The sequence below is a fragment of the Variovorax sp. KBW07 genome (assembly GCF_003852515.1).
Lineage (GTDB): Bacteria > Pseudomonadota > Gammaproteobacteria > Burkholderiales > Burkholderiaceae_C > Variovorax.
Genome location: NZ_QAJK01000055.1, coordinates 1 through 47,126 on the forward strand (window position 1 = coordinate 1; position 47,126 = coordinate 47,126).

Genomic DNA, 47,126 nt, shown 5'->3' on the forward strand with positions numbered 1-47,126 from the left:
GTCAGTCGCACAAGCCCTGAATGAACCCGTCCCCGAACGCAAGCGCCCGTACCGAAAACTAGACAGCCCGCTTGTGCCGCTCGATACAAACGTCAAGCGTTTCAGCACCAGAGCGCTGCCACCAGTCGAGGTTCGAAAAGATCTCGACCTCGCTGAAGCCGGCAAAACCCGCGTCTTCCACCCACCCGCGAATCTTCTTCAACTCGACCACGCCGTCACCCATCATCCCGCGATCGCTCAGCAGGTCGCGCGTCGGAGTCAGCCAGTCGCAGACGTGATACGCCAGCAGCCGTTCACGCCCGGCGCGGGCGATCTGCTGCTGCAGCTTCGGGTCCCACCACACGTGATAGATGTCCAGCGCCACGCCCAGCATGCCGCTCTTGCCTGCGTCGAGTTCGTCGCACACGTCCAGCGCATGTTCCAGCGTGTTGATGCATGCGCGGTCGGCCGCCTGCATCGGGTGCAACGGCTCGATGGCCAGCGGCATGCCGACTTCGCGGGCGTATTCCAGCGATGCCGCGATGCCGTCGCGCACTTCGCCGCGTGCACGGGCGATGTCCTTGTAGGCCGGCTTGCCTTCCAGCGCGCCTGGCAGCGCGCCGACCACCAGCACCACGCAGGGCGCGTTCAGCGTCTTCGCTTCGTCGATGGCACGGCGGTTGTCGTCCAGGGCGACTTTCAGGCCCGGTGCGTCGGCCGCCGGGAAGAAGCCGCCGCGGCAGTAGCCCGAGAGGCCGATGCCGTGCGCCTTCAGCTGCCTGGCCACCTTGTCGAGCCCGACCGCCGCCACCTGGTCGCGCCAGGGGCTGATCGCGCGGATGCCGCGTTCGGCGCATTGGTCGATGATGCGGTCGAGCGGCACTTCGGCGCCCAGTTGCTTGCGCACCGTGGCGGTGTTGATCGACAGCCAGTCGTGGTTCTGCGAGAAGTCGCGCATGCGTGCTCTCAGTCTTCCACGCCGTGCAGCGCCAGCAGCGTCTTCATGCGCCGCACCGCCAGCTCCGGCTGCTCCAGCAGGTTGGCCGCATCGGCCAGCCGGAACAGTTCGGCGAAGTGCTGCAGCGAACGCGTGCTCTGCTGGCCGCCCACCATCGTGAAGTGCTTCTGGTGGCCGTTGAGCCAGGCCATGAACACCACGCCCGTCTTGTAGAAGCGCGTGGGCGCCGCGAAGATGTGGCGCGACAGCGGCACCGTCGGGCCGAGGATGGCGTGGAACTTCTCGGTGTTGCCCTGGGCCAGCGCGCCCAATGCGGCGCTCGCGGCGGGCGCGATGGCGTCGAAGATGCCCAGCAGCGCGTCGCTCTTGCCGTGCATCGGCTCGCTGCCGAAACCGTCGCCGGCAATCAGCTCTGCGTAGTTGAAGTCATCGCCTGTGTACATGCGAACGCCCGTCGGAAGACGGCGCCGCATCGCGATTTCCTTGTCCTTGTCGAGCAGCGAAATCTTGATGCCGTCGACCTTGTCCGGGTGCGCCGCGATGATGCCGAGCGCGGTGTCCATGGCCGCATCGACATCCTTCGTGCCCCAGTAGCCCGCGAGTGCGGGGTCGAACATGTCGCCCAGCCAGTGCAGCACCACGGGCTGCTTCGCCTGGCTCAGGATGCGGTCGTACACGCGCTCGTAGTCGGCGGGGCTTTTTGCCACGCGGGCCAGTGCGCGGCTGGCCATCACGATCAGCTTGCCGCCCAGCGCCTCGATGGCGGCCATCTGCTCTTCGTAGCCGCGGATCACGTCGTCGACGGTCTTCACGTCGTCGAGCTCCAGGTGGTCGGTGCCGCAGCCCGAAGCCACCAGCGCACCGGGCACGTCCTTGGCGGCATCGAGCGAGCGGCGGATCAGCTCCAGCGATGTGGGCCAGTCCAGGCCCATGCCGCGCTGCGCGGTGTCCATGGCCTCGGCCACGCCCAGGCCCAACGAGAACAGGTGGCGGCGGTAGGCGATGGTGGTGTCCCAGTCGACCGCGCATTGCAGCCACGGGTCGATGGCGGCGAGCGGGTCGGCCACGACGTGCGCGGCCGAGTAGGCGATGCGGTTGAACTTGACGCCCGCATCGGGCTTGACCGGCGCGGTGCCGCGCAGGGCGTAGGGCGCGAGCGCGCCGCTCGCGGTGGGGAGGGTCAGCGAAAGAGCCATGGCTGCCTGCTCTTCCTCAGACCTTCAGCGCGGGCACGTCGACCCAGCGCCGGTCTTTCCACGACTCGAGCGCGGCCTCGACCAGCTGCACGCCCTTGGCACCTTCGGGCAGCGTCCACTTGTAGGGCTCGTTCTCGACCACGTGGCGAATGAAGTGCTCCCACTGGATCTTGAAGCCGTTGTCGTAGACCTGCGAGTCCGGAATTTCCTGCCACTGGTCGAAGAAATTCATCATCTGCTTCTCGTCGGGGTTCCACACCGGGCGCGGCGTGGCCACGCGCGACTGGGCGCGGCAGCTCGACAGGCCGGCAACGGCGGAGCCATCGGTGCCATCGACGTGGAAGGTCACGAGGTCGTCGCGGCGCACGCGCGTGACCCAGCTCATGTTGATCTGCGCGATGACCGGCTCGCCGTTGTGGCCCGTCAGTTCGCAGGTGGCGTAGGCCGCGTCGTCGGCGGTGGCCTCGTACGGCTTGCCGGCTTCGTCCCAGCGCTTGGGAATGTGGGTGGCGCCAATGCACGAGACCGACTTCACCTCGCCGAACAGGTTGTCCAGCACGTAGCGCCAGTGGCACATCATGTCCAGGATCATGCCGCCGCCGTCTTCCTTGCGGTAGTTCCAGCTGGGGCGCTGGATGGGCTGCAGGTCACCCTCGAACACCCAGTAGCCGAACTCCAGGCGCACGCTGAGCATGCGGCCGAAGAAGCCGGCGCGGCGCAGCATGTCGAGCTTGCGCAGGCCGGGCAGGAACAGCTTGTCTTGCACCGCGCCGTGCTTCAGGCCCGAGCCTTCGGCCAGGCGGGCGATTTCGACGGCTTCGTTCAGGTTGGTTGCAATCGGCTTCTCGCAGTAGACATGCTTGCCGGCGCGGATGGCCTTGGCCAGCAGCGTGGGGCGCATCTGCGTGGTGCCGGCGTCGAAGAAGATGGTGTCTTCCTTGTTCTCCAGCGCCTTGTCGAGGTCGGTGCCCCAGCGCGAGATGTTGTGGGCCTTGGCGAGCGCTTCCATCTTCTCGGCATTGCGGCCGATGAGGATCGGGTCGGGCATGACCTTGTCGCCGTTCGACAGCGTCACGCCGCCTTGCGCACGAATCGCGCAGATGGAGCGGATCAGATGCTGGTTCATGCCCATGCGGCCGGTGACGCCGTGCATGATGATTCCGAGACGTTGGGTGGCCATCGTTTTCTTCCTTGAGATGCGAGAGAGAGACAGAGAGAGGAATCGAAGCGGTGCTTCAGTAGACGGAACGCATGGCGTCCCACGAAATGCCGGCGCCGGGTTTGCCGGTGGCAAAGCCGGGCGCGGTGGCAAGCGAGGACAGGTCGAGCTGTCCATCGCGGATGGCGAGGCGCACTGCGCCGTCGCTCAGTTCGTACAGGCCCGGATGGGCACGCAGCAGCGCCTGCTGCTCGGCCTCGGGCGCGGCCGCAAGGCCGTTGACGTAGTGATGGCCGTTGCGCTCCACATGCGAGAGCCCGAGCCAGGCGACCAGTGCCAGGTCTTGCTGCACGCCGATGCCGGCCTGCATGGTCAGGTCTTCGCCCGAGAGGAAATAGCGCGAGGTGTTTGCCGCCGCGTTCCACTGCGCGCAGCGCGCCGCGTTGACGACCGACTTGTAGAAGCCCTTGCAGCTCTTGCTCGACACGCCGGTGTAGCCCAGCGCACGGGCCTGCACGAAGGCGTCGAGCGTGGCGTCCGATTCGTCGATGAGCAGGGGAATGCGCTTGCCCAGTGCGGACACGTCGCGCTGCAGGGCCGCGTCGCGGCGGATCGGCTGTTCGACGAAGACGGTCTTCTGCGCCAGCTTCCACAGCACGGGCGTGGACAGCATGCGGTCCAGGAAGACGGCGAATTCATCGGCATCGGCGTACTGCTCGTTGCCATCCAGCGTGACCAGCTGGGCGTGGCCGTCGATCACGTGGGCGATGCGCTGGAGCCGGTCGATGTCTTGCGCGGTGTTCCCGCAGAGCTTCAGCTTGAAGTGCGTGAGGCCGTAGCGGCGCACGGCTGCGGCCAGCGTGGCGGGCATGCCGTCAGCGGGCGCGTCGGGCAGCGCATCGCCGTCGTCGATGGCATCGGCCAGGCCGACGGTGTGGCGCGCCGCGATGCGCGCGCGCGGTGAGTGGCTGGCCAGGAACGCGGGCATGTCGAAACCGCCAAGGTCGTCGGCCAGGCCGCTGCCGGCGATGTCGATGCCGCTCAGGTTGCCGCTCATCGCCGTGGCAAAGCCCACGCCGGCATGCAGGCACAGCGCATCGAGCAGCGCGCGGTCGATCAGCGCGGGGCCATAGCTCGCCACCAGCGGCTGCAGGCCCTTGGCCTTGGCGCGCGCCTGCAGCGCGGCGTAGTTCGAGGCGAAGTGGGTCCACGCGGTCTGCGCATCGGGCTCGGCGGTGTAGGCCTCGCGCGCATCGCGCAGGGCGAATCGCAACTGCTCGAAGTTCTGCTCATGGGTGAGCGCCGGGTTCTTGTCGAACCACTTGGGCACCATCATTTCCGCCGCGCAGCCTTCGGCCGTGCGCCCGTCCGCCGTGCGGATGCGGGCCTTCACGTAGACCTGCGGGCAGGCCGTGACGGTGGCTGCGCCGAAGCGGAACGGCAGCCGCAGCGTGACGTTGCGCTCGGCGAAGCGAATCTCTTCGACGTGAAAGCGGGTGGCATCCATGGGGCGCTTTCAGTGGTCCAGGATGCCCTGCGAGAAGAAGTGCGCGCGCACGAGCTTCGTGTACGCGCCGAACTCGGCCGAAGCCATCATGTCGAGCGTGCGCGGGCGCGGCAGCTCGATGTCGTACACCGCCGCGATGGAGCCAGGCCGCTCGCTCATGACGATCACGCGGTCCGACAGGAAGATGGCTTCGGGAATGCTGTGGGTGATGAGCATCACGGTCTTCTTGGAGGCCATCCAGATGCGCTGCAGCTCGAGGTTCATCTTCTCGCGCGTCATTGCGTCGAGCGCGCCGAAGGGCTCGTCCATCAGCAGCACGGACGGATCGTGCAGCAGCGCGCGGCAGATCGATGCGCGTTGCTGCATGCCGCCCGACAGCTGCCACGGGTATTTGCCCTCGAAGCCTTTCAGGCCGGCCATGGCCATCAGTTCGCGTGCCCGTGCTTGCGACGCGGCCTTGGGCATGTGGCGCATTTCCGCCTGCAGCAGGATGTTGTCTTCCACGCTGCGCCAGGGCAGCAGCACGGCGCTCTGGAACACGATGCCCACGTCTTTCTGCGGACCGTCGATGGGCTTGCCTGCCAGCGTGAGGCTGCCGCCGCTGATGGGCAGCAGGCCCGCCACCATCTTGAGCAGCGTGCTCTTGCCGCAGCCCGACGGGCCGACGACCGAGACGAACTCGCCTTCGCGGATGGCGAAATCGAGCGGCTTGAGCGACTCGACCGGGCCGTCCTTGCTCTTGTACGTTTTCGAGACGCCGCGCGCTTCGATCAGGTTGACTTGGGACATGGAGTGCGTGAAAGGTGGCAGCAGCGAGCGCGCGGATTCTTCGGGAGCGATCAGGAGATCAGAGCGATGAGGCGATCAGTTCGGCAGGAAGTCGAGCGTGACGTAGTCCTCGGGCTTGCCACGCGTGGAGGCGTCCATGCCGCCGTACTGCACCAGCAGGTCGAGCGAGTCGCTGACGTTCTTCATGGTCACGCGGTAGGGGCGCTGGTTGGCCGTTTCCTTGGTGTGATACAGCGCCACGCTCTGCTTCATGCCGACGATCAGCGTGTCGCGCACGCCGGCCTTGGGGTTGGCCTTGAGCATGTCGTCGACGGCGGCGTCGGGGCTCTTCTCGGCGGCTTCGGCGGCCTTGGTCGAGGCGCGCATGAAGCGCTTCACCAGGTCGGGGTTCTCGGTCAGCAGGTTCTTGTTGGTGATGATCCCGGAGCTGATCTGGTTGACGCCCGAGTCGGCGAAGCGGATCGGCGTCACGGGCTTGCCGGTGGCGTCCTGCAGCTTGATGGCCTGGTCCATCACGTAGCCCAGCAGCAGGTCGGCCTGGCCGTTGGTGACGGCATTGAGCTTGGTCTGGCCGTCGCCCGAGACGATCTTCACCTGGTCGGGCTTGATGTTGTTGACCTTCAGGAACAGCGGCCACATCTGCGACATCGAATCGCCGGGCGTCACGGCCACGGTCTTGCCGATGATGTCCTTGGGCGTCTTGATGTTCTTCTCGGTGAAGCCCATGACCGACATCGGGCTCACCTGGAACAGCACACCTGTCGACTTGAGCGGCGCGCCCTTGGCGGCGGCCTTGATCATGGTGGTGACGTCGATGTAGCCGAAGGTGGCCGATTTGGCGGCCACCGCCTGCGCGGTGACGGCGGAGCCGCGGCCTTCCTGGATGTCGAGGTCGATGCCTTCCTCGGCATAGAAGCCTTTTTCCTTGCCGAGGAAGAAGGGCGCGTGCTCGCTGTACAGGTACCAGTTGAGCATCAGCGTGACCTTGTCCTTGGGCTTGTCGCCCTGGGCATGGGCGGGCGCAACGGCAAGGGCAGTGAGTGCCGCAACGGCCGAGATGGCGAGCAGCGAGGGAAGCAGTTTCTTCATGGTCTTGTCTCCGGGAGTTTTGTTGATATGCAGAAGGAACCAGGAACTCAGTGCACGTGGCGCTGCGAGGCGTGCCACGGAATCATCACGCGCTCGACCAGGTCGACCGCGACAAAAAGGATCACGCCGATGCTCGACAGCACCACCAGCGCAGCGAACATCAGCGGCAGGTCGAAGTTGCCGTTGGCCACTTGCAGCACATAGCCGATGCCCGAGTTGGAGCCGACGAATTCACCGACCACCGCGCCCACCACGGCCAGCGTGACCGACACCTTCAGGCCGCTGAAGATCTGTGGCAGGGCCTGCGGCAGGCTGATCTTGAAGAAGGTCTGCAGGCGGCTCGCGCCCATCGAGCGCGACAGGTCGAGCATGTCGGGCTCGACCGACTTGAAGCCCATCACGGTCGACACCACCACCGGGAAAAAGCCGAGCAGGAAGGCGCTGATCACCTTCGGGAAGATGCCGAAGCCGAACCACACCACGAACAACGGCGCGATGGCCACCTTGGGGATGCTCTGCGAGAACACCAGCAGCGGGTACACGTACGACTCGACGACGCGCGAGTACGCAATGACCATGGCCATCGGAATGCCGATGAGGATCGTCAGGCCGAAGCCGCCCAGCGTGGCGAGCGTGGTCTTCCAGCTTTCGCTCAGCAGGCGCGGCCATTCGGCGACGAGCTGCTTGACCACTTCCCACGGCGGCGGAATCAGGTAGGCCGGAATCTTGAACAGGCGGATCGCCAGGTCCCACAGCACCAGCAACAACAGGATCAGGATGAACGGCCGCAGTGCGGGAGAGAGCAGGAGCTTGCGGAGCATGGCGGCGACCCGGGGCTTTCTTGGCTGGCTTGCGTGTTGTTTACTGCTGGACCGACAGGCCGGCGGCCTTCACGAGCTGGGCGTTGCTGGCGATCTCGTCCTTGATGTAGGCGTCGAACTGCTCGGGCTTGAGCGTCCAGGCGTCGGCGCCGAGCTTGAGGAAGCGCTCCTTCACCTCGGGCGAGGCCAGGGCCTTGGCCACTTCGTCGTGCAGGCGGTTGACGATGTCGCGCGGGGTCTTGGCGGGCGCCATCATTCCGATCCAGAAGTTGAACTCGGAGCCGGGCACGCCGGCCTCGGTGGTGGTGGGCACATGGGGCAGGGCGGCGGCGCGCTTGGGCGAACCGACGGCCAGCGCCAGCAGCTGGCCTTCCTTGATCTGGCCGATGACCGGGGCAATGGGCGAGAAGTAGTAGTCGACGCGGCCCGAGAGCACCTCGGTCACGGCCTCGCCCGATCCCTTGAAGGGAATGTTGGTGGCATCGATTTTTGCGGCCATCTTGAACTTCTCGGCGTTCAGGTGCGTGGCGCTGCCCTGGCCGGCCGAGGCGAAGTTCATGCTGCCGGGCTTGGCGCGCGCGGCGGCCAGCAACTGCGGCAGCGTCTTGATGTTCTTCGTGGGCGAGATGACCAGCGCGTTGGGCAGCGACGAGATCGGCGTGACGCCAGCGAAGTCGTGCACCGTGTCGAACGGCAGCTTGGCGAAGGTCGAAGGGCTCACCGTGTGCGACGACGAATGGATCATGACCGTGTAGCCGTCGGGCGCGGCCGTGGCCACCGCCTGCTGGCCGATGGTGCCGCTGGCGCCGCCGCGGTTGTCGATCACCAGCACCTGGCCCATGCTGGTGCCCATCTTGTCGGCGATGGCGCGGGCAATGATGTCGGTGGTGCTGCCCGCCGCGAACGGAACGATCACGCGGATCGGCTTGGTGGGGTAGCCGTTCTGCGCGAAGGCCTGGCCCGGCAGCAGGGCGGCCAGGCTGGTGAGCGCCGCGAGTGCGGTCACGGCGGTGGTGCGTGCAAGTTGCTTCATGGATGTCTCCGCGCGGTCGGGCCGCTTTCTTGGTTCGATCAATTCACCAATAAGTGAATTAGCGATTTTAGAAAGGCCCGCGCCGCAGCGTCAACCGCCGTTGCCTAGTAAATACCCGAGGGGGAGAGGGAGGCGCCGGAAGGCGCCGAAGCGGCCTGCCGGCTCAGTGAAGGACGTAGCCCAGCACCAGGTCGGTCATGTGCGAGAGGCGTTGCGCCATCGCCTTGGGGGCGCGCAGGTCGCGCCCGAAGATGGCCGACAGCGTGTGGTTGTTCGAGAGGTAGAAGTAGCAGAGCGAGGCAATGGAGATGTACAGCTGCACCGGATCGACGCCCGCGCGGAACAGGTTGTCTTTCTTGCCGCGCTCCAGCACGGTGTCGAGCAGTTGGACCAGCGGCGAGTTCATTTCCTGGATGCGGTCGGAGCGCTTCAGGTGCGAGGCGCCGTGCAGGTTTTCGCTGTTGAGCAGCGTGATGAACTCGGGGTGCTCCAGGTAGTAGTGCCAGGTGAACGAGACCAACTGGCGAATGGCCTCGACCGGATCGATCTCGTCGAGGTGCAGCCGCTGCTCGGCTTCGCGGATGTCGGCGTAGGTGCGCTCCAGCACCGCGAGGAACAGGTCGTCCTTGCTGCCGAAGTAGTAGTAGATGAGGCGCTTATTCAGGCCCGCGCGCTCCGCGATGCTGTCCATGCGCGCGCCGGCCAGGCCGCGTGCGGCGAATTCGTCGCGCGCCGACGCGAGGATGGCGAGCTGCGAACGGTCGGCATCGCGCGAACGGGGTTCGGGCGGCGCTTCGAGCGCTTCGGCGACGGAATCCTTGGAGGCCTTCATGGCGCGAATTTAACCAATTGGGGAATTAACGCAAGGCGTGAAGGGCGGGCGCACATAATTGCCAGAGACATTTGCAGCTGAGGTTCGACTTCTCATGAGTACATCACAACCCGCGGGCCACCTGATCGTCGAGTGCCTGATCGCACAAGGCGTGGAGATCGCGTTCGGCGTGCCGGGCGAAAGCTTCCTGGCGGTGCTCGACGGCTTTCATGCGTACGGGGACCGCGCGCGCTTCATCGTGAACCGGCAAGAAGGCGGCGCGGCCTTCATGGCCGAGGCGCACGGCAAGCTCACCGGGCGGCCGGGCGTGTGCTTCGTGACGCGCGGTCCGGGCGCGACCAATGCATCGATCGGCGTGCACAACGCCTTCCAGGACTCGACGCCGATGGTGCTGTTCGTGGGCGATGTCGGCAGCGACTTCCGCGACCGCGAGGCCTTCCAGGAGGTCGACTACGGCAGCTTCTTCGGCCCGAGCACCAAGGGTTTTGCCAAGCGCGTGGAGCGCATCGACGATGCGGACCGCATTCCCGAGTACGTGGCGCGCGCCTTCTCCACGGCCATGAACGGGCGGCCGGGGCCGGTGGTGCTGGTGCTGCCCGAGGACATGCTGCGTTCGGAAACTTCAGCGCGGCCCTTGCCGCGCGTGGAGGCGGTGCAGCCGTGGAGCGACCCCGGCGCGCTGCGCACCTTGCGCGAGCTGCTGCTGAAGTCGCGGCGGCCGTTGGTGATTGCCGGCGGCGGTGGCTGGACGACGCAGGCCGCGCAGGCGCTGCAGCGCTTTGCCGAGAACTGGCGCCTGCCGGTGACCAACGCCTTCCGCTACCAGGACACTTTCGACAACCACCATCCGCTGTATGCGGGCGACGTCGGCATTGCCATCAACCCGAAGCTTGCGCAGCGCGTGAAGGATGCGGACCTGATCCTTGCGATCGGGCCGCGCCTGGGCGAGATGACGACGGGCGGCTACACGCTGCTCGAAGCGCCCAAGGCGAAGCAGGTGCTGGTGCACATCCATGCGAGCGCGGAAGAACTGAACCGCGTCTACCAGGCCGACCTGGCGATCAACGCGGGCATGAGCGCGGCGGCGCGCAGCCTGGAAGTGCTGAGCGCGCCCAACACGCTGCCGTGGGAAGAGTGGACCGCGCAGGCGCATGCGGACTACGAGGCCCACTGCGAGCCGCAGGCACTGGCGGGCATGCCGGCGGAAACGCCGCGCGGCGCGGTCGACATGGCGGCCGTGGTGGCGCTGCTGCAAAAGCACCTGCCGCCGGACTCGGCCATTACCAATGGCGCCGGCAACTTCGCAAGCTGGGTGCACCGGTACTTCCGCTATCACGGGCTCACGAAGGGGCACAAGACGCAGTTGGCGCCGACCAGTGGCGCGATGGGCTATGGCGTGCCGGCCGGCATTGCCGCGAACCTGGCGACCGGGCGCGTGGCTTTCACGATTGCGGGCGACGGCGATTTTTTGATGACGGGGCAGGAGCTGGCGACGGCCGCGCAGCACGGCGGCAAGAGCATCATCGTGCTGCTGAACAACGGCATGTTCGGCACCATCCGCATGCACCAGGAGCGCGAGTACCCCGAGCGAACCAGTGGCACGGCGCTGCGCAACCCCGATTTCTGCGGGCTCGCGCGCGCCTACGGCTATGCCGCCGAACGCGTGACCGAGACGGCGCAGTTCGAGGCCGCGCTGCTGCGCGCGCTGGCGGCCGATACCGGCACGCTGATCGAGATTCCGCTCGACCCCGAGGTGATCACCACGCGCGGCACGCTGGCGTCGATCACTCGCGCGGCGAAGCAGCAGCAACAACAACAGCAGGCGAAGGGCTGAGCGCCGCGCGATGACGGGCCACCTCGTCGCGAAGGGCGGGCGAGCGCAGCTCGAACACGTCGAACAGCCCCAGCGCTTCGAGGGCCGGCAGCAGCGAGACCAGGTCGCGCTCGGCCGCCTGCCGTGCATCCGCGGTGGCGTTCGGGTCTTGCAGCACCTGCGCGTTGACGAGAAAGGCGCCGACCGATCCCTTGCGAAGGGTGAGGCCGTTCCTGACGACGAAGTCCTGTCCGTCGGGCAATACATCCTGGGCTTGCATGAGCGTTCCTTTTCTGAAGGCGTTGTGAAGATGGACTCGATGCTAGGCAGCAGGGCGATGCGGGTCTTGCGGAGCGGGGCCAATCGATACCGCGCGCGGGCCATATCGCGTGAAGGCGGGACGCTGCATGGCCGCTGAAACGCCGGTGAGGCTCTGGATCAACGCCTACGAGGCGCCGCGCGTCACGGGCTACCACGCCCATGACGATGGGCAGTTGTTCGCCTTGCGCGCCGGCCTGCAGGTCATCGAGACGCCTTCGGGGCGCTGGGTGCAGCCACCGGGCTGGATCGGCTGGATTGCGCCGCGCTGCGCGCATGCGGCGCAGAGCTTCGGCGCCACCGCGGGATGGAGCCTGCACATCGATGCGTCGATGGCGACGGCGTTGCCCGATGGGCCCCACGTGTTCGCGGTCACGCCGCTGATGCAGGGGCTGGTCGACCGCATGACCTCCCTCGATGCATCGTCGGAGGCCCTCGAGGCGCGCCGCGGCCATCTGGTCACCGTGCTGGTCGACGAACTTGCCGCGAGCCGAAAGCCATCGCTGCACCTGCCGATGCCGCAGGACAAGCGCCTGGCCGCAATGGCCTCGGCGCTGGCCAACGAACCGGCGCTGGCCGACACCATCGACCAGTGGGCCGATCGCATCGGCATGGCGCGCAGGACGCTCACGCGCCGCTTTGCCACGGAGACGGGCCTGAGCTTTGCGCAATGGCGCCAGCAGGCGCGCTTGCTGAAGGCGGTGGAGTTGCTGAGCCTGGGCGAGCCGGTGACGGCGGTGGCGCTGACGGTCGGCTACAGCTCGGTGAGCGCCTTCATCGAGACCTTCCGCAAGCACTTCGGTCGCACGCCGGCGCGCTTCTTCGACGAAGAGGCGGCCTTGCCGCGGGCGAAAAAAAAGCCCGCATGAAGCGGGCTTTTTGACTCAGGAGCACGAGGCCCCCGAACGCTTACTTGACGTGCTTGCCAATCAGCGCGGCCAGTTCGAACATCGAGACCTGGGCCTTGCCGAAGATTTCCTTCAGCTTGGCGTCGGCGTTGATGTTGCGCTTGTTGGCCTTGTCTTGAAGGTTGTTCTTCTTGATGTAGTCCCACAGCTTGCTCACGACAGCGGTACGCGGCAGCGGCGTCGAGCCGACCACAGCGGCCAGTGCCGGGCTGGGGGTCAGGGCCTTCATGAACGCGGCGTTGGGCGTGCGCTTCTTGGCGGGAGCGGCCTTCTTTGCGGGAGCGGCCTTCTTTGCAGGAGCAGCCTTCTTCGCCGGTGCAGCCTTCTTTGCAGGAGCCGCAGCCTTCTTTGCGGGAGCAGCGGCCTTCTTTGCCGGTGCAGCCTTCTTCGCAGGAGCCGCAGCCTTCTTTGCCGGAGCTTTCTTGGCCGGAGCCTTCTTTGCAGTTGCCATGGTTGATTTCCTTTTTTGGTTAAACACTCACCAATGAAAAACTTGCGTCTCCAGTGGCAATGCGGATGCTAAATGAGAAAAAACGCGTTTCCAAGGGAAAAAGCGCTTTTTTCATTGGGAGTTGTTGTTTTTTCAGAGGGGAGAAGCCTCGTTTTTCACGTTCGGCGCCCAGGCCACGTCGCAAGCACCACGCCCACGAGTGCGATGACGAACGCAAGCAGCTGTGGCGAAGAGAGGCTTTCGCCCAGCACGAGCACCCCGACAAGGGCCGCGCTGACGGGCAGCAGCACAGCGAAAACACCCGCTTGTGCGGCTGGTACGTGGCGAAGTCCGGTCATCCAGAGCCACACCGTCCAGATGCTCGCGGCGAGTGCGTAGGCCACCAGCAGGGCCCACGTGCCGAAGCGCACCGCGGTGAAGTCGAACTGCAGCGCGAACCAGATGCCGAAGGGCATCGACAGCACGAAGCCCCAGAGGTTGATGAGCGAGGCGATGCGCTTGGGGCCCATGCGGCCGGTGAGCGACTTGCCGATCACCGCGTAGGCGGTTTCGCAGAGCACCGCGCAGAACACCAGCAGGTTGCCGAGCCACGGCATGGACGACTGCATGGCCGAGGGCGATGCCGGCGCATGCGCGGGCGACAACGCCAGCAGGCCGATGCCGAGCGCGGCGCAGGCAATGGCCAGGCCGATGCGCACGGTGATGCGCTCGCGCAGGAAGAGCCAACTCGCGACGGCCACGCACGCGGGGATCGACGCCATGATCACGCCCGCCGACACGGCGCTGGTGAGGCTCACGCCGAACAGCATGCAGATCGAGAACAGGAAGTTGCCGAGGAAGGACTCGAGGAACACCAGCCAGCGCGTGTGCCCCGTCATCGGAGGCTCGTCGGGCGTGCGCTTGAGCCAGTGCGGCATGGCGAGCGCCGCGATGCCGAAGCGCAGCCACGCCAGCAGCAGCACCGGGAAGGCGGCCACAAGGGGCTTGGAGAGGGCGACGTAGCCGCCGACGAGCGACATGCTCAAGGCCAGGCAGCCATAGGCCACGAGGCGACCGGATGCGGGGGCAGCGGAGTTCAATAGACTGAAGTTTTGTTGTTGCGGAGTGCGCTTTCGATGATGCCCCACGTTTTTGTCTACGGCACGCTGCGTCGGTACGGGCGCAACGACATCGCCCGTTTTCGGCCGGCCCCGGTGTTCGTCGGCGAGGCGGGCATTGCCGGCACGCTGTACGACCTGGGCGCGTATCCGGGCATCGTGCTGGGCGGGGCAGGGCGCGTGGTGGGCGAGATCTATCGCATCGAACCCGAGGTGGAGGCGGCGCTCGACAGGCTCGAGGAAGTGGCCGACGACGACTCGGGCGAGTACATCAGGCGGCAAGTGCGCGTGGCGCTCGATGGACGGTGGCTTGATTGCCTGGTCTACGAGATTCATCCGACGCGGATCGTGGGCCGCCGCGTGATCGAAGGCGGCGACTGGATCGCGCATGCGGCCTCGAATGCGACTGCGTTTTCACCACCGAAAGATTGATTGCGCATTGCGAAATTGATGACTGTTGCGCCGCAATATTTTTTCTCGATATGAGAAAAATAATTTTGCATTGAGAAATATATCTGTAACTCGTTGATTTTGTTGAGTGAAAAATATGTCTTCTATAAGACATAAGAGTCGAGGATCGAATTACAGTAACTCCACGGCCGCAGCGCCCAACCTTCAATCAACCTCACGGAGTGACCATGCCCCAGACCCTCACAGAACAACTGAGCCGCGAACAACAGATTGCCGCCCTCGAAAAAGACTGGGCCACCAATCCGCGCTGGAAGGGCGTCAAGCGCGGCTACAGCGCAGCCGACGTTGTGCGCCTGCGCGGCTCGTTCCCCATCGAGCACACGCTGGCCAAGCGCGGTGCCGAAAAGCTCTGGAGCAAGATCAACGGCGGCGCCAAGAAGGGCTACGTGAACGCGTTCGGCGCCATCTCCGCCGGCCAGGCCATGCAGCAGGCCAAGGCCGGCCTGGAAGCCGTGTACCTGTCGGGCTGGCAAGTCGCCGCCGACGGCAACACGTCTGAAACCATGTACCCCGACCAGTCGCTGTATGCGTACGACTCGGTGCCCACCATGGTCCGCCGCATCAACAACACCTTCAAGCGCGCCGACGAAATCCAGTGGGGCCGCGGCATCAACCCGGGCGACAAGGAATTCATCGACTACTTCCTGCCGATCGTTGCCGACGCTGAAGCCGGCTTCGGCGGCGTTCTGAACGCCTTCGAGCTGATGAAGAACATGATTGCTTCGGGCGCTGCCGGCGTGCACTTCGAAGACCAACTGGCTGCCGTGAAGAAGTGCGGCCACATGGGTGGCAAGGTGCTGGTGCCGACGCAGGAAGCCTGCGAAAAGCTGATCTCGGCGCGTTTCGCTGCCGACGTGATGGGCGTGTCGACCATCGTGCTGGCCCGCACCGATGCGGAAGCGGCCAACCTGATCACCTCCGACCACGACGCCAACGACAAGCCTTTCCTGACGGGCGAGCGCACGCAAGAAGGCTTCTACCGCGTCAAGAACGGCCTGGAGCAAGCCATCAGCCGCGGCGTGGCCTACGCACCGTACGCCGACCTGGTGTGGTGCGAAACCGGCGTGCCGGACATCGGCTTTGCCCGTGAATTCGCGCAAGCCGTGCACGCTGCCTGCCCCGGCAAGCTGCTGTCGTACAACTGCTCGCCTTCCTTCAACTGGAAGAAGAACCTCGACGACAAGCAGATCGCCTCGTTCCAGGAAGACCTGTCGGCACTGGGCTACAAGTACCAGTTCATCACGCTGGCCGGCATCCACATCAACTGGTTCAACACCTTCCAGTTCGCCCATGCCTATGCCAACGGCGAAGGCATGAAGCACTACGTCAACATGGTGCAGGAGCCCGAGTTCGCCGCGCGCGAAAAGGGCTACACCTTCGTGTCGCACCAGCAGGAAGTGGGCGCGGGTTACTTCGACGACGTGACCACCGTGATCCAGGGCGGTTCGTCCAGCGTGAAGGCGCTGACGGGTTCGACCGAGGAAGAGCAGTTCCACTGATCTGCGCGGATCATCAGGTAGTCGACAGATATTTCGCTGTCACCTTCAGCCCGGCCATGCGCCGGGCTTTTTTGTGGGCACTTCCGGCTCAGGAAAGTCGCGGCTGCGGTCCGGGCGGGCAGAAGCTAGAATCTGCGCCTCTGCACTCAACAAGAGCGAGAAAGGCACCTTGGTTATGACACCGCGAACTACACCGCAAGGATTCAGCGGCTTTTTCTTCTTTGAAGGAAACGGCCGGTAGCCCGCGCTCGCTGGTTTTTCCAGCTCTCAAACCAAGCAAAGCGCGGTCGATCACCGCGCTTTTTTGTTTTTCTCCCGAGGTTTTCACATGATCCAGATCACGCTCCCCGACAACTCGCGCCGCGAGTTCCCAGGCCCGGTTTCGGTGGCTGAAGTTGCCCAGTCCATCGGACCGGGGCTCGCCAAGATGACGGTGGCCGGCAAGGTCGACGGCCGGCTCGTCGATGCCAGCGACATCATCGACCACGACGCCAAGCTGCAGATCATCACGCCCAAGGACGACGAGGGGCTGGAGATCATTCGCCACTCGACGGCCCACCTGGTCGGTCATGCGGTGAAGCAGCTCTACCCGACGGCCAAGATGGTCATCGGCCCGGTGATCGACGAAGGCTTCTACTACGACATCTCGTTCGAGCGCCCGTTCACGCCCGAGGACGTGGCAGCCATCGAGGCCCGCATGCGCGAGCTGATTGCGCAGGACTACGACGTCGTCAAGAAGATGACGCCGCGCGCCGAGGTGATCGAGGTGTTCAAGTCGCGCGGCGAAGACTACAAGCTGCGCCTGGTCGAGGACATGCCCGACGAGCAGGCCATGGGCCTGTACTACCACCAGGAATACGTCGACATGTGCCGCGGCCCGCACGTGCCGAACACGCGCTTCCTCAAGGTCTTCAAGCTCACGAAGCTGGCCGGCGCCTACTGGCGGGGCGATGCCAAGAACGAGCAGTTGCAGCGCATCTACGGCACGGCCTGGGCCGACAAGAAGCAGCTCGACCAGTACATCCAGCGCATCGAGGAAGCCGAGAAGCGCGACCACCGCAAGCTGGGCAAGGAACTCGACCTGTTCCACATCGACGAAGTGGCGCCGGGCGTGGTGTTCTGGCACCCGAAGGGCTGGGCGATCTGGCAACAGGTCGAGCAGTACATGCGAGGCATCTACCGCGACACGGGCTATTGGGAAGTGAAGGGTCCGCAGATTCTGGACAAAAGCCTGTGGGAGAAAACGGGCCACTGGCAGAACTACCGCGACAACATGTTCACGACGGAGTCGGAGAAGCGCGAGTACGCGCTGAAGCCGATGAACTGCCCGGGCCACGTGCTGATCTTCAAGAGCGACCTGCGCAGCTACCGCGACCTGCCGCTGCGCTACGGCGAGTTCGGCCAGTGCCACCGCAACGAGCCCAGCGGCGCGCTGCACGGCATCATGCGCGTGCGGGGCTTCACGCAGGACGACGGGCACATCTTCTGCACGGAAGACCAGATTCTCGACGAGTGCATCGCGTACACGGAGCAACTGCAGAAGGTCTACGCCGACTTCGGCTTCACGGACATTCTCTACAAGGTCGCCACGCGACCCGAGAACCGTGTGGGCTCCGATGAGCTCTGGGACAAGGCCGAGCATGCGGTGATGGAATCGCTGCGCCGCTCGGGCGTCGACTTCATCATCTCGCCCGGCGACGGCGCGTTCTACGGCCCGAAGATCGAGTACACGCTGCGCGACGCCATCGGCCGCCAGTGGCAGTGCGGCACGATGCAGGTCGACTTCAACACGGCAGAGCGCCTGGGCGGCGAATACGTGACGGAATCGAGCGGTCGCGCTCACCCCGTCATGCTGCATCGCGCCATCGTCGGCAGCCTGGAGCGCTTCATCGGCATGCTCATCGAACACCACTCCGGCGCCATGCCCGCATGGCTCGCTCCGGTGCAGGTGGCGGTGCTCAATATCAGCGAAGGACAGGCCGATTACGCTGCGCAAGTTGCGAAAACGCTGCAAAATCAAGGGCTTAGGGTCCAGCTTGACCTGCACAACGAAAAGATTACGTATAAAATACGGAAGCATTCGTTGCAAAAGCTCCCTTACATCCTTGTCGTAGGCGACAAAGAGAAGGAAGCAGGTGCCGTCGCAGTGCGCGCCCGGGGCAATCAAGACCTCGGTGCAATGTCCCTCGAATCGTTCACGCAACGGCTCGTCCAGGATGTTGCCGACAAGCGTTGATTTGTCTCTGGAACACCCCCATATGTTTCCCTGACAAATCGTGCCGCTTGTCCGCGAGGGCTGACCGGCGTTCGCTACAGATTTTGTAGCAAATTTTGAAGGATTCTGACCATCGCTACTGCATTTCGCGACCGCCGCCACCGCGAGGAACGCCAACACCGCCTGAACCGGGAAATCATGGCCCCGGAAGTCCGCCTTGTAGGCCCGGAAAACGAGCCAATGGGTGTTATGAGTCTCTCGGAGGCCTTGCGCCTTGCTGGCGAGGCCGATGTGGATCTGGTGGAGGTCGTCGCGGCGGCCAACCCGCCGGTATGCCGCCTGATCGAGTACGGAAAGTTCAAGTACCACGAGCAGAAGAAGGCAGCCGAGGCGAAGTCGAAGCAGAAGGTCATCGAGGTCAAGGAAATCAAGTTCCGGCCCGGTACCGACGATGGCGACTACAACATCAAGATGCGCAATATCAAGCGCTTTCTTGAAGAGGGCGACAAATGCAAGATCACGCTGCGCTTCCGCGGCCGCGAGATCACGCACCAGGAGCTCGGTCTGGCACTCTTGCAGCGCATTCGCGACGAGCTGGGCGACCTGATCATGGTCGAGCAGTTCCCGAAGCTGGAAGGCCGCCAGATGATCATGATGATCGCGCCGGGCCGCAAGAAGGCCGGTGGCGGGGCTCCGAAGCCGGCTGCAGACGCTGCACCGGCCACGGCGCCAGCTGCAACCGCCTGAGGCGTTTGCAGCAGACGAGGTTTTGAAAAGGGATTTCGCCGTTGCCGGCACTTCGAAAGAAGGGCCGGCAGGGGCGAGATAAAGAAGTGTCTCGGGGCCAACAAGTCCGTGAAGTATTCGCGGCGCCTCACGAGCACAAACTATAGGAGCATTCACATGCCCAAAATGAAGACCAAGAGCAGCGCGAAAAAACGTTTCCGCGTTCGTCCCGGTGGCACCGTCAAGCGCGGTCAAGCCTTCAAGCGTCACATCTTGACGAAGAAGACCACCAAGAACAAGCGTCACCTTCGTGGTGCAGTCGCAGTGCATGAAACCAACATGGTTTCTGTCGCCGCCATGCTGCCCGGCCGTGGCATTTAACTCAGACGAACAAGGAGTACACACATGCCTCGCGTCAAACGTGGTGTAACGGCTCGCGCCCGCCACAAGAAAGTTCTCGCACTCGCCAAGGGTTTCCGCGGTCGCCGCGGCAATGTCTTCCGCATCGCCAAACAGGCGGTGATGAAGGCAGGCCAATACGCCTACCGTGACCGCCGTACCAAGAAGCGCGTGTTCCGTCAGCTGTGGATTGCGCGTATCAACGCCGCCTCGCGTGAACTGGGCCTGACCTACAGCCAGTTCGCCAACGGCATCCGCAAGGCCGGTATCGAGATCGACCGCAAGATGCTTGCGGACATCGCCGTGCACGACAAGGCCGCTTTTGCCGGCATCGTGGAGCAGGTCAAGGCCAAGCTGGCTGCTTGATTCCGCACAGCAGGAGTGCCGCCTTCGGGCGGCTTCCTGCGCCCACGGCTCAAGGGCTGGCGCTTGAAAAAGCTCCAGCTCTTTTTTATTTCTCCCTCGAAGATTTTTGTTGCCATGAACGAGTTGGACTCTCTTGTAGCCACCGCACGCGCCGCCTTCGCCGAAGCGAAGACGCCCGCCGAGCTTGAAAACGCCAAGGCCCAGTTCCTTGGCAAGTCGGGCCGCATCACCGAGCTGATGAAGGGCATGGCCGCGCTGAGTGTCGAAGAGAAAAAGTCCCGCGGCGCCGCGATCAACGTTGGCAAGCAGGCCATCGAGTCCGCGCTGACCGATCGCCGCCAGCAGCTGGCCGACGAAGAACTCTCGCTGCAACTGCGTGCCGAAGCACTCGACGTGACCTTGCCCGGCCGCCGCCACATTTCGGGCGGCCTGCACCCGGTGAGCCGTACGCTGGAGCGCATCGAGGAAATTTTCTCGAGCATGGGCTTCGACGTGGCCGACGGTCCCGAGATCGAGAGCGACTGGCACAGCTTCACCTCGCTCAACAACCCGCCGAACCATCCTGCGCGTTCGATGCAGGACACCTTCTACGTCGACATCAACGGCGAAGACGGCATTCCCTACAACCTGCGTCCGCACACCAGCCCGATGCAGGTGCGCTATGCGCATCAGCACACCAAGAAGTACGCGGCCGAATTTGCCGCTGCCGCAGCCGACACCACCGGCACCGTCAAGGCACCCGAAATCCGCGTGATCGCGCCGGGCCGCACCTACCGCGTCGACAGCGACGCCACCCACTCGCCCATGTTCCACCAGTGCGAAGGCCTGTGGCTCGGCGAGAACGTGAGCTTCAAGGACCTGAAGGTCGTCTTCACCGACTTCTGCCGCACCTTCTTCGAGCGCGACGACCTCGTGCTGCGCTTCCGCCCGAGCTTCTTCCCGTTCACCGAGCCCAGCGCCGAGATCGACATCCAGTTCGCGAGTGGCCCGCTGGCCGGCCGTTGGCTCGAGGTGGCGGGCTCCGGACAGGTGCACCCCAACGTCGTGCGCAACATGGGCCTCGATCCCGAGCGCTACATCGGCTTTGCCTTCGGCATGGGCCCCGACCGGCTCACGATGCTGCGCTACGGCGTGAACGACCTGCGCCTTTTCTTCGACGGCGACCTGCGTTTTCTCTCGCAGTTCCAGTGATTCACTGACACGCCTTTCCACACCAGAAAAAACAGATCGAGATCGAAGAGATGCAATTCCCGGAATCCTGGCTGCGCGAGTTCTGCAACCCGCCCCTCGACAGCGCCACACTGGCCGAAACGCTCACCATGGGCGGCTTCGAGGTTGAAGAGCGCCGACCGGTGGCGCCGCCTTTCACGCACATCGTCGTCGGCGAGATCAAGGAAGCCGAGCAGCACCCGAATGCCGATCGCCTGCGCGTGTGCCAGGTCGACGTCGGGCAGGGCGCTTTGCTCAACATCGTGTGCGGCGCGCCCAATGCGCGTGTCGGCATCAAGGTGCCGTGCGCACTCGTTGGCGCCGAACTGCCGCCGGGCGAAGACGGCAAGCCCTTCCTCATCAAGCTCGGCAAGCTGCGCGGTGTCGAGAGCCAGGGCATGTTGTGCTCGGCGCGCGAACTGAAGCTGAGCGAAGACCACGGCGGCCTGCTCGAACTCGACGCCGATGCGCCCATTGGCGCCGACGTGCGCGACGTGCTCAAGCTCGACGACGCATTGCTCACGCTCAAGCTCACGCCCAACCTGGCGCATGGCCTCAGCGTCTACGGCGTCGCGCGCGAACTGGCCGCGCTTACCGGCGCGCCGCTCAAGACGCCCGCGATTGCGCCCGTGGCCACCTCGTTCAACGACGTGCTGCCGGTCAAGGTCGAAGCACCCGAACTCTGCGGCCGTTTCTCGGGCCGCATCGTGCGCGGCGTGAACACCAAGGTCGCCACGCCCGCCTGGATGGTCGAGCGCCTTGCGCGCTGCGGTCAGCGCAGCGTGACGCCGCTGGTCGACATCTCGAACTACGTGATGTTCGAGTACGGCCAGCCCAGCCACATCTTCGATCTCGACAAGATCCACGGCGGCCTCACGGTGCGCTGGGGCAAGGCGGGCGAACAGCTCAAGCTGCTCAATGGCACCACCATCACCGTCGACGACAAGGTTGGTGTGATCGCTGACGACCGTGAAGTCGAGTCGCTCGCCGGCATCATGGGCGGCGACGCCACTTCCGTGTCCGACGACACGCGCAACATCTACGTCGAGGCCGCGTTCTGGTGGCCCGAAGCCGTGCAGGGGCGTTCGCGCCGCTTCAACTTCTCGACCGATGCGGGCCATCGCTACGAGCGTGGTGTCGATCCGAGCCGCACCGTCGAAATCATCGAACGCATCACGCAGCTGGTCATCGAAATCTGCGGCGGCCAGGCCGGTGCGATGGACGACCAGAAGCTGCATGTGCCCGAAGCCGCCCCCGTCACGCTGCGCGTGGCGCGCGCCGCGCGCGTGATCGGCATGCCGCTGACGCAGGCGCAATGCGCCGATGCGCTCAACCGCCTGGGCTTTGCCATCACCGAAGGCGAGGGCACCCTGACGGTGGCGCCGCCGCCGCACCGCTTCGACCTGCTGATCGAAGAAGACCTGATCGAAGAGGTCGCGCGCCTGATCGGCTTCAACAACCTGCCGACCACCGCGCCGCTCGCGCCCATCACGGCGCGCGTTCGGCCCGAGGCGCAGCGCAGCCGCTTTGCCGTGCGTCGCAGCGTGGCCGCGCTGGGTTACCAGGAAACGATCAACTTCAGTTTCGTGGAAGCCCATTGGGAGCAAGACCTTGCGGGCAATGCCAACCCGGTCAAGCTGCTGAACCCCATTGCCAGCCAGATGAGCGTGATGCGCTCGTCGCTGCTCGGCTCGCTGCTGCAAGTGCTCAAGTTCAATCTCGACCGCAAGGCACCGCGCGTGCGCGTGTTCGAACTGGGCCGTGTGTTCATGCGCGACGACAGCGTGGCAACCACCGACAGCACCGTTCGCGGCGTCAACCAGCCGATGCGTGTGGCGGGTCTTGCCTGGGGCGATGCCGATGAATCGCGCTGGGACGGCAAGGCACAACGCATCGATTTCTACGACGTCAAGGGCGATGTCGAAGCCTTGCTCGCACCGCGGGTGCCGAGCTTCGAGGCGGCTGAACACCCCGCGCTGCATCCGGGCCGCTCGGCACGCGTGCTCGTCGATGGCAAGGCCATCGGCTTCGTCGGCGAACTGCATCCGCGCTGGCGCCAGAAGTGGGACTTCACCCATGCGCCCGTGCTGTTCGAACTCGACCTCGATGCGGTCACCGCGCGCCCCGTACCGGTGGCGCAGCCGGTGCCCAAGCACCAGGCGGTCGAGCGCGACATTGCGGTCGTCGTGGCCGAAGCCGTCTCGCACGACGCGCTGATGCAGACCATCCGCGCGACTTCGGCTGCGCAAGGCCTGCTTCGCGATGCAACGCTGTTCGACATCTATCGTCCGCAGCCGCTGCGTGACGGTGCCGTGGCTGCGCCGGGCGCGCTGGCGCAAGGTGAGAAGAGCATGGCGGTTCGTCTGAGCTTCCTGGATGACAGCGCAACCTTGACCGATGAACAGGTCGAGCCCGCTGTCCGTGCAATCGTCGAACAATTGGGCGCCAAGCTGGGCGGCCGCTTGAGAGGATGAAGATGAACGCCGCCGAATTCACGCTCGAAGCCCTCGAAACGCCGGCGCTCACCAAGGCGCACCTGGCCGATCTGCTGTTCGAACAGATCGGGCTGAACAAGCGTGAGTCCAAGGACATGGTCGAAGCTTTTTTCGAGCTCGTGGCCGGCAGCCTCATCGAGGGCACCGACGTCAAGATCTCGGGCTTCGGCAACTTCCAGATCCGCGTGAAGGCGCCCCGGCCGGGGCGCAACCCGCGCACCGGCGAAGCCATTCCGATCGGCGAGCGCCGCGTGGCCACCTTTCATGCGAGCGCGAAACTCAAGGAGCAGATCCACGGAAGCATCGACCAGGGCAGCGCGACCGAAGTCGAGTGGAGCCTGGGCGCTGAATAGTGCTTGGTGCTGCGCGGTTGCGTAGAGTAATCTCTGAGGTTTCCCGCGCACTGTCTTGATTTCAATGGAAATAATGGAGAAAGCGCTCCCGCCGATTCCTGTCAAACGCTACTTCACCATCGGTGAGGTCGGCGAACTTTGCGGCGTCAAGCCGCACGTGCTGCGCTACTGGGAGCAGGAGTTCACGCAGCTTCGCCCGATGAAGCGCCGCGGCAACCGCCGCTACTACCAGCACCACGAGGTGCTCATGATCCGCCGCATCCGCGATCTGCTCTACGACCAGGGCTTCACGATCAGCGGTGCCCGCAACAAGCTGCAGGAGCTGGTGCAAGGCGAGCGCGATCGCCGCAAGGCCGGCGAGGTGCCGCTCGAAGGGATGGAGGCGATCGAGATCGACCAGGAAGAGTTTGATGCCGCCGTGGTGCAGGACACCCCCGAGCAGGCCACGCCGCGCACGGTCGATCTGTCGCAGTTGCTCCACCTTCGACGCGAACTCTTTGAAATTCGTGAGCTGTTGACCCTCGGACACTGAATTTCGCCCGCTATAATCGAGAGCTTCGGTGTGTGGCGCAGCCTGGTAGCGCACTTGCATGGGGTGCAAGGGGTCGAAGGTTCGAATCCTTTCACACCGACCAAAATCAGTAGATAGAACAACGGCTTACGCTCACAAGGCGTAGGCCGTTTTTCTTTGGTTTTGACAAATGGGCCGGTTTTTGACAAACCCGACCGTTTTCAGTCCCCTCCACGCGTCCCGATTGCGGACGGCGGTGCTCCGGTAAGCGCCTTGCGACGGTAGACGCGCTTCGTGTCGTCTGCGGCGGAAAGCTTCTTGAGCGCAACCTGGGCCGGCTCGAGCGCGGCCAAATCCAGATCCGAGCCGCTCTTGGCTGCGTAATGATTGAGGATCTCGGTCGCGCAGTTCCGTGTCCAGTGGCCTCGAAGATGCGCTCAGCCGCATCGACTCGCGGGCTCGAATCGGTTGGCTGGCTACGCCGCTCGTGATCGCGAACAAGCCGCAACCGACCCCGCTGCCTGCCTCCGCATCACGGATCGATCCGCAGTCCTCGCAGGCCTGGCTGCACGAGGTCGAGAGCTACTTGACCGAGGTCGGCTCGTTGTTGAGTAACGAGACGCCGAAGTAAATGTGCTGTTTGGGGTCGTTTCGAACGATAAGGCGCTTCTCGCCCCCGCACCAGGACCCTGATCGTCCGGCTGTCAGAATGTGACCTTTCACGGATCAGAAGGCCCGCAGTCTATGGACGCATTCGGAATTGTGACGCGCGCCGTTTTCATCGGCTCCAAGTCGCTCGGCCTCGCGATTTTTGAATGCCTTTACGCGGAGACGCCAGGCTTGCAATGGACGGTCGTTCATCCCGATGATCGTTCGGATGCGAGGAGCAACTTGGGTGATTTTTCGGCCTTCGCTTCTAAGCATGGCATCGAGTTTTTTGTCCCCTCCACACCAATCGAGGCCAGGGAGATGCTCGCCGCCATAAAGCCTGACATCGGGCTTGTCTGTGGCTGGTACTGGTTGCTCGATGCGGCGACTTTGGATTCGATCCCTCGAGGCTTGTGGGGCATGCATAACTCATTGCTGCCAAAGTATCGGGGAAACGCCCCTCTCGTGTGGTCAATCATCAACGGGGACAAGACGGTCGGCTCGACGGTGTTTCGGCTTGCTGAAGGTATGGACTCCGGCGAGGTTCTTTGTCAGGTTGAGTTGCAACTTGGAGAATCTGACACAGTGGGCGAAGTTCTGGAAGCGATTCAACGCGCGCTCGTACAAGAGCTTCCAGCACGATGGACGGCGCTGCTTGCCGGTCGCGCCGAGCTCAGCACGCAGGACGAATCCATGGCAACCTATTGCGGATCGCGACAGGAAGCTGACGGCCTAGTGAGCTGGGGAAAAACTGCAAGCGAGATACACGACTTTATCCGAGCGCAAGCGCCTCCTTACCCGGCCGCTTTCAGCTTTCTGCGGTCGCAGAAGGTGAGACTTCTCCGTTCTTCTGTCTTTCGCGGCACCTATTTTGGGACACCGGGGCAGGTGCTCAGGAGGCTCGATGAGTCAGTGCTAGTTGCCTGTGGAGGGAACACTGCAATCGAATTGCTGCGTGTCTCGACTGACAGCTGCGGCGAATCCGTGACAGTGACGCAGATTCTCGGTTCGATGAAGGATCGGTTTTCCGACTCGCCAATTATGGAACTGTGGCCAAGCCGCTGACATCACTGCCCGTGGCGTCCAAATCATGATCGACAGCTGGCCGCTCCAATCTGCCGGCGCCTCGCTCGATCCCCCACTTTGGCTTCGGTCGGGGGTGGGGATTTTGTCGTTGTGGCTACCGCAGCGTGACCTTGGTACCGTCAGCGAATCGAGAGCTAAATGCACGAGGTCGAATTGTTGTTGAACAGCGAGATGCGGAAATAGAGGTATTGCTGAGCACGGTCAAGAATGATCGGGCACTGATGGAGCTATAGCTGCAGTTGCGAGGGGATCTTGAGCGATCAGCACCATGCAGGCATGGGAAGGAGGTGCCTGTTTGGTGATGATCGTGGCTATCAAAACGCCGACCATGCATTCATGCACGCGATGAGTTCATCGAATCTAAGTAAGGCTGAAGCATGTAGGCTCACGAACGCTTTTGTTGGTGGAAACCTCGAAAAGGCGGATGCAATCAGGCAGTTTAGTCAGATCGAGGGTGCTCGGCGGCTGGGGTTCGCGTTGCATGCGATCATGGACTCTACGTCGCCGGCGCACCGCGATTTCCAGAAATGGCGCATCTCTGAAGTGCTACGACATGGGGACTTTCCTTTTGCATCCGAGGAGAATGAAGGCTTGGTGCACCCGTACATCCCAGAGACGGTCCAAAGAATGTTGGATGCAATGAAGGGAGGCACTCTTGACTGTTCTTGCTACTGATCGATTGAATGCCAACTTCGGTCGTGAGTTATTGCTGGCCGTTTCGTTGATAGCGCTCAGTCCGCTCGCACACGCCGGCGATGAGAACTGCAATCTGAAAGCGCCACCTCGTGCTGCCGCTATCAGCGATGTACATGGCTATTTCATCTTCATGCATCCCCGGACGATCAGTTCGAACTACACCGGCTGCCAGACCATCTGGGGAGAGGCTGGCGAGGTGTTCATGACGCTGAAATACGAGAGAGGCGTCGCCCACGCTTTAACGCGATTCAATCCCGAAGACCACAAGCCCGTGCTCGAGTGCCGGTACAAGGGTGAAGCATTGGAGACGAAGTCGAGTGAGTGCCCGTCCTACCAGCGAATCGTTGCAGACTCTGCGAAGGGATGGTCTCTGGAAGAAGAAAGTCGTCTGATCCCCCTTCTAAAACCCGAGCGGGACCCACGCAAAGATTAACGATGGGACCTTGGCTGAATCGATGAGCCTTGCTCAGCACCGTCCTAGCAGCTTCCGAACAATCGACGGTCCGAGTAGCCCCGTCAGGAGCGGATGTCCTGACGTTCGATCCGTCATGATCAATACACTGAAGGGCTACCAAAGAGCGCTACGATCCCGGACACAAACTGGAGGGATTGGAGATGCTGAAGTTCATGTTCAGCGCAGCTTTGTGTGCTGCGCTAGCGGGTTGTGGAACCGCTCCCACAACAGCAACAAATGCTGAGTCATTCAAGACGGTTCAGGAGGGACGCTATCGAGCGTCAGAACAGCCACTGTTCGTAGATTGCGTGTTCGATGGCTTCCTGGGTGCTCAGAGCATGGCAATGGCCACGCATGTGCGACAGACCAAACGAGCGAATGGGTATCGCATAGATGTGATCGCTCAGGCATTCCAGTACATCGTGGCTGACATCAGAGATGACGGAACCTACGAGGTTCGCCGCTCGAAGTATTCGGAAGCCTTGCCGTTCGACAAAGAGATCAGCGCATCTCAGGCTTGTCTGAAGCAGTTCACGACACAGTAACTCGCGGCCGGAAGGAGATCACTGGCCCGGAGGCATCACGACCGAAAAGCCCGCGTTCAAGCTTTCTGAGGATCCGCGTTAGAAAAGCGCATGTCTGAACCGCGCGGCCGTCGCCATCCTCTGTTCCTCCAACTGACCAAGCTGATCGATCGTGTCTACCCTGACGCAGTGACGCCCGTCGCCCGGAGCGATGACGAGCCGCTGGATGACGTGGAGCCTGAGCTGCCGCGGCTGCAGGTGCCGCAGATCATTCTGGATGGGAGGTGGTGACGGCCGTGCTCGTTTGCTAGGCACATGATGCAGCCCCGCCCATCAACGCTCTCGATAGCAATACGATCAGTTCTCCACAAAGTTTATCCACAGGTGCGGGGGATAACCTCGAAGCGATCAAGGGCGTGAAAAAGCCCTCGCGAGGAGGGCTTTCGAAATGTGGTTGTGAATTCTTACGCGGTCCACGCTACGGCAAATTCGTTTGCATGAAGTCATTTTTGTTTTTCTCGTCGTAGTGACTTCGACGCGCTGGTATGAGATTCAGCTTGCCTGAGGAGGCAACGCTCAGGATCTTTGAGCGAGGCTCGATTCTATCAGGTGAGACGGCAGGATTCGAACCTGCGAGATGGCGTGAGTTACCTCAGAGGCCTCCGAGCAGTCCCTTTCGGGCGCTGCCCACATTAAGCCGCTCTGTCACATCTCGGAATCAAGTTTAAAGGCCCGCCCAGCGTATCGGGAGAGCTGTGAGTTGTAGCCCCTGAGGGCTGACAGTCACAGGTTCGCGTTCTTCTTGGCCCTCGTCGCGGCTTTGCACGCCTCGTAATTTGTGAACTCGTACTGGATGTTGAGCATGTAGTTGCGAGAGTTTGACGCGACGGCTTCAAGGGCCATTTTTTCTACCTGGTCCACAGGCGATTTGAACTCCCAGAACGCGGCAAGGATCCGCTCTTTCTTGGTCAGGGCCATCGTCCAGTCATTGGCCTCCTTCCAGATACTTCCAGAGCGAAGGAAGTCGTACTTTTTTGGCGCGCCATATTTGGAGGTCAATGCCTCTTGCCAGCTGCGAAAGTCGCTTTTGATCTCGTCCCCATAAGCATTGGTCTGGGCCGGCTTCGTCCAAGCCGTAACTTTGCAGAGACCCGTTACCGGGCTGAACACCAAGCGATAGTCGTCAATGTCATCGTGGCCATTAGGAAGTCGAGCGACGCTATAGACGCCGCGGTCCGCTGTGGGCTCGAGTTGTGCGAACTTACCCACGGCTTCGACCGTATCTCCAGCGTTCAATCCGAAGGGGCCTGCCTGAGCAGCCACATTTGCCACGGCCATGAAGATACCAATCAACCACGCCTTTTCCCGCCTCATCGCCTCGCTCCTTAAGTAAGGCTCAATGTTAACCTTTAGTTACAGCCTTGCGGTCGGCGAGAGCCCTGTCAGCTGGGCGAGGTGAAGAAGCGTTCTATGTCGGCGATGGTCTGTTCGATGAGCGCCGTGTCCTCAGGGTGATCGACCAGACCGACAAGCAGATTCTCAGGTCCTTCCGAAGCGTCGGCCGCTGCTGGGCGGCGATGACGGCGAGGTACTCCAGCAGCGTTCTGGTGCATGGTTCGTTTGGTGCAACGCCATCGAGGTCAGCTCAGATGGCTTTTTTCAGAATAGAACATCAATCGAGGATCACATGAGGGTTTTTAGCTTGGCGGCACTCCTTTTGTTCGCCGCGACAGGTACGGCCGCGCAAGACTGCCAGCGCGCGAGGCGCAGCTACGAAGTGGCGCGCGATTCGATGCGACCAGATCAAACCATGGTCACAAGAGCATGGCGGGAGATGCAGGCGACATGCGATGGGACCAGTATGCTCAGCCCGCCGCGATCGACCGCGATTGGTTCGGGAGTCGTTCAGGTGAAGGTGCGTCGAATTGACAAAGACATCTACCGCACCGACACGGACCACTACATCCAAACGCGCAACTGCTTCCAGTTGGCCTATGGCGATGTGGCACTCCTTCGGTACGAGTCGTATCGCTACGACAACACGCTGATCTTTCGGGATCGCGGGGCATGCGAGGTGCTGAAGGTTTTCAAGTGAGCGCAAGTCTGACCGTCAACGGCAATTGACGGTCAGACTTGGCCGCAGACCTTCCAGTTGGAGTGCGTCACATGCTGCACCAAGCCCTCGAAGTGCGCTGCCGCGTCGGGGCGGAACACATCAGGGCCGGCGAGGTAGGCGCAGGGGCGGGCGATTGGCATGGCACGAGTATCGCGGCCCTGCTGCCCGAGAGCGACGACTCGTCGAATCGGAACGCTTGGCGTTACATTTCACCAATGAAAATCGCCCGGCACAACCCGTTTTTTGCTTTTGTATATTTGCGATATTGATGTATCGCCGTTAAACGATTATTCTCCGCGCGCCCGGCCATCAAGGCGAGAGGTATATCAACAACTATGTTTGGGGGGGGGCCATGCGGTTTGCACAATGGGGTGTGATTCTTTGCTTGGTCGCTGGATTGGCGGCTTGCGGTGGCGGGGGTGGCGGAGGAGGAATCCCTGTTGGAGTGGCCATCGCACCGACCGCGCCAGCGACGACGCCCAACACGGGAAGCTCTGAGCCCCCGCCTTCGGATCAGGGCCCGGTTACTCAAGTAGATCCGAGCCCTTCAAAGCCCGAGTTTCTGTTCGCTACCATCCAGGGCGCCCAATCGATCCTCTCCTTCCAGACTCAGAACCCTGCGCCTGGTACTACGCCACAGGCCAAGGTCATCTCGGGCATCCAAGGCTTTCTGGGTGAAGCGCTGGCCTACGACGCAGCCAATGACCGGCTGTACGCCAGCAGCGGCCCCGATATTCTCGTGTTCGACAAGGCCAGCGCGCTGAGTGGTGCAGTCCCACCGACCCGGACCATTCAGCCGACTGGCACGGGCATCATGTTCTTTTCGAACGTCGCCTTCGACAAGGCGACGGACACGCTGTATCTCGCCGGCAGCGCGCAATACCAGGATGTGCTGGCCATCATCGGCAATGCAAGCACCGCGTCCGGCAGCGTGACGCCGAACCACCGCTATGCCGTCGCCAGCGGTTCGCGAGGCTTCACCATCGATACACAACGAAAGCTGCTTTACGGATTGGGATCGACCATCGGGGTGTTTGTCTTCGACCTGACCGCGCTGCAAGAAATGGTTGGCGCCAATCCCACCATCAATCAGGCTGTTCGTGTCATGGCAATTCCGGCACTTAACGTCATGACGGGTCTCAGCATCGATCAGGCGCGTGATCGGCTCTACATTGCTGGCACTGGAAAGTTGGGGGTGATCGACAGCGCAAGCACAACCTCGGGTAACGCGGCCAATCAGTCGTTCAACATCCCTGCGCACTCGGCCACATTCGATCCGTCGAATGATCGCCTGTATGTTGGCGCTGCGAATTCCGCCTACATCATCAACAACGCGAGCGCGCTGAAGAGCGGCTCCACCCTTCCTGCCACCGTGGTGGTGGGCAACAACCCGCAGATTAACTATTTCGTCGGCGGATTCGCATTTCCTTGAGTGTCGGCTTCGCGCGGTAGCGCGCGATCGCCTGACTCCGCCTTCGCTTGGCTCATCTCGCACATACGATAGAAACGTGGACGCCAGCATGAGTGTCAGGTTCGGCGGCAGTGGGGGGCAGTCGGAGTTGCCATCTTGAGCCACGCTTGGGCGGCCGAATACGCCAAGTCGCTGGATGACGGGACGGTCATCGTTCGTCGGTGCGACATCGAAGCAGTGCTTCAGGAACTGGGCCAGTTCCGCGCACTGGTTCCGAAGACGGGAGGTGTATCGTGAGCGTCATTCGCGACCGCGTGCTGGAGACGGCCAAGGTGCCGCGCTCCTCGAAACACCTCTCGGCCGATGGCCTGAGCGCCATCACCGACGCGGTGAGCGAGAGGCTTTCTCGGGTTCGCTCTAACGCGCGCTGAATGTCGTGCCAGCTTCCGAGATAGCATCTGCCCGCCCCAGCTTTCGTCACAGACCATGACCACTGTCAGCGTCCGTCAAGCCACCATCCTCGACCTGCACGAACTCGTGCCCTTGTTCGACGGCTACCGCCAGTTCTACAAGCGGCCCAGCGATGTGGCCGGTGCCCACGCGTTCCTGCTCGACCGCTTCAAGCATGCGGAGTCCGCCATCTTCCTGGCTTGCGAGGGTTCCGAGCCCGTCGGGTTGACGCAGCTGTACCCCAGTTTTTCTTCCGCCTCGATGGCGCGCATCTTCATTCTCAACGACCTGTTCGTGCGAGAAGACGCACGCGGCAAGGGCGTGGGCCGCAAGCTGATCGGTGCGGCGGGTGAGTTCGCCAAGGCTACGGGAGCGGTTCGCCTCACGCTTTCCACCGCGCTGACGAACACCGATGCCCGGGCGGTGTATGAATCGCTGGGCTGGCAACTCGACACACAATTCTGCGTGTACAACTTCGCGCTTTGAGTTTTGATTGAGGCCGCGCGCGTGACGCAGTTCTTTTCGAACAGACCCTTTTCATCGACGCACCGGCTCACGTCTCCCGAGATCAGTTGATCGCAACAGGATGATCGACGCACCCACACCGATCGAACTCAGCCGCGCCGAACTCCGCGCGGTCGCAGCCTACGCGTCCACCTGTGCCCGACTCGTCTTGGCGATCTTCGAGCGCGAACACCCCGGCGACCTGCGCCCGCGAGCCGCGATCGATGCCGCGCAGGCATTCGCCGATGGTGCCAAGCGGACGAAGTCGATCCGCGACTGCGCCTGGGCCGCGCAGCGCGCCGCGCAAGACGCCCGTGATGCGGGTCAGGCGGCCGCCAGCGAGGCCGCGCGCGCTGCGCTTGCCGCGGCAGGCGCAGCGTTCCTTCACCCTCTCGCGAAAGCAACCCAGGTCAAGCACATCCTCGGATCGGCCGCTCATGCGGCACGCGCGCTCGAACTCTCCGCGGGAGACGACGCGCACGTCGGCGCCGGCCACATCGCGAAGTCGAGTGCTCTTGCGGGCCCGGTCGTGATCGACGTTCTTCGGCGCTATCCCGCAGCCCCGCCCGGAGGCGGACGCGTGGGGGAGTTGATGCGGCAGTTGGACGCATCGCTTCGGGCCTGGCCAAGACCGGAGTGAGTGTTGCGGCGGCTCTCGCATTGCTGCCGCACAGCGTCCCGCTTTCCGAACGCACGCGGTCGGCGTTGCAGTCGCCGTCGCAAGTTTGCAGGATCGCCTCGAGGTTGCCAGCGACCGCGCCGACGGCCTACGCTTGCGGAGTCGGTGCCTGCGGTTCCTCTGGCAGCGCCTGCTGCAGGCCCTGAGACACGCGGACCGGCGCGGGCGGTCCGCATTCGTTCCCGTGCCTGCGTGCGATGCCCCTCACGAGGTGGCGGGGCACGTGGTGTGTTTTGATCAACTGGGCCAGCGCCTCGCTGCGCGCGGGCTCGGATACCGGTAGAAACATGTGCAATGCGCTCATGGTGTCGTCCCGTCAATGCCAGGAAAAGAGGCGGCCGGTGTGCACAGCCTGCATGAGCCGGACGAAGGCCTCGGATGGATTCAGGAGGGCCCCTGGCGTGGTCGCTCGGCATTATGAGCACTTGAATTCCAGGATGCACGCACGACCTCGTCGGCGCTGATGGTATTGGCTGTCGTCTGAGGGCGAAGTGAACCGCCACCCGACTGCGGTCACCTCAGTCACCTCTTGCGCGCCACGATGCAAGGACGGTTGTCATTGCCTTTTGTCGCGTGATTTTCATTCGCAAGAATGTCGAAGCCCGCGGCTCGCATGAACTGCTCCAGGTCCACCGCCCGAAAGACGCCGGCATAAGGCGCCATTCCGAGCGCACGCATCGCGGGCAGCAGGGCAAGCCGGACGAGCGGGTTCATGTCCCCGACACAGGGCGTCTTGGAGATGAACAAGCCTTCCGTTGCGAGCAAGTCATGGATGCAGCGCAGCGTGCCGGGCAGGTCGCGAACCAGGTGGAGATAGTTGAACCCCAGCACGGCGTCGAACGATGCTGCATCGGTCGCAAGTGCTTGCGCAGTCGCAGTGCGGAAGGCGAGGTTTGGAACAGGGTCGGCTGCGTGCTTCTCCTTGGCAATCGCGATCATTCCATCGGAGAGATCCGTCGCAAGATAGTCGCGAACATCGCCAGCCAGCCGTAGCGCCGTTGTTCCCGTTCCGCAGCCCAGCTCCAGCACCTTGTCGCCTGGTTTCAGCAGGGCACGGGTTCGGTCCAGCGTGCGCTCATAACCGGCCTGATCCGCAAGCGGGCTTTGCGCATACCGTCGTGAAGTCCGATCCCAGAACCTGGCGTCGCTCGCCATGCGCATGATGGGTTTGCTCCTCGCAAATATCTTCTATGGAGAAATGCTCCGCGCTGCCAACAGGCGATGCCGAGTGCGATCAGCGTGAAGCGAGCTTCAAACCCCCCTTGACCTTGCCATCGTGTGAACGCGGAGACTTCGCTTTTTAGCCTGAAGGAGATCTCCATGGAAGACCACATTGCGCTTGCGACCGCAGAGCACCTGACCCTCCGCGAAGTCGTTGCGCGCTCCGGCGCATCCGCGCAACTGGTGCGCGAGTGCGAGTCCCTCGGCCTGCTTGGCGGCATGGCGCACGCCGATGCGGGCAGCCGCCCATATGGCGCGCGAGACGTATCGACATTGCGCTTCGTGCGCAGGGCACAGGCCCTCGGGTTCGACTCTTCAGAGGTCGTCGAGCTGCTCGCACTGTGGCGAAACGGCCGCCGCACGAGCTTCGACGTGAAGCGCGTGGCGCTCGCACGGGCAGGCGACCTTGCCCAGCAGATAGAGGAGCTCGAACGCATGAAAGGCCTGCTGGAGCGCCTTGCCCACTGCTGCGAGGGCAGCGACCGCCCGGACTGCCCCATCCTGGATGAGCTGGCCGACCTCAACGGGTTCGCGGGCTGCGAGGCAAACGGCCGGTGAGCCCGCAAGCGGCGTTCGAAACCACGCTTGCCGCGCGGTCACTTCATGCAATTGAAAGGCTCTGGCATTGCCAAAGACCGCGATGGCGTTCACGGCCTGCCCTTGAATGCCCGGCGCATCCACGCGGCCATCGCCTCCAGTTGGTCGACCGAAAAAATGCCCGAGAGCCCCACGCGTCCGGTGTCGGATTTCCAGTGAACGTAGTTGCCGTGGCCAGCCTCGCCTTGCTTGTTGGGACGAGCGACCTGCTCAAGAAATTTCTGGATGTCGTCGTCGGTCATCCGGCCCGGAACGTGAGGGGTGGAGCCAGGGTGGCCCGAGGGTGGAAGAAAGTCGGCGGAACGCAGTTCCACGGGGTTCTCCGGCGTATAGGCGCCTTGCTCGCCCTTCATCTTGGCGAGAACTTTCTTGTGGATGATTTCCGCGTTGGTCACGTAGACGCTGGTCAGCGAAGGCCCATCGCCTTTCGCGCCGAAGTGATCTTCAAGTGCCTTGCGGCTGATTCTTGCCGGCGTGCGGGCCAGGCCGTCGCGCATGCGGAAATCCAGCCACTCCCCGCGGTCTTCATCGCTCCCGGAATCTTCTTCCCCCATCCCCTCGCCATTCACACTGATGAAGCGCCCGCTAGGACGTGAGCGAGCAGGACAACGATGCGGTCGCGCAGAAAAAATTGCCCGTGCTCCAGAGTGCGGAGCGGCACGGTCATCTCGACTGCCGGGGCGGTATGGCGCCCCGGTCTCGGCTGCATGACAGCCGGCGGATGCTCACCGAGGCGGGCGTCGGCAGGGGGTGGCGAAGGTCACCGCGCTTTGTAGGCGGCGGCTAAAAATGTGAAAAAAGTCTCAATTTTTGCCGTGGACGAAGGCGCTGCGAGCGCTTACCGAATGGCAGGCCGCACGTCGAAGAACGCTTCGTTGGTGTCGCCAAGGTCGCGAAAGCCCGCTGTCCTGGCGGCGTCGTAGGCTTTGGCCCAGCGCTTGGCCATCGCGATTTCGGACTTCGACAGGTCGCTCTCGCTCGACTCGCTCGCGTTGTGGAATGCGCTCAGCGCTGCCAGAACGTCGTCGCCCAGTTGCCGGTCGAGCTCGCGCCGGAATCGCTGCTCCGACACCTTGATGGCCTCGGGCGTGGGGTGCGGGCAGTCCGCGAGGCGAACGGTGTAGGCGGCCCGGGGAACGACCTGCGCGTCGTCGAACTGCGGGGCAGGCTCTGGGCGGGCCTCGCGTTCCGGCTCGGGCCTTGGGGCCGGCGGCCGAGCCATCAACGGCGCGCGCGCCAATGCGGTTGCTTGCGGGAAGAACAATTCAGTTTGGTTCATGAAAGTCTCGCTCTCGTGGGCCAGGCTGCTCATCGTGGCCGCGGCTACTCCATCTCGTCCCGCGTCGCGTGAGTTCGGTCACAGTTGTGAAAATAGAACTGTATGAATATACAGTTAAATCGAGTGAGAGATCCAGACAAATGTGCAGTCGTCGCGCTGGAGCGGTGCATCGCGGCCAAGCACCGACGACGCAGCGGGCCTGCACACCCGGAAAGTGCAGAAGCAACCGGCGCTGCATCAGATGCTTTTGCCGCGCCCCAATGAAAAACACCCGCCGAAGCGGGTGAAAGATCGGGTTCGATCAGGAAGGCTGCCATCACTGGCAGCCCCCCGGTTATGCCACGCACGTTGCTGCAAAAGCGGTGGCAACAACGAAACAAGCGGCGAAGCGTGATGTAGTGCGCGCACTGGCGTGCACACCTTCAGCCAAGCCTAAGGTTCACAAACGATACTTGCGTTGACGATCTGTTGGCGTTGGTAGAGAAGGCTTCGGCACCCGCTTCAACGGCGGTTTCTCGAGGCCGGCAGTCGTCGCGATTTCACCTTCAAGTGCCTGCCGCGACGTGAAGCGGCAGGTTAAAAAATGCGCCATTCACTCCTTCGCTATCTCGCCGGTCAATCGCTTCCCGCCACTGTCGCTGGCGCGAGTGGCGTGGCCGTTGTCCAGGCCCTGGTTCAAGACGGGCACCTGAAGGCGACCTTGCCTTCGATCCGTTCGGGAACATCGGCGATGCAGCCCCCGGCGGTGACGGTGACCGAGTTCACCCGCCTCGGGCTGCGCGAGTTGCGACGCGCGCACACCGCGACTCCGTTGCAATAAGCCACCCGGCCTGCTCTCCCGTTTGTCTATTCCTCCTGCGCCACCACCAGCAGCACTGACGCCTGCACCTTTCCCACGGACGTGATCTTGTGGGGAATGCTCGAATTGAAGTGCGCGCTGTCGCCGGCATTCAGCAGCTCCACGCGGCCGGCAAGCTGAAGGCTCACCCGCCCCTTGAGCACGTACAGCAGTTCTTCGCCCTTGTGATGGCTCATCGGATGGTTGCGCACCGGCTCTTCGGTGGGCGTGAGCACGAAGGCGACCATCCGGCGATCGGGCGACGCGCCTGATACCACGCGCGGTGCGCGCGGCATCTTCGTCCGCGCATCCGATGCCTTCGTCTCCGCCCGGCTGATCAGCACCGGGTCGGTGTCGGACGGTTCCGCGAACACTTCCTCGACCTGCACGCGCAGTGCCTTGGCCAGCTTCAGCGCCGCGCCGACCGACGGCGTCGAGATGCCTCTTTCGAGTTTCGATACATAGCTGCGGGTCAGGTCTGTCGCCTGTGCCAGCTCTTCGAGCGTCAGTCCGGCCTGGACGCGAAGCAACTTCAGTTTGATGGACATGTGTTTTCTTTAGGACACTTGTGTCCTAAAATGATCTTGGTTTCCTGATTTGAACAATCTTCGCGGGGCTGGCCCGCTATCTGAGGAGTATGGTATGACGGTACGCACGCGCCTTCGGGCATTGTTTGTCAGCTCGTTCGCCGGCGCTCTTGCGTTGCTGGTGTCCGCTTCGCCGGCCCACGCGCAGCCGGCGCCTGCGCAGCCCGCCTATCCCAGCAAGCCGGTTCGCCTGGTCATTCCCTTCGGCGCGGGCGGCATCACCGACGTGGCGGGGCGGCTCATCGGCCAGCACCTGGGCGAAGAGCTGAAACAGTCGGTCATCATCGACAACAAGGCGGGCGCCGGTGGCGCCATCGCGGCGCAGGCCGTTGCCCAGGCCCAGCCCGACGGCTACACCTTGCTGCTGGGCACGGTGGGCACGCAGGTGGTCAACAAGATGCTCTACACCAAGCTCAACTACGACCCGGCCGCCTTCGTGCCCGTTTCGCTCGTGAGCAACTCGCCTTACGTGCTGGCCGTGAACGGCATCGACGGCATCGCCGGCGTGAACGACCTGGCCGGCCTGGTCCGCTACGCGAAGGCGCATCCCGGCCAGTTGAATTTCGGTTCGGCGGGCAACGGCAGTTCGCCGCATCTGGCCCTCGAGCTGTTCAAGCTGGCGACAAAGACCGACATCGTGCACGTGCCCTTCAAGAGCGGCGCCGAAGCGGTGAATGCGGTCATGGGCGGGCAGGTGCAGATCGTCATCGACGCCATTCCCGTCATCCAGCCGCAGGCCAAGAGCGGACGGCTGAAGATGCTGGCCATCGCGGCCAACCACCGCAATGCGGCCGTGCCCGAGTTGCCGACCAGCACCGAGCAAGGGCTGCCCGACTTCCAGATCGGCTCGTGGAACGCGATCGTCGCGCCCGCGGGCACATCACCGGCGCAGATCGAGATCCTCAACCAGGCGCTGGCCCGTGCACTGAAGCGCCCCGCGGTCGTTGCGCGCCTGGCCGAACTCGGCATCGAGCCGATGACCACCGGCACACCGGCCTACCTGGCACACGTCAAGAGCGAGACCGCCAAGTGGAGCAAGGTCATCAAGGCCGCGGGCACCAGGCTCGACTGACCAAGGGCGCGACACATGGCGATGAAGCTCTACGACACCCGGCGCTCCGGCAATGCATGGAAGGTGCGGCTGCTGGCCGGCTTCCTGGGCATCCCGTTGCAACGCGAGACGCTGTCCATCGACCGCGGCGACTTGCGAAGCCCGGCCTTCCTCGCGGTCGCGCCGATGGGCCAGGTCCCGGTGCTTGCAGTGGACGATGGCACGCACCTGGGCGAGTCGATGGCAATTTTGTATCTGTTGGCGCAGGGCAGTGCCTGGTGGCCGGGCGACGCGGCTTCGCAGGCACGGGTGCTGGCGTGGCTGTCGTTCGAGCAGGAGCGGCACATGAAGCCATTGGCGCAACTGCGGCTGCACCTGGCACTGCATCGCGACCGCGATCCGGCCAGCGAAGAGTTCGTTCGCTTCGCCCATGAAGCCAGGCAGTCGCTGCGCATTCTCGAAGCGCAGTTGTCGCGGCAGGGCGCCGGGGGATGGGTCGCGACCGCGAATGCGCCCAGCATTGCCGACGTGGCGCTGTACCCCTACACGCGCCTCGCGCCAATGGGCGGCATCGAGCTTGCAGCCTACCCCGCCATCAGCGCGTGGCTCGCCAGAATCGAGCAACTGCCGGGCTACCAGCCGCTCTTTCCCGGCGCGCCCGAGAAGAACTTTTCCACCAGCGAATCCGCATGAACAAGGACGACACCATGGCATCGCAAGACACTTTCGAACTCAAGAAGGACGAACTCGTCCGGCAGTCGTACGCCCAGATGGACGCGCACCTTGCGGACAGCGCCTACACGCTGCGCCAGAAGCTGGCCCTGACCTGCCGCATTCTTTTCGACAACGGGCACGACTCCGGCCTGGCGGGACAGATCACCGCGCGCACCGGCGTGCCCGGCGAGTTCCTGACGCAGCGGCTGGGGCTTGGTTTCGACGAGATCACCGAAGACAACCTGCTGCGGGTCGACGAAGACCTGAACGTGCTCGAGGGCGATGGCATGCCGAACCCGGCCAACCGTTTTCACTCGTGGGTCTACCGCGCGCGTCCCGATGTCAATTGCATCATCCACACGCACGCGTTGCACTCGGCCGCGCTCGGCATGCTCGAAGAGCCGCTGGTCATTTCTCACATGGACAACTGCGTGCTGTACGACGACGTGGCCTTCGTCGGCAAGTGGCCCGGCATTCCCGTGGGCAACGAAGAGGGCGAATTCATCTCGGCCGCGCTGGGCAGCAAGCGGGCATTGCTGCTCTCGCACCACGGCATGCTCGTGGCCGGCGGCAGTGTCGAAGAAGCCTGCGTGCTGTCCATCGCCTTCGAGCGCGCGGCACGCATGCAACTGCTGGCATCGGCCGCGGGGAAGATCCAGCCGATCGATCCCGAGCTGGCGCGGGAGGCGCACGACTGGATCTTGCGGCCACGCCGCAATTCGGTGGCGTTCGACTACTACGCGCGACGCTCGCTGAAAGATCCGCGCAACGCCGATTGCGTGAAGAAGGCCTGAGGAAGGCCTGAAGAAGGCCCGAGGGTTCAGGCTGCCGTGGCCTCTTCCGACAGGGGCACGTGCAGCCCGACCTTGACCCGGCTCATCGCCACCAGCGTGTTGAAGCGCTTGACGTTGTTGTTCTCGAAGAAGAGTTCGCGCGTCAGCCGGGTGTATTGGCTCATGCTCCTGACCGCGAAGATCAACACGAAATCGCAGTCGCCCGCCACGTAGTAGCACTGCTGGATATGCGGGCAGGCCTGGAAGGTCCGCTTCATTGCGTCCAGCAGATCGACGCGCTCGCTCTCTACATTCACCTGGACGATCACCGTCAGTTCGCAGCCGACCGCATCGGGGTTGACGATGGCGGCATGGCGCTCGATGACGCCTTCGTCCACCATCCGCTTCAGCCGCCGGTTGACCGCCGCGGTCGACAGGTTGACCCGCTGGCCCAGCTCGCCCTGCGGAATACGCGCGTCCTGCTGGACCATGTCGAGCAGCTTCAGGTCGTAGGCATCCAGGCGTGTAGTCATGCGTCGAAACAGGAGGAAAAAGCGAGGAGGGATTGCATAAGCGCATGCGCCAATGCGAAGAAATTCGAAGGGGGCGGTTCTACGATTATGCGCATCACCTCAGGAATTTCGCCATGCTGGTCAGCAACCCAAGAGCCCTTCGAAACGAGTATCCGCACTCGCTGCGAAGCATCATGAGCATCGCCGAAGCACGGCACACCCGGTCGTGGCTTTCGCGCTGGGACCTGCTCTCGCCAGAGCCGACGCCGCTGTGGCGCCTGCCCGACCTGGCACGCAAGCTGGACCTTGCCGATGTCTGCGTCAAGGACGAGTCCGTGCGCTCGTCGCTGGGCAGCTTCAAGGCACTCGGCGCACCCGCCGCGCTGGTTCGACTGGTCGTTCGCCGCCATCCTTCATGGGCGCCCGAAGACGTGCTGGCCGGTGCGCACCGCGCCGAGCTGGGCGACCTTGTCGTCATCAGCGCCACCGATGGCAACCACGGCCGCGCGCTTGCCGCCGCCTCCCGGAGCGCGGGCGTGCGCTGCGTGATCGTGCTTCACCGGCACGTCAGCCCGGAGCGCGAAAGCGCCATTGCCGCGTTCGGCGCCGAGATCGTTCGCATCGAAGGCAACTACGACGCTTCGGTCACGCATGCGGCGCAACTGGCCGAACAGCATGGCTGGCAGGTCATTTCCGACACTGCATACCCGGGCTACGAAGAGGTTCCTCGCGACGTGATGCAGGGCTACGGAACGATGGTCGACGAACTGCTCGAGCAGGCAGCCCCGGCAGCGTCGGCTTCATCGGCATGCCCCTTCACCCATGTGGTGCTGCAGGGCGGCGTCGGCGGGCTGGCCGCCGGTGTCGCGAGCTACTTCTGGGAGAAGTTCGGCGCGCAGCGGCCCACCTTCATCGTCGTGGAGCCACGCCAGGCCGACTGCCTGATGCAGAGCGCGCTGCAGGGCCGCCCGGCCGTGGCCACGGGCAGTGTCGATTCGGTGATGGCCGGGCTTGCCTGCGGCGAAACCTCCACCCTGGCCTGGCGCTTCCTGGAGCCGTCGATCGATTGCTTCGTCGCCATCGAAGACAGCCACGCGGTGGAAGCGATGCGCTGGCTGGCAGAGGGCTCGACGCTCGACCGGCCCATCGTCAGCGGCGAGTCGGGTGCCGCCGGCGCGGCGGCGCTGCACATGGTCGCGCGCTCGGCGCAGTGGCGCCGGCAAGCCGCTCTGGGCGCCGATTCGAAGGTGCTGTTGATCAACACCGAAGGCGCGACCGCGCCGGGCGTCTACGCGGAACTGCTGGGCCGCTCGGCCGACGAGGTCTTGCTGGCGCAGCGCCAGTGGGCCGAGGCAGCGACAGCCTGATCGTTTCGGCGGGGCGTCCGAAATCGATTCGGAATTGCGTTTGCGCCCCTTCGAACGAGAAAAAACGCCGAAGCCCCAGACCTACGATGACGCCGCGGACCCGCTCCCAGAGCGGCTCCATGGCGTGAGCCTCTTTCGACGCTTCGAGAAAAACAAAATGAAAATATTCAGCGCTTCGCTGGCCACCGAGACAAGCACCTTCGGCCCGATGCCGACCGGCCTTTCGTCGTTCATCGACCAGGGGTACTTTCCGGCCGGCACGCATCCGAAAGAAATGACCTTCTTCGCGGGCCCGCTTGCCGCGGCGCGCATCCGGTGCGAGGCGCATGGCTGGGAACTCGTCGAGGGGCTCGTGGCCTGCGCGCAGCCCAGCGGCACCACCACGCGCCATGCCTACGAGACGCTTCGCGAAGAGCTTCTGGCGGACCTGCGCAAGGCGTTGCCAGTGGACATCGTGGTGCTGGGCCTGCATGGCGCCATGGTCGCAGACGGCTACGAAGACTGCGAAGGCGACCTTCTCATGCACGTGCGCCAGACCGTGGGCGCGCATGTCGTGGTCGGGGCCGAGATCGATCCCCACTGCCATCTCACGCCGGAGATGCTGGCGCATTCCGACATGCTGGTTGCGTTCAAGGAGTTTCCGCACACCGATGTGCTGGCACGCGGCCTCGACCTGCTCGACCTTGCCGTGGCGAAGTTCGAACAGCGCATCCGGCCGACGGCGGCCGTGGCCGACTGCCACATGATCGCGGTCATTCGCACGCCGGACGAGCCCGCGCGAAGCTATGTCGATCGCATCATGGCGATGGAAGGCAAGAACGGCGTGCTCTCGATCTCGGTCTGCCACGGCTTTCCGTTCGGCGACGTGGCTTCCATGGGCACCAAGCTGCTGGTCTACACCGACGGCGACGGGGCCAAGGCGCAGCAACTGGCCGACCGTCTGGCCGCCGAGCTGTTCGCCATGAGGAATGAACTGGAGCCCACCTATCCGGGCATCGACGAAGCGCTTGATGCCGCGCTCGCGTTCGACGGGGGACCGGTCGTGCTGGCGGACGCGGCCGACAACCCGGGAGACGGTGCCGCCGGCGATTCGACGTTCATTCTCAGCCGCCTCGTCGAGCGAAAAATCCGGAACGTGGCGATGGGGCCGCTGTGGGACCCGGTGGCGGTGCGCATCGCTTTTGACGCGGGCCTGGGCGCATGCCTGCCATTGCGCATGGGCGGAAAGATCGGCCCGTTCTCGGGCAATCCCATGGACTTGGTCGTGACCGTGAAGGCGCTGGTGAAAGACATGGTCATGACCGGCCTGGCCGGCACGCCGATGTCGCTGGGCGACTGCGCGCTGGTGGAGGCCGACGGCATCGAGATCGTGCTCATCACGCTGCGCAACCAGGCCATGGGCACGGACATGTTCACGCAGCTGGGCGTCGATCTTGCGTCGAAGAAGATGGTGGTGGTCAAGTCGACCCAGCACTTCTACGCGTCTTTCTCCGCGATCGCCGGCAAGGTGCTTTTCGTCGACGCGCCGGGGTCGGCCGCGATGGACCTTCGCAGGCTCGAATACCGCAAGGTGCAGCGCCCCAAGTGGCCACTGGACGCCTGACGCTCCACCGCCACGCGCCACACATCACGCCGGCCGCACAACGGCTCCGACTTCTTCACCACGCCCGGGTCTCACCATGAAACTTCGCCTTTCCGCCGTTCGTCATTTCGTCGCGCTCGGCGCCGTCGTCTCGCTGAGCGCTCTCGCGGCACCGCCGCAGGACGCGAAGGTGTTGCGTGTCGTGCCCATGGCCGACCTGAAGGTGCTCGACCCGATCTGGACGCCGGCCGATGTCACGCGCAATCACGGCTTCATGGTCTACGACACGCTCTTCGGCACCGACGAGGCCGGAGAAATCAAGCCGCAGATGGTGGACACCTTCAAGGCCAGCAAGGACCTGAAGGTGTGGGACTTCACACTGCGCCCCGGCCTGGTGTTCAGCGACGGACAGCCGGTGACCAGCGAAGACGTGCTCGCGTCCGTTGCGCGCTGGGGAAAGCGCGATGTGCTGGGCCAACGCATGATGGCCGTGCTGGACAAGGCGCAGGCGGTGGACGCCAGGAGCTTCCGGCTGAGCTTCAGGGAGCCCTTCGGCCTGGTGCTCGATGCGCTGGCCAAGACCGGCTCCAACGTCCCGTTCATCATGCCCAGGAGGGTTGCGCAGACGCCCGCGGACAAGCAGATCGACGACACCACCGGCTCGGGTCCCTTCACGATGAAGAAGGATGAGTACCGCCCCGGCGACCGCGTGGTGTACCTGAAGAACCCGCGCTATGTGCCCAGGGGTGAGCCCGCTTCCGGGACGGCCGGCGGCAAGCGCGTGAACGTGGACCGCGTCGAGTGGGTGATTCTCAAGGACGGCCAGACGCAGGCGAATGCGCTGGTCAACGGCGAGGTCGACATGCTCGAACTGATTCCGAGCGAACACTTCTCGAGCCTGAAGTCCAACGCCAAGGTCGAGCTGATGCAGGTCACGCCCACCGGCTCGATCACCGCGCACTACAACCACGCGGTCGAGCCCTTCGACAACCCCAAGATCGCACGCGCGGCCATGCTGGCAATCAACCAGGAAGCCATGCTGCGCTCGCAGGCGCAGTTTCGCGAGCTGTACAAGACATGCGTGTCGATCTTTCCTTGCGGCTCCCTTTATGCCTCGACCGACGCGGGCTTCTTCACCGGAAAGCCGCAGTTCGATGAAGCGAAGAAGCTGCTGAAGGAAGCCAACTACAACGGCGAGCCCATCGTGCTGCTGGCGCCCACCGACCTGGGCGTGCTGGTCAAGTATCCGCAGGTGTATGCGCAGTTGCTCAAGCAGGCGGGCTTCAACGTGGACCTGCAGTCGATGGACTGGGGCACGCTGGTGTCAAGGCGGGTGTCGAAGGAGCCGGCCGGCAAGGGCGGCTGGAACATCTTCATCACCGGATGGAGCGGCGACGCGCTGAACCCGATGACCTACGGCCCGCTGACGGGCAATGGCGACAGCGGCTACTTCGGCTGGCCGGTCGATCCCGAGCTGGAGTCGCTCAAGGCCCAGTTCGCCACCACCACCGACCTGGCGCAGAGAAAGCGCCTTGCGCAGAAGATGCAAGCGCGTTCCTTCGACGCCGCGATCATCGGCCCGGTGGGCGAAATCGCGGTCATGTCGGCGATGCGCAAGGGCGCGGTGACCGGCGTGCTGAAGGCGCCGGGCCTGGTGTACTGGAACATCCGCAAGAACTGACGATGGCCGCGACGAAGACTGTGGCCACGCCGCGCCGCGCCAGGGGAAAGCCAGCATGCTGAACTTCATCGTTCGCCGTGCCCTCTCGACCATTCCCGTGTTCGCCGTCGTGGGCGTGATCGTGTTCCTGATGCTGCGCCTGATGCCCGGCGATCCGGCCGCGGCCATCGTGGGGGAGGGCGGCACCACGGCCGACATCGCCCGCATTCGCGCGCAGCTCGGGCTCGACGATTCGCTGCTCACGCAGATGGCACTCTGGTTCAACCGGTTGCTGCACCTGGACTTCGGCGAGTCGTACTTCCAGAAGCAGGCCATCGGCACGCTGATAGCGCAGCGCATCGAGCCCACGCTGTCTCTGGCGGCCGTGACCATCGTCATTGCGGTGGTGGTCTCGGTGCCCCTGGGCGTGCTGGCCGCGTGGCGGCACGGCGGCTGGCTCGACCGCGCGCTGATGAGCCTTTCGGTCGTGGGCTTCTCGGTGCCGGTGTTCGTGGTCGGCTATGTCGCCATCTGGTTCTTCGGCCTGCAGTTGCAGTGGGTGCCGACGCAAGGCTATTCGCGCCTGGCCGATGGCGTCGGGCCGTGGTTGCTGCGCCTGGTGCTGCCGGCGTGCACGCTGTCGATCGTCTACATCGCATTGATTGCGCGGGTCACGCGCGCGGCCGTGGCCGAGGCGCTCGCCGAAGACCATGTGCGAACAGCGCGCGCCAAGGGATTGTCGGAGGGCAGGGTGCTGGTCAGGCATGCGCTGTCGAACGCGGCGGTGCCCATCGTCACCGTCATCGGACTGGGCGTGGCGTCGCTGATCGGCGGCGTGGTCGTCACCGAAACGGTGTTCGCCATTCCGGGGCTCGGTGCGCTGACGGTAGACGCGGTGCTCGCCCGCGACTACCCGCTGGTCCAGGGGCTGACGCTGTCGTTCTCGGTCGTCTACGTGCTGATCAACCTGCTGGTGGACCTGAGCTACCTGTTGTTCGACCCGCGCATCCGGTACTGAGCGGTATGCCGGCGCAAGCCATCAGAAGAAGAAAAGAACATTCATGTCCATCTCCATCGAAGCGGTCGAAGCCACCGATGCCGGCACGCCCCAGGCCTCTCGGCGCACAAGCCTCGTCGGCCGCGCCTTGCGCAACGGGGCGGTGAAGCTGGGCGGCGCGATCCTGCTCGCGCTGCTGGTCGTGGCGGTGCTCGCACCGTGGCTCTACACCATCGATCCCGCGGCCATCGATCCGGGCAGCGCCAACCTTTTGCCGGGCGCCCAGGGCGAGTTCGTCGCGCTGTCGGGAGAAAGTTTCGAGCGGTGGTTTCCCATGGGCACCGACAGCCTGGGCAGGGACATCTGGAGCCGCGTCATCTTTGGCGCACGCGTCTCGCTGCTGGTCGGCGTCGCGGTCGCCGCGCTGTCGCTTTTCTTCGGCCTGTGCGTGGGCCTGGTGGCCGGCTACTTCCGGCGCCTGGACGGCGTGCTCATGCGGCTGATGGATGGAATGATGGCCATCCCCGACATCCTCTTCGCCATCACGCTGGTGGCGCTGTGGCGCCCGACGCTGTGGACGGTGGTGTTCGCGATCACGGTGCCGCAGGTGCCGCGGGTCGCGCGACTTGTGCGCTCGGTGGTGTTGACGGTCAGGGAAGAACCGTTCGTCGAAGCCGCGGTGGCACTGGACACCCCGACCTGGAAAATTCTGCTGCGCCACATCCTGCCGAGCGCCATCGCGCCGATCGTGGTGCAGGGCACGTACGTGTGCGCAGCCGCGATGCTGATCGAGGCCATCATGTCGTTCCTGGGCATCGGTTTGCCGCCCGACGTACCGACGTGGGGCAATGTGATGGCGGAGGGCCGTTCGCAGTTCACCCAGTACCCGCACATGGTGCTGATTCCGGGGGCCTTCCTTGCGATCACGGTGTTGGCTGTGAACCTGGTGGGCGACGGGTTGCGCGACACGCTCGACCCCAAGTTCAGCAAGCGGGCGTCATAGGGTGGCCGTTGCTTCTCGCGTTGTTCTGTTTGCTTGTGACGTGCGCTGTTCAGGGCGACGCCCACGCCGACGGTGTGCTCTGCTCCGCGAATGTCCCCCGCTTCGCTCCTCCTTTATTTCGCTGCGCAGAGCACACCATCCGCGTGAGCGTCATCAGAGTGGTCGTTGATCAGCGGTACACCA

The 47,126-nt window shown here is 63.8% G+C and carries 52 protein-coding genes and 2 tRNA genes; 33 read left to right on the forward strand and 21 right to left on the reverse strand.

Annotated features, from left to right (window positions below; translation table 11 throughout):
* Positions 1 to 58 precede the first annotated feature (58 nt).
* The 9 genes from DBV14_RS12820 to DBV14_RS12860 form a co-directional block, all read right to left on the reverse strand.
* Positions 59 to 937, reverse strand: a complete 879-nt coding sequence (locus DBV14_RS12820; protein ID WP_124459561.1) for a sugar phosphate isomerase/epimerase — start codon at positions 935 to 937, stop codon at positions 59 to 61.
* An 8-nt stretch (positions 938 to 945) separates the two neighbouring features.
* The gene (locus DBV14_RS12825; protein ID WP_124459562.1) at positions 946 to 2,133 is read right to left on the reverse strand and encodes a dihydrodipicolinate synthase family protein; all 1,188 of its coding nucleotides are present in this window, start codon (positions 2,131 to 2,133) and stop codon (positions 946 to 948) included.
* Between the two features lie 16 nt (positions 2,134 to 2,149).
* Positions 2,150 to 3,313: a Gfo/Idh/MocA family protein gene (locus DBV14_RS12830; RefSeq protein ID WP_124459563.1), complete on the reverse strand. Its 1,164-nt coding sequence runs from the start codon at positions 3,311 to 3,313 to the stop codon at positions 2,150 to 2,152.
* Positions 3,314 to 3,368: 55 nt separating this feature from the next.
* On the reverse strand, positions 3,369 to 4,799 hold the full coding sequence (locus DBV14_RS12835; RefSeq protein WP_124459564.1) for an enolase C-terminal domain-like protein: 1,431 nt from the start codon (positions 4,797 to 4,799) through the stop codon (positions 3,369 to 3,371).
* A gap of 9 nt (positions 4,800 to 4,808) precedes the next feature.
* Entirely contained in the window at positions 4,809 to 5,588 is a 780-nt protein-coding gene (locus DBV14_RS12840; protein ID WP_124459565.1) for an ABC transporter ATP-binding protein, read from the reverse strand.
* A gap of 75 nt (positions 5,589 to 5,663) precedes the next feature.
* Positions 5,664 to 6,677 (reverse strand): ABC transporter substrate-binding protein, encoded by a 1,014-nt coding sequence (locus DBV14_RS12845; RefSeq protein WP_124459566.1) that lies wholly within the window; start codon positions 6,675 to 6,677, stop codon positions 5,664 to 5,666.
* Between the two features lie 47 nt (positions 6,678 to 6,724).
* Positions 6,725 to 7,498: an ABC transporter permease gene (locus DBV14_RS12850; protein ID WP_124459567.1), complete on the reverse strand. Its 774-nt coding sequence runs from the start codon at positions 7,496 to 7,498 to the stop codon at positions 6,725 to 6,727.
* A 40-nt stretch (positions 7,499 to 7,538) separates the two neighbouring features.
* Positions 7,539 to 8,531, reverse strand: a complete 993-nt coding sequence (locus DBV14_RS12855) for a tripartite tricarboxylate transporter substrate binding protein (protein WP_124459568.1) — start codon at positions 8,529 to 8,531, stop codon at positions 7,539 to 7,541.
* Between the two features lie 163 nt (positions 8,532 to 8,694).
* On the reverse strand, positions 8,695 to 9,363 hold the full coding sequence (locus tag DBV14_RS12860) for a TetR/AcrR family transcriptional regulator (protein WP_124459569.1): 669 nt from the start codon (positions 9,361 to 9,363) through the stop codon (positions 8,695 to 8,697).
* A gap of 94 nt (positions 9,364 to 9,457) precedes the next feature.
* On the opposite strand from DBV14_RS12860, the gene DBV14_RS12865 reads away from it, so the two are divergent.
* The gene (locus DBV14_RS12865; RefSeq protein ID WP_124459570.1) at positions 9,458 to 11,197 is read left to right on the forward strand and encodes a thiamine pyrophosphate-binding protein; all 1,740 of its coding nucleotides are present in this window, start codon (positions 9,458 to 9,460) and stop codon (positions 11,195 to 11,197) included.
* Here DBV14_RS12865 and DBV14_RS12870 read toward each other — a convergent pair.
* Entirely contained in the window at positions 11,148 to 11,456 is a 309-nt protein-coding gene (locus DBV14_RS12870) for a hypothetical protein (RefSeq protein WP_124459571.1), read from the reverse strand. The two genes, DBV14_RS12865 and DBV14_RS12870, sit on opposite strands and share 50 nt — an antisense overlap.
* Before the next feature lie 127 nt (positions 11,457 to 11,583).
* Between DBV14_RS12870 and DBV14_RS12875 the strand changes: the two genes are divergently transcribed.
* Entirely contained in the window at positions 11,584 to 12,363 is a 780-nt protein-coding gene (locus tag DBV14_RS12875) for a helix-turn-helix domain-containing protein (RefSeq protein WP_124459572.1), read from the forward strand.
* Positions 12,364 to 12,403: 40 nt separating this feature from the next.
* Here the strand turns inward: DBV14_RS12875 and DBV14_RS12880 are convergent, their stop codons facing one another.
* A complete protein-coding gene (locus DBV14_RS12880) occupies positions 12,404 to 12,853 on the reverse strand; it encodes an SWIB/MDM2 domain-containing protein (RefSeq protein WP_124459573.1) in 450 nt (149 codons plus the stop codon).
* 155 nt (positions 12,854 to 13,008) lie between these two features.
* The gene (locus DBV14_RS12885; protein ID WP_124459574.1) at positions 13,009 to 13,932 is read right to left on the reverse strand and encodes a DMT family transporter; all 924 of its coding nucleotides are present in this window, start codon (positions 13,930 to 13,932) and stop codon (positions 13,009 to 13,011) included.
* Positions 13,933 to 13,968: 36 nt separating this feature from the next.
* On the opposite strand from DBV14_RS12885, the gene DBV14_RS12890 reads away from it, so the two are divergent.
* The 16 genes from DBV14_RS12890 to DBV14_RS12965 all read left to right on the forward strand — a co-directional run bounded on the left by DBV14_RS12890 (position 13,969) and on the right by DBV14_RS12965 (position 27,893).
* The gene (locus DBV14_RS12890; RefSeq protein ID WP_124459575.1) at positions 13,969 to 14,382 is read left to right on the forward strand and encodes a gamma-glutamylcyclotransferase; all 414 of its coding nucleotides are present in this window, start codon (positions 13,969 to 13,971) and stop codon (positions 14,380 to 14,382) included.
* 206 nt (positions 14,383 to 14,588) lie between these two features.
* Positions 14,589 to 15,920: an isocitrate lyase gene (aceA, locus tag DBV14_RS12895; RefSeq protein ID WP_124459576.1), complete on the forward strand. Its 1,332-nt coding sequence runs from the start codon at positions 14,589 to 14,591 to the stop codon at positions 15,918 to 15,920.
* Between the two features lie 328 nt (positions 15,921 to 16,248).
* Positions 16,249 to 18,156 carry a threonine--tRNA ligase gene (thrS, locus tag DBV14_RS12900; RefSeq protein ID WP_124459577.1) on the forward strand — a complete coding sequence of 636 codons (1,908 nt, stop codon included), beginning with the start codon at positions 16,249 to 16,251 and terminating at the stop codon, positions 18,154 to 18,156.
* 102 nt (positions 18,157 to 18,258) lie between these two features.
* The gene (gene infC / locus DBV14_RS12905) at positions 18,259 to 18,882 is read left to right on the forward strand and encodes a translation initiation factor IF-3 (RefSeq protein WP_124459578.1); all 624 of its coding nucleotides are present in this window, start codon (positions 18,259 to 18,261) and stop codon (positions 18,880 to 18,882) included.
* 156 nt (positions 18,883 to 19,038) lie between these two features.
* The gene (gene rpmI / locus DBV14_RS12910; protein WP_007832497.1) at positions 19,039 to 19,242 is read left to right on the forward strand and encodes a 50S ribosomal protein L35; all 204 of its coding nucleotides are present in this window, start codon (positions 19,039 to 19,041) and stop codon (positions 19,240 to 19,242) included.
* A 24-nt stretch (positions 19,243 to 19,266) separates the two neighbouring features.
* Positions 19,267 to 19,626, forward strand: coding sequence for a 50S ribosomal protein L20 (gene rplT / locus DBV14_RS12915; protein WP_012747009.1), 360 nt, complete (start codon positions 19,267 to 19,269; stop codon positions 19,624 to 19,626).
* A gap of 114 nt (positions 19,627 to 19,740) precedes the next feature.
* Positions 19,741 to 20,817 carry a phenylalanine--tRNA ligase subunit alpha gene (pheS, locus tag DBV14_RS12920; RefSeq protein ID WP_124459579.1) on the forward strand — a complete coding sequence of 359 codons (1,077 nt, stop codon included), beginning with the start codon at positions 19,741 to 19,743 and terminating at the stop codon, positions 20,815 to 20,817.
* A gap of 50 nt (positions 20,818 to 20,867) precedes the next feature.
* Complete coding sequence (gene pheT / locus DBV14_RS12925) at positions 20,868 to 23,309, forward strand: phenylalanine--tRNA ligase subunit beta (protein WP_124459580.1); 2,442 nt, start codon at positions 20,868 to 20,870, stop codon at positions 23,307 to 23,309.
* A 2-nt stretch (positions 23,310 to 23,311) separates the two neighbouring features.
* Entirely contained in the window at positions 23,312 to 23,683 is a 372-nt protein-coding gene (locus DBV14_RS12930) for an integration host factor subunit alpha (RefSeq protein ID WP_124459581.1), read from the forward strand.
* A 73-nt stretch (positions 23,684 to 23,756) separates the two neighbouring features.
* Positions 23,757 to 24,215, forward strand: a complete 459-nt coding sequence (locus tag DBV14_RS12935; RefSeq protein ID WP_124459582.1) for a MerR family transcriptional regulator — start codon at positions 23,757 to 23,759, stop codon at positions 24,213 to 24,215.
* A 26-nt stretch (positions 24,216 to 24,241) separates the two neighbouring features.
* A tRNA-Pro gene (locus DBV14_RS12940) sits at positions 24,242 to 24,318 on the forward strand.
* 288 nt (positions 24,319 to 24,606) lie between these two features.
* Positions 24,607 to 24,825, forward strand: a complete 219-nt coding sequence (locus tag DBV14_RS12945) for a hypothetical protein (RefSeq protein WP_124459583.1) — start codon at positions 24,607 to 24,609, stop codon at positions 24,823 to 24,825.
* A gap of 113 nt (positions 24,826 to 24,938) precedes the next feature.
* Entirely contained in the window at positions 24,939 to 25,907 is a 969-nt protein-coding gene (locus DBV14_RS12950; RefSeq protein ID WP_124459584.1) for a methionyl-tRNA formyltransferase, read from the forward strand.
* 676 nt (positions 25,908 to 26,583) lie between these two features.
* Positions 26,584 to 27,057 (forward strand): hypothetical protein, encoded by a 474-nt coding sequence (locus DBV14_RS12955; protein WP_124459585.1) that lies wholly within the window; start codon positions 26,584 to 26,586, stop codon positions 27,055 to 27,057.
* A 182-nt stretch (positions 27,058 to 27,239) separates the two neighbouring features.
* Positions 27,240 to 27,623 carry a hypothetical protein gene (locus DBV14_RS12960; protein WP_124459586.1) on the forward strand — a complete coding sequence of 128 codons (384 nt, stop codon included), beginning with the start codon at positions 27,240 to 27,242 and terminating at the stop codon, positions 27,621 to 27,623.
* Between the two features lie 90 nt (positions 27,624 to 27,713).
* Entirely contained in the window at positions 27,714 to 27,893 is a 180-nt protein-coding gene (locus tag DBV14_RS12965; protein WP_124459587.1) for a hypothetical protein, read from the forward strand.
* Positions 27,894 to 28,211: 318 nt separating this feature from the next.
* On the opposite strand, the gene DBV14_RS33405 is transcribed toward DBV14_RS12965, so the two are convergent.
* The 3 genes from DBV14_RS33405 to DBV14_RS33410 all read right to left on the reverse strand — a co-directional run bounded on the left by DBV14_RS33405 (position 28,212) and on the right by DBV14_RS33410 (position 29,215).
* A tRNA-OTHER gene (locus DBV14_RS33405) sits at positions 28,212 to 28,317 on the reverse strand.
* Positions 28,318 to 28,385: 68 nt separating this feature from the next.
* The gene (locus tag DBV14_RS12970) at positions 28,386 to 28,976 is read right to left on the reverse strand and encodes a hypothetical protein (RefSeq protein WP_124459588.1); all 591 of its coding nucleotides are present in this window, start codon (positions 28,974 to 28,976) and stop codon (positions 28,386 to 28,388) included.
* Between the two features lie 68 nt (positions 28,977 to 29,044).
* A complete protein-coding gene (locus DBV14_RS33410; RefSeq protein ID WP_185546004.1) occupies positions 29,045 to 29,215 on the reverse strand; it encodes a hypothetical protein in 171 nt (56 codons plus the stop codon).
* Positions 29,216 to 29,289: 74 nt separating this feature from the next.
* Between DBV14_RS33410 and DBV14_RS12975 the strand changes: the two genes are divergently transcribed.
* A complete protein-coding gene (locus DBV14_RS12975) occupies positions 29,290 to 29,697 on the forward strand; it encodes a hypothetical protein (RefSeq protein ID WP_124459589.1) in 408 nt (135 codons plus the stop codon).
* Between the two features lie 32 nt (positions 29,698 to 29,729).
* Here the strand turns inward: DBV14_RS12975 and DBV14_RS33605 are convergent, their stop codons facing one another.
* Positions 29,730 to 29,858 (reverse strand): nucleoside 2-deoxyribosyltransferase, encoded by a 129-nt coding sequence (locus tag DBV14_RS33605; RefSeq protein WP_221621887.1) that lies wholly within the window; start codon positions 29,856 to 29,858, stop codon positions 29,730 to 29,732.
* 305 nt (positions 29,859 to 30,163) lie between these two features.
* On the opposite strand from DBV14_RS33605, the gene DBV14_RS12985 reads away from it, so the two are divergent.
* The 4 genes from DBV14_RS12985 to DBV14_RS12995 all read left to right on the forward strand — a co-directional run bounded on the left by DBV14_RS12985 (position 30,164) and on the right by DBV14_RS12995 (position 32,723).
* The gene (locus DBV14_RS12985; protein WP_124459590.1) at positions 30,164 to 31,150 is read left to right on the forward strand and encodes a hypothetical protein; all 987 of its coding nucleotides are present in this window, start codon (positions 30,164 to 30,166) and stop codon (positions 31,148 to 31,150) included.
* A 272-nt stretch (positions 31,151 to 31,422) separates the two neighbouring features.
* Positions 31,423 to 31,560, forward strand: coding sequence for a hypothetical protein (locus tag DBV14_RS33415; RefSeq protein WP_185546005.1), 138 nt, complete (start codon positions 31,423 to 31,425; stop codon positions 31,558 to 31,560).
* A gap of 55 nt (positions 31,561 to 31,615) precedes the next feature.
* Positions 31,616 to 32,065 (forward strand): GNAT family N-acetyltransferase, encoded by a 450-nt coding sequence (locus DBV14_RS12990; protein WP_124459591.1) that lies wholly within the window; start codon positions 31,616 to 31,618, stop codon positions 32,063 to 32,065.
* A gap of 100 nt (positions 32,066 to 32,165) precedes the next feature.
* On the forward strand, positions 32,166 to 32,723 hold the full coding sequence (locus DBV14_RS12995; RefSeq protein ID WP_124459592.1) for a putative immunity protein: 558 nt from the start codon (positions 32,166 to 32,168) through the stop codon (positions 32,721 to 32,723).
* 561 nt (positions 32,724 to 33,284) lie between these two features.
* On the opposite strand, the gene DBV14_RS13005 is transcribed toward DBV14_RS12995, so the two are convergent.
* The gene (locus tag DBV14_RS13005) at positions 33,285 to 33,923 is read right to left on the reverse strand and encodes a class I SAM-dependent methyltransferase (RefSeq protein ID WP_124459594.1); all 639 of its coding nucleotides are present in this window, start codon (positions 33,921 to 33,923) and stop codon (positions 33,285 to 33,287) included.
* A gap of 159 nt (positions 33,924 to 34,082) precedes the next feature.
* Between DBV14_RS13005 and DBV14_RS13010 the strand changes: the two genes are divergently transcribed.
* On the forward strand, positions 34,083 to 34,541 hold the full coding sequence (locus DBV14_RS13010) for a MerR family DNA-binding protein (protein ID WP_124459595.1): 459 nt from the start codon (positions 34,083 to 34,085) through the stop codon (positions 34,539 to 34,541).
* 89 nt (positions 34,542 to 34,630) lie between these two features.
* Here DBV14_RS13010 and DBV14_RS13015 read toward each other — a convergent pair whose 3' ends face one another.
* Both DBV14_RS13015 and DBV14_RS13020 read right to left on the reverse strand, forming a co-directional pair.
* Positions 34,631 to 35,077 carry a hypothetical protein gene (locus DBV14_RS13015; RefSeq protein ID WP_124459596.1) on the reverse strand — a complete coding sequence of 149 codons (447 nt, stop codon included), beginning with the start codon at positions 35,075 to 35,077 and terminating at the stop codon, positions 34,631 to 34,633.
* Between the two features lie 341 nt (positions 35,078 to 35,418).
* Positions 35,419 to 35,859: a hypothetical protein gene (locus tag DBV14_RS13020; protein ID WP_124459597.1), complete on the reverse strand. Its 441-nt coding sequence runs from the start codon at positions 35,857 to 35,859 to the stop codon at positions 35,419 to 35,421.
* Positions 35,860 to 36,442: 583 nt separating this feature from the next.
* Here DBV14_RS13020 and DBV14_RS13025 point away from each other — a divergent pair.
* Complete coding sequence (locus DBV14_RS13025) at positions 36,443 to 36,679, forward strand: hypothetical protein (protein ID WP_124459598.1); 237 nt, start codon at positions 36,443 to 36,445, stop codon at positions 36,677 to 36,679.
* A 26-nt stretch (positions 36,680 to 36,705) separates the two neighbouring features.
* On the opposite strand, the gene DBV14_RS13030 is transcribed toward DBV14_RS13025, so the two are convergent.
* On the reverse strand, positions 36,706 to 37,245 hold the full coding sequence (locus tag DBV14_RS13030; protein ID WP_124459599.1) for an XRE family transcriptional regulator: 540 nt from the start codon (positions 37,243 to 37,245) through the stop codon (positions 36,706 to 36,708).
* Between the two features lie 94 nt (positions 37,246 to 37,339).
* Between DBV14_RS13030 and DBV14_RS13035 the strand changes: the two genes are divergently transcribed.
* Genes DBV14_RS13035 through DBV14_RS13045 form a run of 3 tightly spaced genes read left to right on the forward strand, consistent with a single transcriptional unit; the run spans position 37,340 to position 39,843 of the window.
* On the forward strand, positions 37,340 to 38,356 hold the full coding sequence (locus DBV14_RS13035) for a tripartite tricarboxylate transporter substrate binding protein (protein WP_124459600.1): 1,017 nt from the start codon (positions 37,340 to 37,342) through the stop codon (positions 38,354 to 38,356).
* Between the two features lie 15 nt (positions 38,357 to 38,371).
* On the forward strand, positions 38,372 to 39,028 hold the full coding sequence (locus DBV14_RS13040) for a glutathione S-transferase family protein (RefSeq protein ID WP_124459601.1): 657 nt from the start codon (positions 38,372 to 38,374) through the stop codon (positions 39,026 to 39,028).
* Positions 39,025 to 39,843 carry an aldolase gene (locus DBV14_RS13045; RefSeq protein ID WP_260397010.1) on the forward strand — a complete coding sequence of 273 codons (819 nt, stop codon included), beginning with the start codon at positions 39,025 to 39,027 and terminating at the stop codon, positions 39,841 to 39,843. Before DBV14_RS13040 ends, DBV14_RS13045 begins: the two co-directional genes overlap by 4 nt.
* Before the next feature lie 26 nt (positions 39,844 to 39,869).
* Here DBV14_RS13045 and DBV14_RS13050 read toward each other — a convergent pair whose 3' ends face one another.
* The gene (locus DBV14_RS13050) at positions 39,870 to 40,355 is read right to left on the reverse strand and encodes an Lrp/AsnC family transcriptional regulator (protein ID WP_124459603.1); all 486 of its coding nucleotides are present in this window, start codon (positions 40,353 to 40,355) and stop codon (positions 39,870 to 39,872) included.
* A 113-nt stretch (positions 40,356 to 40,468) separates the two neighbouring features.
* On the opposite strand from DBV14_RS13050, the gene DBV14_RS13055 reads away from it, so the two are divergent.
* The 5 genes from DBV14_RS13055 (at position 40,469) to DBV14_RS13075 (ending at position 46,943) form a co-directional block, all read left to right on the forward strand.
* Entirely contained in the window at positions 40,469 to 41,701 is a 1,233-nt protein-coding gene (locus tag DBV14_RS13055) for a diaminopropionate ammonia-lyase (RefSeq protein WP_124459604.1), read from the forward strand.
* 157 nt (positions 41,702 to 41,858) lie between these two features.
* On the forward strand, positions 41,859 to 43,304 hold the full coding sequence (locus tag DBV14_RS13060) for a M81 family metallopeptidase (protein WP_124459605.1): 1,446 nt from the start codon (positions 41,859 to 41,861) through the stop codon (positions 43,302 to 43,304).
* Positions 43,305 to 43,380: 76 nt separating this feature from the next.
* Positions 43,381 to 44,964: an ABC transporter substrate-binding protein gene (locus DBV14_RS13065; protein ID WP_124459606.1), complete on the forward strand. Its 1,584-nt coding sequence runs from the start codon at positions 43,381 to 43,383 to the stop codon at positions 44,962 to 44,964.
* 55 nt (positions 44,965 to 45,019) lie between these two features.
* The gene (locus tag DBV14_RS13070; RefSeq protein WP_124459607.1) at positions 45,020 to 45,961 is read left to right on the forward strand and encodes an ABC transporter permease; all 942 of its coding nucleotides are present in this window, start codon (positions 45,020 to 45,022) and stop codon (positions 45,959 to 45,961) included.
* 43 nt (positions 45,962 to 46,004) lie between these two features.
* Complete coding sequence (locus tag DBV14_RS13075; protein WP_124459608.1) at positions 46,005 to 46,943, forward strand: ABC transporter permease; 939 nt, start codon at positions 46,005 to 46,007, stop codon at positions 46,941 to 46,943.
* Positions 46,944 to 47,126: the final 183 nt, after the last annotated feature.

Coding starts and splice junctions, on each gene's coding strand:
- DBV14_RS12990 (WP_124459591.1), top strand. CDS start 31,616: ATGACCACTGTCAGCGTCCGTCAAGCCACCATCCTCGACCTGCACGAA.
- DBV14_RS33605 (WP_221621887.1), bottom strand. CDS start 29,858: ATGCCAATCGCCCGCCCCTGCGCCTACCTCGCCGGCCCTGATGTGTTC.
- DBV14_RS12855 (WP_124459568.1), bottom strand. CDS start 8,531: ATGAAGCAACTTGCACGCACCACCGCCGTGACCGCACTCGCGGCGCTC.
- DBV14_RS12845 (WP_124459566.1), bottom strand. CDS start 6,677: ATGAAGAAACTGCTTCCCTCGCTGCTCGCCATCTCGGCCGTTGCGGCA.
- DBV14_RS13040 (WP_124459601.1), top strand. CDS start 38,372: ATGGCGATGAAGCTCTACGACACCCGGCGCTCCGGCAATGCATGGAAG.
- DBV14_RS12960 (WP_124459586.1), top strand. CDS start 27,240: ATGCTGAAGTTCATGTTCAGCGCAGCTTTGTGTGCTGCGCTAGCGGGT.
- DBV14_RS12875 (WP_124459572.1), top strand. CDS start 11,584: ATGGCCGCTGAAACGCCGGTGAGGCTCTGGATCAACGCCTACGAGGCG.
- DBV14_RS13030 (WP_124459599.1), bottom strand. CDS start 37,245: ATGTCCATCAAACTGAAGTTGCTTCGCGTCCAGGCCGGACTGACGCTC.
- DBV14_RS13075 (WP_124459608.1), top strand. CDS start 46,005: ATGTCCATCTCCATCGAAGCGGTCGAAGCCACCGATGCCGGCACGCCC.
- DBV14_RS12935 (WP_124459582.1), top strand. CDS start 23,757: ATGGAGAAAGCGCTCCCGCCGATTCCTGTCAAACGCTACTTCACCATC.
- DBV14_RS12890 (WP_124459575.1), top strand. CDS start 13,969: ATGATGCCCCACGTTTTTGTCTACGGCACGCTGCGTCGGTACGGGCGC.
- DBV14_RS13060 (WP_124459605.1), top strand. CDS start 41,859: ATGAAAATATTCAGCGCTTCGCTGGCCACCGAGACAAGCACCTTCGGC.
- DBV14_RS12970 (WP_124459588.1), bottom strand. CDS start 28,976: ATGAGGCGGGAAAAGGCGTGGTTGATTGGTATCTTCATGGCCGTGGCA.
- DBV14_RS12835 (WP_124459564.1), bottom strand. CDS start 4,799: ATGGATGCCACCCGCTTTCACGTCGAAGAGATTCGCTTCGCCGAGCGC.
- DBV14_RS12950 (WP_124459584.1), top strand. CDS start 24,939: ATGGACGCATTCGGAATTGTGACGCGCGCCGTTTTCATCGGCTCCAAG.
- DBV14_RS13010 (WP_124459595.1), top strand. CDS start 34,083: ATGGAAGACCACATTGCGCTTGCGACCGCAGAGCACCTGACCCTCCGC.
- DBV14_RS12850 (WP_124459567.1), bottom strand. CDS start 7,498: ATGCTCCGCAAGCTCCTGCTCTCTCCCGCACTGCGGCCGTTCATCCTG.
- DBV14_RS13050 (WP_124459603.1), bottom strand. CDS start 40,355: ATGACTACACGCCTGGATGCCTACGACCTGAAGCTGCTCGACATGGTC.
- pheS (WP_124459579.1), top strand. CDS start 19,741: ATGAACGAGTTGGACTCTCTTGTAGCCACCGCACGCGCCGCCTTCGCC.
- DBV14_RS12880 (WP_124459573.1), bottom strand. CDS start 12,853: ATGGCAACTGCAAAGAAGGCTCCGGCCAAGAAAGCTCCGGCAAAGAAG.
- rpmI (WP_007832497.1), top strand. CDS start 19,039: ATGCCCAAAATGAAGACCAAGAGCAGCGCGAAAAAACGTTTCCGCGTT.
- DBV14_RS13055 (WP_124459604.1), top strand. CDS start 40,469: ATGCTGGTCAGCAACCCAAGAGCCCTTCGAAACGAGTATCCGCACTCG.
- DBV14_RS12825 (WP_124459562.1), bottom strand. CDS start 2,133: ATGGCTCTTTCGCTGACCCTCCCCACCGCGAGCGGCGCGCTCGCGCCC.
- DBV14_RS13025 (WP_124459598.1), top strand. CDS start 36,443: ATGCGCCATTCACTCCTTCGCTATCTCGCCGGTCAATCGCTTCCCGCC.
- DBV14_RS12975 (WP_124459589.1), top strand. CDS start 29,290: ATGAGGGTTTTTAGCTTGGCGGCACTCCTTTTGTTCGCCGCGACAGGT.
- DBV14_RS13015 (WP_124459596.1), bottom strand. CDS start 35,077: ATGCGCGACGGCCTGGCCCGCACGCCGGCAAGAATCAGCCGCAAGGCA.
- DBV14_RS12840 (WP_124459565.1), bottom strand. CDS start 5,588: ATGTCCCAAGTCAACCTGATCGAAGCGCGCGGCGTCTCGAAAACGTAC.
- DBV14_RS12830 (WP_124459563.1), bottom strand. CDS start 3,313: ATGGCCACCCAACGTCTCGGAATCATCATGCACGGCGTCACCGGCCGC.
- pheT (WP_124459580.1), top strand. CDS start 20,868: ATGCAATTCCCGGAATCCTGGCTGCGCGAGTTCTGCAACCCGCCCCTC.
- DBV14_RS13065 (WP_124459606.1), top strand. CDS start 43,381: ATGAAACTTCGCCTTTCCGCCGTTCGTCATTTCGTCGCGCTCGGCGCC.
- DBV14_RS13005 (WP_124459594.1), bottom strand. CDS start 33,923: ATGCGCATGGCGAGCGACGCCAGGTTCTGGGATCGGACTTCACGACGG.
- DBV14_RS13035 (WP_124459600.1), top strand. CDS start 37,340: ATGACGGTACGCACGCGCCTTCGGGCATTGTTTGTCAGCTCGTTCGCC.
- DBV14_RS12820 (WP_124459561.1), bottom strand. CDS start 937: ATGCGCGACTTCTCGCAGAACCACGACTGGCTGTCGATCAACACCGCC.
- DBV14_RS13020 (WP_124459597.1), bottom strand. CDS start 35,859: ATGAACCAAACTGAATTGTTCTTCCCGCAAGCAACCGCATTGGCGCGC.
- DBV14_RS33410 (WP_185546004.1), bottom strand. CDS start 29,215: ATGCACCAGAACGCTGCTGGAGTACCTCGCCGTCATCGCCGCCCAGCA.
- DBV14_RS13045 (WP_260397010.1), top strand. CDS start 39,025: ATGAACAAGGACGACACCATGGCATCGCAAGACACTTTCGAACTCAAG.
- rplT (WP_012747009.1), top strand. CDS start 19,267: ATGCCTCGCGTCAAACGTGGTGTAACGGCTCGCGCCCGCCACAAGAAA.
- DBV14_RS12930 (WP_124459581.1), top strand. CDS start 23,312: ATGAACGCCGCCGAATTCACGCTCGAAGCCCTCGAAACGCCGGCGCTC.
- DBV14_RS12870 (WP_124459571.1), bottom strand. CDS start 11,456: ATGCAAGCCCAGGATGTATTGCCCGACGGACAGGACTTCGTCGTCAGG.
- DBV14_RS12860 (WP_124459569.1), bottom strand. CDS start 9,363: ATGAAGGCCTCCAAGGATTCCGTCGCCGAAGCGCTCGAAGCGCCGCCC.
- thrS (WP_124459577.1), top strand. CDS start 16,249: ATGATCCAGATCACGCTCCCCGACAACTCGCGCCGCGAGTTCCCAGGC.
- DBV14_RS12865 (WP_124459570.1), top strand. CDS start 9,458: ATGAGTACATCACAACCCGCGGGCCACCTGATCGTCGAGTGCCTGATC.
- aceA (WP_124459576.1), top strand. CDS start 14,589: ATGCCCCAGACCCTCACAGAACAACTGAGCCGCGAACAACAGATTGCC.
- DBV14_RS12995 (WP_124459592.1), top strand. CDS start 32,166: ATGATCGACGCACCCACACCGATCGAACTCAGCCGCGCCGAACTCCGC.
- DBV14_RS12965 (WP_124459587.1), top strand. CDS start 27,714: ATGTCTGAACCGCGCGGCCGTCGCCATCCTCTGTTCCTCCAACTGACC.
- DBV14_RS13070 (WP_124459607.1), top strand. CDS start 45,020: ATGCTGAACTTCATCGTTCGCCGTGCCCTCTCGACCATTCCCGTGTTC.